At 70.1% G+C, this 43820-nt stretch carries 51 protein-coding genes, 2 tRNA genes and 1 pseudogene; 31 read left to right on the plus strand and 23 right to left on the minus strand.

The genetic code is table 11. The annotated features are described in order from the left end of the window. The 3 genes from AC3EUJ_RS31605 to AC3EUJ_RS31615 all read left to right on the plus strand — a co-directional run. Positions 1-485, plus strand: a 485-nt coding sequence (locus AC3EUJ_RS31605) for a hypothetical protein (RefSeq protein ID WP_431967439.1), incomplete at its 5' end; no start/stop codon positions are given. A 91-nt stretch (positions 486-576) separates the two neighbouring features. Beyond that, complete coding sequence (locus tag AC3EUJ_RS31610) at positions 577-738, plus strand: hypothetical protein (RefSeq protein ID WP_431967440.1); 162 nt, start codon at positions 577-579, stop codon at positions 736-738. A gap of 1761 nt (positions 739-2499) precedes the next feature. Continuing rightward, positions 2500-3258, plus strand: coding sequence for a DUF6928 family protein (locus AC3EUJ_RS31615; protein WP_431967442.1), 759 nt, complete (start codon positions 2500-2502; stop codon positions 3256-3258). 137 nt (positions 3259-3395) lie between these two features. Here AC3EUJ_RS31615 and AC3EUJ_RS31620 read toward each other — a convergent pair whose 3' ends face one another. The 5 genes from AC3EUJ_RS31620 to AC3EUJ_RS31640 all read right to left on the minus strand — a co-directional run bounded on the left by AC3EUJ_RS31620 (position 3396) and on the right by AC3EUJ_RS31640 (position 6168). Further along, positions 3396-3755, minus strand: a complete 360-nt coding sequence (locus AC3EUJ_RS31620; protein WP_431967444.1) for a MafI family immunity protein — start codon at positions 3753-3755, stop codon at positions 3396-3398. Between the two features lie 159 nt (positions 3756-3914). Then, entirely contained in the window at positions 3915-4496 is a 582-nt protein-coding gene (locus AC3EUJ_RS31625) for a hypothetical protein (RefSeq protein WP_431967446.1), read from the minus strand. Between the two features lie 182 nt (positions 4497-4678). Continuing rightward, positions 4679-4957: a hypothetical protein gene (locus AC3EUJ_RS31630; protein WP_431967448.1), complete on the minus strand. Its 279-nt coding sequence runs from the start codon at positions 4955-4957 to the stop codon at positions 4679-4681. Between the two features lie 360 nt (positions 4958-5317). Beyond that, on the minus strand, positions 5318-5701 hold the full coding sequence (locus tag AC3EUJ_RS31635; RefSeq protein WP_431967450.1) for a hypothetical protein: 384 nt from the start codon (positions 5699-5701) through the stop codon (positions 5318-5320). Next, positions 5698-6168, minus strand: a complete 471-nt coding sequence (locus AC3EUJ_RS31640) for an NUDIX hydrolase (protein ID WP_431967452.1) — start codon at positions 6166-6168, stop codon at positions 5698-5700. Before AC3EUJ_RS31640 ends, AC3EUJ_RS31635 begins: the two co-directional genes overlap by 4 nt. Positions 6169-6186: 18 nt before the next feature. Between AC3EUJ_RS31640 and AC3EUJ_RS31645 the strand changes: the two genes are divergently transcribed. The 12 genes from AC3EUJ_RS31645 to AC3EUJ_RS31700 all read left to right on the plus strand — a co-directional run bounded on the left by AC3EUJ_RS31645 (position 6187) and on the right by AC3EUJ_RS31700 (position 13494). Then, positions 6187-6966 carry a GntR family transcriptional regulator gene (locus AC3EUJ_RS31645; RefSeq protein ID WP_431967454.1) on the plus strand — a complete coding sequence of 260 codons (780 nt, stop codon included), beginning with the start codon at positions 6187-6189 and terminating at the stop codon, positions 6964-6966. A gap of 140 nt (positions 6967-7106) precedes the next feature. Then, a complete protein-coding gene (locus AC3EUJ_RS31650) occupies positions 7107-7457 on the plus strand; it encodes an SCO3933 family regulatory protein (protein ID WP_319133853.1) in 351 nt (116 codons plus the stop codon). A gap of 3 nt (positions 7458-7460) precedes the next feature. Further along, positions 7461-8819: an FtsK/SpoIIIE domain-containing protein gene (locus AC3EUJ_RS31655; protein ID WP_431967456.1), complete on the plus strand. Its 1359-nt coding sequence runs from the start codon at positions 7461-7463 to the stop codon at positions 8817-8819. An 86-nt stretch (positions 8820-8905) separates the two neighbouring features. Continuing rightward, positions 8906-9571: a DUF2637 domain-containing protein gene (locus AC3EUJ_RS31660; protein WP_431967457.1), complete on the plus strand. Its 666-nt coding sequence runs from the start codon at positions 8906-8908 to the stop codon at positions 9569-9571. Positions 9572-9591: 20 nt separating this feature from the next. Then, the gene (locus tag AC3EUJ_RS31665) at positions 9592-9786 is read left to right on the plus strand and encodes a hypothetical protein (protein ID WP_431967459.1); all 195 of its coding nucleotides are present in this window, start codon (positions 9592-9594) and stop codon (positions 9784-9786) included. Position 9787: 1 nt separating this feature from the next. After that, positions 9788-9979, plus strand: coding sequence for a mobile element transfer protein (locus AC3EUJ_RS31670; protein WP_431967461.1), 192 nt, complete (start codon positions 9788-9790; stop codon positions 9977-9979). A gap of 11 nt (positions 9980-9990) precedes the next feature. Then, positions 9991-10146 (plus strand): hypothetical protein, encoded by a 156-nt coding sequence (locus tag AC3EUJ_RS31675; protein ID WP_431967463.1) that lies wholly within the window; start codon positions 9991-9993, stop codon positions 10144-10146. An 11-nt stretch (positions 10147-10157) separates the two neighbouring features. Then, positions 10158-10481 carry a SpdD-like protein gene (locus AC3EUJ_RS31680; protein WP_431967465.1) on the plus strand — a complete coding sequence of 108 codons (324 nt, stop codon included), beginning with the start codon at positions 10158-10160 and terminating at the stop codon, positions 10479-10481. A gap of 94 nt (positions 10482-10575) precedes the next feature. Beyond that, positions 10576-10764 carry a hypothetical protein gene (locus AC3EUJ_RS31685; protein WP_431967467.1) on the plus strand — a complete coding sequence of 63 codons (189 nt, stop codon included), beginning with the start codon at positions 10576-10578 and terminating at the stop codon, positions 10762-10764. Further along, positions 10761-12152, plus strand: coding sequence for a replication initiator protein RepSA (gene repSA / locus AC3EUJ_RS31690; RefSeq protein WP_431967469.1), 1392 nt, complete (start codon positions 10761-10763; stop codon positions 12150-12152). Before AC3EUJ_RS31685 ends, repSA begins: the two co-directional genes overlap by 4 nt. Then, positions 12149-12340, plus strand: coding sequence for a helix-turn-helix domain-containing protein (locus AC3EUJ_RS31695; RefSeq protein ID WP_329187345.1), 192 nt, complete (start codon positions 12149-12151; stop codon positions 12338-12340). Before repSA ends, AC3EUJ_RS31695 begins: the two co-directional genes overlap by 4 nt. Beyond that, the gene (locus tag AC3EUJ_RS31700; protein ID WP_431967471.1) at positions 12340-13494 is read left to right on the plus strand and encodes a tyrosine-type recombinase/integrase; all 1155 of its coding nucleotides are present in this window, start codon (positions 12340-12342) and stop codon (positions 13492-13494) included. Before AC3EUJ_RS31695 ends, AC3EUJ_RS31700 begins: the two co-directional genes overlap by 1 nt. A 71-nt stretch (positions 13495-13565) precedes the next feature. Here AC3EUJ_RS31700 and AC3EUJ_RS31705 read toward each other — a convergent pair. After that, positions 13566-13638: transfer RNA gene (locus tag AC3EUJ_RS31705), tRNA-Arg, on the minus strand. A gap of 88 nt (positions 13639-13726) precedes the next feature. Then, positions 13727-14236, minus strand: coding sequence for a MarR family winged helix-turn-helix transcriptional regulator (locus AC3EUJ_RS31710; RefSeq protein ID WP_431967473.1), 510 nt, complete (start codon positions 14234-14236; stop codon positions 13727-13729). Positions 14237-14336: 100 nt separating this feature from the next. Here AC3EUJ_RS31710 and AC3EUJ_RS31715 point away from each other — a divergent pair, with 100 nt between their 5' ends. From AC3EUJ_RS31715 to AC3EUJ_RS31725, 3 genes are all read left to right on the plus strand, one after another. Then, positions 14337-14747, plus strand: coding sequence for an organic hydroperoxide resistance protein (locus AC3EUJ_RS31715; RefSeq protein WP_431967475.1), 411 nt, complete (start codon positions 14337-14339; stop codon positions 14745-14747). A 249-nt stretch (positions 14748-14996) separates the two neighbouring features. Beyond that, complete coding sequence (locus AC3EUJ_RS31720) at positions 14997-15626, plus strand: TetR/AcrR family transcriptional regulator (RefSeq protein WP_431967477.1); 630 nt, start codon at positions 14997-14999, stop codon at positions 15624-15626. A 121-nt stretch (positions 15627-15747) separates the two neighbouring features. After that, the gene (locus AC3EUJ_RS31725) at positions 15748-17259 is read left to right on the plus strand and encodes an MFS transporter (RefSeq protein WP_431967479.1); all 1512 of its coding nucleotides are present in this window, start codon (positions 15748-15750) and stop codon (positions 17257-17259) included. Between the two features lie 112 nt (positions 17260-17371). Here the strand turns inward: AC3EUJ_RS31725 and AC3EUJ_RS31730 are convergent. Further along, positions 17372-18140, minus strand: a pseudogene (locus tag AC3EUJ_RS31730) (dioxygenase family protein). A 10-nt stretch (positions 18141-18150) separates the two neighbouring features. Next, positions 18151-18801 (minus strand): GTP cyclohydrolase II, encoded by a 651-nt coding sequence (locus tag AC3EUJ_RS31735; protein ID WP_431967481.1) that lies wholly within the window; start codon positions 18799-18801, stop codon positions 18151-18153. A 100-nt stretch (positions 18802-18901) separates the two neighbouring features. On the opposite strand from AC3EUJ_RS31735, the gene AC3EUJ_RS31740 reads away from it, so the two are divergent. Beyond that, positions 18902-19402 (plus strand): MarR family winged helix-turn-helix transcriptional regulator, encoded by a 501-nt coding sequence (locus AC3EUJ_RS31740; protein ID WP_431967483.1) that lies wholly within the window; start codon positions 18902-18904, stop codon positions 19400-19402. Between the two features lie 12 nt (positions 19403-19414). On the opposite strand, the gene AC3EUJ_RS31745 is transcribed toward AC3EUJ_RS31740, so the two are convergent. Next, complete coding sequence (locus AC3EUJ_RS31745) at positions 19415-19942, minus strand: GNAT family N-acetyltransferase (protein ID WP_431967485.1); 528 nt, start codon at positions 19940-19942, stop codon at positions 19415-19417. Between the two features lie 188 nt (positions 19943-20130). On the opposite strand from AC3EUJ_RS31745, the gene AC3EUJ_RS31750 reads away from it, so the two are divergent. Together AC3EUJ_RS31750 and AC3EUJ_RS31755 are read left to right on the plus strand one after the other, a co-directional pair. Next, the gene (locus tag AC3EUJ_RS31750; protein ID WP_431967487.1) at positions 20131-21117 is read left to right on the plus strand and encodes a sigma-70 family RNA polymerase sigma factor; all 987 of its coding nucleotides are present in this window, start codon (positions 20131-20133) and stop codon (positions 21115-21117) included. Between the two features lie 199 nt (positions 21118-21316). Continuing rightward, on the plus strand, positions 21317-21526 hold the full coding sequence (locus AC3EUJ_RS31755) for a hypothetical protein (RefSeq protein ID WP_431967489.1): 210 nt from the start codon (positions 21317-21319) through the stop codon (positions 21524-21526). 11 nt (positions 21527-21537) lie between these two features. Here the strand turns inward: AC3EUJ_RS31755 and mscL are convergent, their stop codons facing one another. Both mscL and AC3EUJ_RS31765 read right to left on the minus strand, forming a co-directional pair. Next, positions 21538-22017, minus strand: a complete 480-nt coding sequence (mscL, locus tag AC3EUJ_RS31760; protein WP_431967491.1) for a large conductance mechanosensitive channel protein MscL — start codon at positions 22015-22017, stop codon at positions 21538-21540. 188 nt (positions 22018-22205) lie between these two features. After that, positions 22206-22787 (minus strand): hypothetical protein, encoded by a 582-nt coding sequence (locus AC3EUJ_RS31765; RefSeq protein WP_431967493.1) that lies wholly within the window; start codon positions 22785-22787, stop codon positions 22206-22208. Between the two features lie 220 nt (positions 22788-23007). Here AC3EUJ_RS31765 and AC3EUJ_RS31770 point away from each other — a divergent pair, with 220 nt between their 5' ends. Next, on the plus strand, positions 23008-23691 hold the full coding sequence (locus tag AC3EUJ_RS31770; RefSeq protein WP_431967497.1) for a helix-turn-helix domain-containing protein: 684 nt from the start codon (positions 23008-23010) through the stop codon (positions 23689-23691). Between the two features lie 38 nt (positions 23692-23729). Here the strand turns inward: AC3EUJ_RS31770 and AC3EUJ_RS31775 are convergent, their stop codons facing one another. From AC3EUJ_RS31775 to AC3EUJ_RS31795, 5 genes are all read right to left on the minus strand, one after another. After that, on the minus strand, positions 23730-24590 hold the full coding sequence (locus AC3EUJ_RS31775; protein WP_431967499.1) for a universal stress protein: 861 nt from the start codon (positions 24588-24590) through the stop codon (positions 23730-23732). A gap of 88 nt (positions 24591-24678) precedes the next feature. Beyond that, positions 24679-25692 (minus strand): zinc-dependent alcohol dehydrogenase family protein, encoded by a 1014-nt coding sequence (locus AC3EUJ_RS31780; protein WP_431967501.1) that lies wholly within the window; start codon positions 25690-25692, stop codon positions 24679-24681. Positions 25693-25813: 121 nt separating this feature from the next. Continuing rightward, entirely contained in the window at positions 25814-26146 is a 333-nt protein-coding gene (locus tag AC3EUJ_RS31785; RefSeq protein WP_431967503.1) for an FmdB family zinc ribbon protein, read from the minus strand. Positions 26147-26212: 66 nt separating this feature from the next. Beyond that, on the minus strand, positions 26213-27568 hold the full coding sequence (locus tag AC3EUJ_RS31790) for an MFS transporter (RefSeq protein WP_431967505.1): 1356 nt from the start codon (positions 27566-27568) through the stop codon (positions 26213-26215). A 171-nt stretch (positions 27569-27739) separates the two neighbouring features. Next, complete coding sequence (locus AC3EUJ_RS31795; RefSeq protein ID WP_431967531.1) at positions 27740-29239, minus strand: potassium/proton antiporter; 1500 nt, start codon at positions 29237-29239, stop codon at positions 27740-27742. A gap of 166 nt (positions 29240-29405) precedes the next feature. On the opposite strand from AC3EUJ_RS31795, the gene AC3EUJ_RS31800 reads away from it, so the two are divergent. Then, a complete protein-coding gene (locus tag AC3EUJ_RS31800) occupies positions 29406-32231 on the plus strand; it encodes a penicillin acylase family protein (protein WP_431967507.1) in 2826 nt (941 codons plus the stop codon). Positions 32232-32296: 65 nt separating this feature from the next. On the opposite strand, the gene AC3EUJ_RS31805 is transcribed toward AC3EUJ_RS31800, so the two are convergent. Further along, positions 32297-32893, minus strand: a complete 597-nt coding sequence (locus tag AC3EUJ_RS31805) for a 5-formyltetrahydrofolate cyclo-ligase (RefSeq protein WP_431967509.1) — start codon at positions 32891-32893, stop codon at positions 32297-32299. Between the two features lie 80 nt (positions 32894-32973). Between AC3EUJ_RS31805 and galU the strand changes: the two genes are divergently transcribed. The 7 genes from galU to AC3EUJ_RS31840 all read left to right on the plus strand — a co-directional run bounded on the left by galU (position 32974) and on the right by AC3EUJ_RS31840 (position 38008). After that, positions 32974-33882, plus strand: coding sequence for a UTP--glucose-1-phosphate uridylyltransferase GalU (galU, locus tag AC3EUJ_RS31810; RefSeq protein ID WP_431967511.1), 909 nt, complete (start codon positions 32974-32976; stop codon positions 33880-33882). After that, entirely contained in the window at positions 33879-35222 is a 1344-nt protein-coding gene (locus AC3EUJ_RS31815; RefSeq protein WP_431967513.1) for a molybdopterin molybdotransferase MoeA, read from the plus strand. The genes galU and AC3EUJ_RS31815 overlap by 4 nt, the downstream gene beginning before the upstream one ends. A 56-nt stretch (positions 35223-35278) precedes the next feature. Continuing rightward, a complete protein-coding gene (gene moaC, locus AC3EUJ_RS31820) occupies positions 35279-35761 on the plus strand; it encodes a cyclic pyranopterin monophosphate synthase MoaC (RefSeq protein WP_431967514.1) in 483 nt (160 codons plus the stop codon). Beyond that, positions 35758-36246 (plus strand): MogA/MoaB family molybdenum cofactor biosynthesis protein, encoded by a 489-nt coding sequence (locus AC3EUJ_RS31825; RefSeq protein ID WP_431967516.1) that lies wholly within the window; start codon positions 35758-35760, stop codon positions 36244-36246. The genes moaC and AC3EUJ_RS31825 overlap by 4 nt, the downstream gene beginning before the upstream one ends. Beyond that, on the plus strand, positions 36243-36863 hold the full coding sequence (locus AC3EUJ_RS31830) for a GNAT family N-acetyltransferase (RefSeq protein ID WP_431967533.1): 621 nt from the start codon (positions 36243-36245) through the stop codon (positions 36861-36863). The genes AC3EUJ_RS31825 and AC3EUJ_RS31830 overlap by 4 nt, the downstream gene beginning before the upstream one ends. A gap of 140 nt (positions 36864-37003) precedes the next feature. Continuing rightward, positions 37004-37873, plus strand: a complete 870-nt coding sequence (gene sepX / locus AC3EUJ_RS31835) for a divisome protein SepX/GlpR (protein ID WP_431967518.1) — start codon at positions 37004-37006, stop codon at positions 37871-37873. A gap of 61 nt (positions 37874-37934) precedes the next feature. Next, positions 37935-38008, plus strand: a tRNA-Ala gene (locus AC3EUJ_RS31840). Positions 38009-38260: 252 nt separating this feature from the next. Here the strand turns inward: AC3EUJ_RS31840 and AC3EUJ_RS31845 are convergent. Next, positions 38261-40030: a hypothetical protein gene (locus tag AC3EUJ_RS31845; protein WP_431967520.1), complete on the minus strand. Its 1770-nt coding sequence runs from the start codon at positions 40028-40030 to the stop codon at positions 38261-38263. Continuing rightward, positions 40027-41007, minus strand: coding sequence for a hypothetical protein (locus AC3EUJ_RS31850; RefSeq protein WP_401973403.1), 981 nt, complete (start codon positions 41005-41007; stop codon positions 40027-40029). The genes AC3EUJ_RS31845 and AC3EUJ_RS31850 overlap by 4 nt, the downstream gene beginning before the upstream one ends. Between AC3EUJ_RS31850 and AC3EUJ_RS31855 the strand changes: the two genes are divergently transcribed. Further along, a complete protein-coding gene (locus tag AC3EUJ_RS31855; RefSeq protein WP_431967523.1) occupies positions 40990-41361 on the plus strand; it encodes a helix-turn-helix domain-containing protein in 372 nt (123 codons plus the stop codon). The two genes, AC3EUJ_RS31850 and AC3EUJ_RS31855, sit on opposite strands and share 18 nt — an antisense overlap. 190 nt (positions 41362-41551) lie before the next feature. On the opposite strand, the gene AC3EUJ_RS31860 is transcribed toward AC3EUJ_RS31855, so the two are convergent. From AC3EUJ_RS31860 to AC3EUJ_RS31870, 3 genes are all read right to left on the minus strand, one after another. Continuing rightward, the gene (locus AC3EUJ_RS31860; RefSeq protein WP_431967525.1) at positions 41552-42115 is read right to left on the minus strand and encodes a hypothetical protein; all 564 of its coding nucleotides are present in this window, start codon (positions 42113-42115) and stop codon (positions 41552-41554) included. 378 nt (positions 42116-42493) lie between these two features. Continuing rightward, on the minus strand, positions 42494-42976 hold the full coding sequence (locus tag AC3EUJ_RS31865; RefSeq protein WP_431967527.1) for a hypothetical protein: 483 nt from the start codon (positions 42974-42976) through the stop codon (positions 42494-42496). Positions 42977-43088: 112 nt separating this feature from the next. Then, positions 43089-43556: an NUDIX domain-containing protein gene (locus AC3EUJ_RS31870; RefSeq protein ID WP_431967529.1), complete on the minus strand. Its 468-nt coding sequence runs from the start codon at positions 43554-43556 to the stop codon at positions 43089-43091. Positions 43557-43820 lie beyond the last annotated feature (264 nt).

A 43820-nucleotide genomic window follows, 5' to 3' on the forward strand; every position in this document is an offset into this window, starting at 1 on the left:
CTGCTGCACCCGAGATCCAAGCAGAGGTGACTATGGAACGGCACCTGCTGGAATCGCTGTTGGCCGGTGACGACCAGGCGTCCGTGATGGCTCTGGCCACCCTCCGCAGCGGCGCCACCTACTGGGTGGCAGACCGTGCACAACCCGCAGGCCAGCATGCCGGAGTCTTCAAGCACCGACTGCAGCGCATGCGGATGCACGGACTCGAACCCCTTGGACTGGAAAGAGCAGTGCAGCTCATCCGCGAACATGGCCGGCCGGTGCGCACAGGGCTGATCGATTCTGCCGACCGGACATGGATCACCCTGCTCTTCCTCACCGAGGACGGCAGCGCACTAGTGGCCTGCGCTGGCTGGCCGCTGCCGTTGGTGGCCCAAGAGCCACCACTTCAGGAGCGAGGTGGGGCGATCACCGGCCTGAACTGTGGATTCCCCGCCTTGGACGGAGTGGCCGGCGTGTTCCCCTGCACACCGCGATGCCCCTGACTCCCCGTCCGTTCTGGCACGAGAGTGGCACGGGCCCGCACGCCAGGGCAGGAGCGAGGGAGCTCTAGCTAGGATCTTGCGGGGAGGACTTGTGACTGACGAAGACCCAACTGCAAGCGCATCCCTTGGCGTTCGTGGAGCTGCAGGCGTGATCCTGCTGATTCTTGCGCTCGTTGCCGGGGTGCTGATCGTCCTTCTGCTGCCCTACTTGCCGGCACTCGTGGAATGGGCACTCGTGGGCGAGGAAGTTTAACGCCTGCCCCGCTCCACCCGCGACCGTCCCGGCCACGCCGACCGGGGTCCGATAGCCACGGATGCCTACCGGGTCGGTACCCACAGCATGACGACTATGAAGATCCACACCGGAATGGCGAGAGCCACGACCATCCCAGCAAGAGACCCCACACGGTCAGTCTGGCGCTCGTTCTCGCGTAGTCGTCGCTCTTGGGCACACCTCATTCGACCGTTACTGGGGTCTGCTGCACGCCCGACCGAACATACCCGCGTATGGATTGTGCTCACCGGTGTCGGGGTTGATGCCTACTGCCAATAGGCGACGGGCCTCACGCACGTGAACGAAGCACGGAATCCGCCTCCGGCGCTCCACATGCCGAACTCACCCTGGAAGAGACGGAGGAGGTACTCGACCACGCCGCAGTCGTGGAAGTGCCCTCCCAGGTCGCCACGGCTCCACCCTGCCACGGGCCAGTCGGGCCGCCGGTGGTCAAGAGTGGTTGCGGCGGTTGCTGTATTTCACTGCTGTACACGCTGCCATGCCGGGACTCGCTGCTGGCACCAAGCCAAGCGATCTGTCACGGGCAATCCGGGGTGCCTGTCGACAACCTACGTTCGTGGTCGATGGAGCTGAGGAGGGGCCAGGATCGCCAGCCCGTGATCACCGAGCCTCCCGCTCGCGTTCCTTCGGTCGGCGCCGAGACGGCCCGGGCGGCCTGCCCGTCCGATCAGAGCGACGCGCTCGGCGGCGTCGTCGCTCCCGCCACCGGCGCCCCGCATCGGAGATCGGCCCACCAGCCATCAGCAGGCCCGCAAGGAACGCACAGTCCGCGAGACTCTTGGCCACGCCTAGCAGTCGTGCTAGGTCCCATGACCCGATGGTTATCAACGGCCAGGCGACCAACACCGGGCCCGCCATTCTCCGCCACAGCGGGCGCCTCTCTTCCATGTGCCGGACGGTACCTGGCCGCTGCGGCGCGGTTCTCACGCGGTCGGTGCGTAGAGGCTTTGGGCGGGAGCCGCCATGGGGCGAGAGATCGGGGCCCGTACGCTGGCCGCGAATCGGGCTGGCTCCTTGCCTGCCCGCAATAGCCCGATGTGGGCCACGATCTTCGAGGCTCGCCCCGTGGTGGCTGCCTAAAGCATCGGAGCGTCGGCCGCCCCAGCCACCGCGGTTCTCGCCTTCATGCTCTCGGCCTACCCATGCTGGCGCGCGGCGGCGGACGGCCGTGCCGAGCGGGACGGAGGCAGGAGCGTGGGCGCGGCCGGACGCGGGCCGCGCGCCCGGCGGAGCGTGAGCGACGCCGGGTGCCTTGATGAAGTAGAGAAACTCTTACCGCGCTAGTGCCTCAGTGTCGCGAGGCTGCCTTGGTTGAGCGCGATGCGTGTGGCGAGGTCGTGTAGTGAACACTCGATCTGAGCGTTCGGGATGGGCCTGAGGTCCGTGATGTCTGGGGCCCGTCAAAAAGGCCCGCACCATGATCGGTGCGGGCCTTTTCCCTTGTGCCCCAGGCAGGATTCGAACCTGCGACACCCGCTTTAGGAGTTCGATCGGGGCCTGAGGCAGCGTGCCGGAACGGGCCCTCGTGGCTACTCGGCAATCCGGTTGGAGATGCTGCTGTCCGCCCTTGTTCCGGGTCGTTGATGTCAGCTGGTGATGTCAGCCGTGCGGCCTGCGCGCTAACGGGCAGTGCTGTTGCCCGCTCGCGGCTTTGGGTGCGTGTCAGTGTGTGCGGCTATGGTGCGTCTGCCACCAAGGGCAACACTCTGGGGAGGGGCTTTGGGCGCCAAGACGGGACTGCTGGTGTACGCCGACGGCGATGTACCGGGGTTGCTGCGACGAGTGGGGGCGGCGGACCTTGATCGGACGGCCACCATGATGCGCCGGCTCTACCCGGGCTGGGGGATCGAGGAGTGCGAGGGCTCGACCCTCTGGGACGGCGTGTACCCCCCGAAGGGGACGGCGTACGCGGCCAGCTGGCCGGGCGTGGAGGTCATCGGAGATCAGAGGGTGATGATCGACGCACCTTCCCAGCTCCCCGAACACCTCGTGGCGGCAAGCGCCGGCCGACGGCTCGTCCTGCACGCCATGCACAGCGTCGTCGACTGGCTCGCGTTTGCCGTGTGGGAAGACGGACGCCTCGTCCGCTCCCTGAGTCTGTCGCCGGACAGCGGCGTCATCGAGAACATCGGCGAACCGCTCCCCTTTGAACTGCCCTACTGGGCCGGAGACCGCCCGGCCGACGTCGTCCCGTGGCCGGGCGAGGAGGAAGAGCCGTACGCCCTGCCCTTTCACCCCTTGGATCTGGGCGAAGACGCGCTGCGCGCGCTCTGCGGCTTCATCCAGGAGGGCCGTCCCGAGCCCGATGACGTCGACGCAGACGCCATCAAGCTGTACGGATTCCATGTGCGGGACCCACAAGGGCCTGATCCTGCGGAACAGGAAGCGGAGTTGCGCAGAGCTGTGGAAGCCATGGATCCGCCGCGCGTCTACACACTGGGCCCTGACGGCTCACTGATAGAGCGCGACGGCCTTTAGTTCACGACCTCTTCGTCCCGAAGCAATGCGCGCGACCCTGTGACCTGGGGTCGAATGATCCGTGACCTGCGGGAACTGTTCCTGGGCGTCCGTGGTTGTCCGCATCGGTGCGGGGTCGTTGTAGCGCAGTTAGACACTCAGCCCGGCTCGGCGCTGGGTTCGACTCTGGCGCTTGGTTGCTCGTTTTCGGAGGCTGCGGCGAGATGACGGCGGCAGAGGTCGGCGGCCGTGAGGTGGGACTCGTGTAGAGCGTGGCTGTATAGCCGCATCTCGCGGGCCGCGCGGTCCAGGTGCTGCCAGAAGATGAGCGGGAGGTTCAGGTCGTAGCCGAGATCGACCAGGCAGTCGAAAGCGAGTCCGAATTCGTTGTGATCCAGGAACTCGACCGTGGTTGATAGGTCGAGGCTCGGGAGCCCCGCCAGTTGGTCCTGGGCCGCAGCGAGGTGGGCGCGTGTCCGGTTCCAGCTGACCTGGAGGCTCTCGCGGTCGTCGTTCATTGCGCCAGTGTCGCCGGTGCTGGTGGTGTCACAGCGGATGACCCTCTCGATGCGAACTATGGGCGCGATGGTCGCTGAGGTCGGGCAGCTACGTCGGCCGGTCGTCCAAGGTTCGTGGCGGTTGGTCGAGGGCGCGGTGGTTGCTGTACTTCGCTGCTGTCAATCGAGAAAGTAAGACCAGAACGGGATCTGGACGTATCGGTGGTCATCGGGCGTCGGCACAGGGCGGCCAAACTCGTGATGGAAGTAGTCGACCAGATCGGTGCCGTAGTAAATGATGTCCGTCTGGTACATCGACAACACTGGCGTACCGGTCCGGTCTGAATCGCCCAGTAGGTACCGGTGTGAGTAAATCGGCACCATCACGGGGACTTTGGCCATGTAGGTGCGGGCCAAGTCCAACGCGTCTTGAGCGGCCGCCGGCCGCGGAACCCAGTCTGGGTGCCAGAAACCGTTTCGCTCCACGTCGAACAGCACGCCCTCCACCGGCCAGGACAGGCGCCCCGCCAGATCCTCTGGGTCCCCGTCGCGCCAATCGGGCCAACTCTGGCTGCCTACCGGCAGACCCTCACCGAGAAGGGCCCGATGCTCCGGAGCGAAACGGAATCCCCAGCGCTCCTCGACTCCATCGAGTTCCCGCTCGCTCATGCCCTGCTCGATCTCGACCCCGGCATGGAGCATGGAGAGCAGTGCGCGGGCATCTTTCGGGGTCAACGGGTTCTCAGGGCTGATTGCAGTCATGATCGGAACGGTAGAGCATCCGGGCGGCGACCAGGAAGGTCAGTTCTTCTGGAAGTGGTGCGGCAAGCGTCCCACCTGGGCGGGTCTGTCGCGCCCGGCTTATGACCTGCGTCGATGCCGTGAACGGTTGTCATCGTGTGTCAACGTTGGCTCACCTCGGACGGCCCGGAGACGGCCCACGTTCAATCGGACTCGTGTACCTCTTGATCGTCGTCATCCTCGGCCGAAGCTGCGATCAGGCGCCGACGAGCTTGCTCAAGTCGACCAACGTAGTCCGGCATGAAGATCTCTGGCAGCGTGGTTTCTAGGGTGCCCGAGATCGCGTACACAGCAGACCAGACTGCCTTGTCTGGCACGATCGCGCTCAGCTGGTCGGACTTCATCATCACTTCGTACAGCCAGTCCGACAGCACGAACGCTTGATCGCGGGTGAGCTTTATGATCACCGGTTCCTCGTCCACCCGGGCACCGTACCTCGCGGTCGGTGTGGAGAGGCTTTGGGCTGGAGCTGCCATGGGGCGAGAGATCGGGGCCCGTAAGCTTGCGGCGACTCGGGCGGTCTGTGGACCTGCCCGCTAAGGCCCGATGTGGGCCCCGATCTTCGAGGCTCGCCCCATGGTGGCTGCCTAAAGCATCGGAGCGCCGGCCGTCCCAGCCACCGCAGTTCTGACCTCATGCCCCTCGGCCTACCCTCGCTGGCGCGCGGTGGCGGACGGCGCGCCGAGCGGGGCGAAGACTGGAGCGTGGGCGCGGCCGGACGTCGGCCGCGCGCCCGGCGGAGCGTGAGCGACGCCGGGTGCCTTGATGAAGTAGAGAAAGTCTTACCGCGCCACGTTCTGGGCTGTGTTGCCGCGTTCCGCGCGGAACTCGTCCAAGAGGCTGAAGAACAGATCCAGGGGCGGAGTGCCCGCCGCTTCTGCTGCCAGTTCGATCTCCCTTGACCAGCCTAGGGAGCTCTCGTAGCCCAAGTCGAGCCGCAGCCCGAGCCACTTGTTGAACGGTCCGCCGGGGTCGAAGTCTGTCGTCGACGGAATCCCGTTGATCTCGCATGCCACGCGGTACCCGTACAGGACCGAGGCGAGGTGATGGATGGAACTGCCTCGCACGTACATGCCTGGCCGTAGGCGCACGTCATCGAGGTAGTCGTGTACGTCCTTCAGCTCGTGCAAGGGTCTCGGCCGGGGGAGCTTGGGACTGCTGGTCATGCTGATGCCTCCAGGAGCCGCCGGCCGTCGTGACTTCGGACGTGCGGCCCTGCTCCGTCCAGTGCATCGAGCAGGCGGACCGCGTAGACCTCGCCCATCCGCTCGGAGACTTCTTCGGGCGTGAGCCAGTCGACTGCCGTGGACTCGTCGGAGGTGCGCTCGGTGCCGCCGGAGGGCTTGCAACGAAAGACCAGGGCGACGATGCCGCGGGTGGTGTTCTTGTAGACCCCGGTGAGCTGGTCGACCTCGACGTGGATGCCGGTCTCTTCCCAGACTTCGCGCTTCACGCCGTCTTCGGGTGCCTCGTCCAGTTCCAGGACGCCGCCCGGGAGTTCCCAAGTTCCGTTGTCGGCACGGCGGATCGCCAGGAGCCGGCCGTCTTCGCGCACTACGGCTCCCGCCACTGATACGGAGTGCAGCGCTGGCGTCGGTGTGGGCCCCTGCGATTTACTCATGTACAGGAGCATAGGAGGGGGAGAAGGACTATGGGAACTGCGGTAGGAGGGGCGAGGTCGGTGCCTCGGTATGTGGAGATCGCCGATGAGATCGTTCTGCAGATCCGGCAGGGTGTTCTCAAGCCTGGCGATACGGTGCCGAGTGAGTCGGAACTGATGGACCGCTACGGCGTCTCCGGTGGCACGATCCGCCGAGCGATGACGGAGGTCCGCGCGAGCGGCCTGGTGGAGACCCGGCACGGCAAGGGCTCGACGGTCAAGGACCGCCCGCCTGTGCGGCATCGGTCGTCGGACCGCTTCCGTCGCTCGCTTCGCCGGGGTGGCAAGGCCGCGTACCTGGCCGAGTCCGAGCAGTCCGGCGCAACGGCGAAGGTCAGCGTCCTCTACATCGGCCCCGTGGAGGCCCCCGAGGACATCGCCGAACGGCTCGGTGTGGAGGCCGGCGCCAAGGTGCTGGCCCGGCGGCGGCTCTACTTCCGCAACGGCACCCCGGTCGAGACGGCCACTTCGTACCTGCCGTGGGACGTGGCAAAGGACATCCCCGAGCTGTTCGCCGAGAACCCGGGCGGCGGTGGCATCTACGCCCGACTGGAAGACCACGGCCACGAGTTCGCAGAGTACGTCGAGACCTTGCAGGCCCGGCCGGCCTCCAAGGCAGAGTCCTCGGAACTGGCGCTCAGCCCCGGTGCACCGGTGATCCACCTCATCCGCAACGCGGTCACCGTGGACGGCCGGGTCGTGGAGGCGTGCGACACGCTCATGGCCGCTGACCAGTTCGTCTTCACCTACCGCATCCCCGCCGTCGACTGACGCTTACTCAACTCCTTGCAGCCCGCCGTGATTTCTTCTTCGCGGCGGGTTGACTCATGTATAGGAGTCGGGCACTCTTCTTCATGTCACTCCTGTGCATGAGTGACTGAGTCGAAGCCTCTATAGAGGAGTGATCTCCTGTGCGTCAGATCCCCGTCGACACCTCCGCCGCCACCGTGATGGTCGCCCAGCCGCCCCAGCCCAAGGTCCGCGACCGCCGCACCGGCGAGATCGCCACCGACGCCGAGACCGGCGCGACGCTGATGACCGTGGACGTGATGTTCGCGGCGAACGGAGAGGTCGAGATCCTGTCGGTCACGGTCCCGCAGCCGGGCATTTCCGGTGAGCTGGTGATGGGCACCCCGGTCGCGATCACCGGCCTGGTCGCCCGGCCGTGGGAGAACGAGTTCAACGGCCAGCGCCGCCACGGGATCAGCTTTCGCGCGGTCGCGGTCACCTCGCTCGCCGCCGGCACCGCGAAGGCGGCCTGACCCATGACCCGCCTCGCGGTCGCGCTGCTGCTGGTCGCCGCCATCGCCCTGATCCTGCGGTGGCGGCGCCCCGCCTGGTACTGGCTGACCTTCGGCGTCACCCTCGCCGTCCTACGGGTCCTGGTCCGCTACGGCTCAGTGATGGAGGCGTGCGGGCTGACCGTGCCTCCGTCCCGCTGGCGCCTGGCCCTCGCCCGGGTTACCAACCGCCCCGCACCCACCTCGCGGGCCCCGCGCATCCTGCGCCTGCGCCCCACCCGCACCGGCCTGGTCCTGCGGTTAGGACTGCGCCCGGGACAGGACGCCTTCGACGTCGCCGCCTCCTGCGACCGGCTGCGGCACTCGTTCGGCATGTACGGCGTCACCTCACGCGAGCTGCGCTCGGGGGTGGTCGAGCTGCGGATGACCGGATACGACGTCCTCAAGCGGGTGCAGATGCCCGCGAAGATCGAGCGCACCCCGATGCGGGTCCCGGTCGCCCTGCGCGAAGACGGCGCCGTCCACTACCGCGACTACCGCACCGTCCCGCACGCCCTGACCCTCGGGGCAACGAAGTCCGGGAAGTCGGTGTACCAGCGGAACCTGGTCGCCGAACTGGCCGCGCAGGATGTCGCCCTGGTCGGTATCGACTGCAAGCAGGGTGTGGAGCTGTTCCCGCTGGCCCGCCGGTTCTCCGCACTCGCTGACAACCCCGACACCGCCGCCGACCTCCTCGACGCCCTCATCGACCGGATGGAGGCCGTCTACCAGCTCATCCGCGCCGAGCAGCGGATCACCGCCGACGTGCCCGATGCGGAGATCGCCGCCGACATCTGGGACCTGCCCGACCACCTGCGGCCGACCCCGGTCGTGGTCCTGGTCGACGAGGTCGCCGAACTCGCCCTGTTCACCACCAAGGACGAAGAGAAGCGCCGCGACCGCATCATCACCGCACTGGCTCGCCTCTCTCAGCTCGGCCGCGCCGCTGGCATCTACCTGGAGATCTGCGGACAGCGCTTCGGCTCCGAACTCGGCAAGGGCATCACCATGCTCCGCGCCCAGCTCACCGGCCGCACCGCACACCGCGTCAACGACGAACCCAGCGCGAACATGGCCTTCGGCGACATCGCCCCCGACGCCGTCCTCGCCGCCATCCAAATCCGCCCCGACACCCCCGGAATCGCCGTCACCGGCGACTCCACCGGCGGATGGGCCCGCATCCGCACCCCCCACACCACGCTCCGCCAGGCCGTCAACGCCTGCAACCGGCACGCCGACCGCACCCCGGACGTGCCCGAACTCGCATCGTTCCGGCCCGCCCTGGCCAACCTCGCCCCGGTGACCGCCCTGGCCGCCAAGACGACGGCCCCGGCTGCGGCCTGATCTCTCCGCGCCCCAACGGCCGGCGCGACCGCCTCGCGCCAAGGTCCCTACCCCTCCCATGCCGCATACCAGGAAGGAGACCGACGATGCCCCGCAAGCTCCGCGTGGACGCCGTCCTCGTACAGGCCGTGATCGCCGGTGCCCTGTCCTTCGCCCACCTGCACGACCTCGCAGCCGCCGCCGGACAGAGCGGCTGGAAAGCCTGGGCCTACCCGGTCTCCGTGGACCTGCTCCTCGTTGCCGCCTGGCGACGGCTCCGCATCCTCCGAACCGACGGTGCCCCGGTGCGTGCCGCGTGGCTGTGGTTCGCGGTGGCCCTGTCCGCCTCCCTCGGGGCGAACATCGCCACCGCGGGGCTCCTCGACCTGGACCACGTTCCGGGCTGGCTGAGCATCCTCGTGGCTGGCTGGCCCGCCCTGGCCTTCCTCGGCGGCACCCTTCTCGTCCACGCCCCCCGCCACCAGACACCGGCACCCGCTCCGGCCCCGGAGTCTTCCGAGACGGCCAGCGTCGAACGCGCCCCTGAGCCCGCGCCGGTGCCGGAAGCCGTCGAGGCAAGCGAGCCCGTCCCGGCCCTGCCCGCCCCCGCGCCGGCCCTTCCGGCGGTCCCGGCCGCGCTCGTGGCCCACGCCCGCAAGGTCGCCGACGACCATTACGCCCGCACCGGGACTGCGATCGACACCGACACGCTCCGCGTCCGGCTCGGCGTCCCCGCCCAGCTGGCCGACGCCATCGCCGCCCAGCTCGCCTGACCCGGAAGGAACTCGCCGCCATGACGCGTGACCCGGCCGGCCTGACCGCCGCCGACTACCTCGACAGCGCCCGCGAGATGACCACCGCGGGTCGGCCCTACCTCGCCCACCTGCTCGCCGAGGAAGCCGCCCGCCTCACCGCCGACCCGGCCACCGCCGCCAGCATCCGCGCCTCGTTCCCCGACCCGGCCACGACCCGAAAGGAGACCGACTGACATGCCCGCCCGCGACTTCTTCCACTCCGTGATGCGCATCGGCCCGGTGCAGATCGGCACCCACCGCGACCGGCACGGCCAGACCAAGCACGCCGCGGTGTGCACCAACGACCGCTGCGGCTGGTCCGCCGACTACTCCAGCCAGTCAGCCGCCCAACTGGCCGCCCGCACCCACCGCTGCACGGTCCGATAGGAGGCAGACCCGTGGACGTCCCGCTCTGGTTCGCCCTGATCGTCGTCGGCTACCTCGGCTGCAAACTCATACGCCCGCCGCTCTGGCTCGTCCTGGTGCTGCTCCTGGGCGGCTACCTCATCGCCGACAGCCTCCTCGCCCCTGCCATCGACACCGTCATCAAGTAGGGAGACCGCTCATGCTCCGCCCGAAGATCCCCACCAACCCCACACCTACCGGCACCGTGATGCCGCTGCCCGTCGAGCCCGTCGTCGGTGTCGTCCAGCCCACCCCGGCGCCGGCACCCGCGCCTGTTCCCATGGCTGCGACGTCGTCCCGGCCCGTCGTGCAGCTCACCCCGGGCGCCCTGATCGCGCTCGTCGGCAGCGGCACCGCCGTGGTCCTGGTCGTCGGCACGGTCCTGGTCTCCATGCTCCTGGCGGTCGCCGTCACCGCCGCCTCGGTCGCCGTCTGCGCCGTCGTCCTGCGCTCGATGCTCAACGGCCAGCACAAGCACCGTTGACCGGCCCCCGGGGCGGCCTCGATACCGCCAAGCATCACACCGCCCCGGGAGCCGTGCCCCTGCCCGAACCAGAGATCCGGAAGGAACCCCCATCATGACCCACCCCACACCCCCGGCACGGATCTGCCCGGCCTGCGACGGCTTCGCCTCCGCCGCCATCACCCTCGGCGGCCGCGACCGGCACGGCCACCTGCGCACCCTCACCGTCCACTGCCCGAACTGCCACGGCACCGGCACCCGCTCCCCCCGCACGGCTGCCTCAATCGCCGGGGGCCGCGCGTGACCGACACCGCGACCCTCGCGGGCCTGGACCCGACTACCCTCGGCGACCTGCTGCGGGTGGCCGGGTCCCCCGGCTTCCACCGCTGGGAAGACCAGATACGCCGCACCGGCGGCTGCTCCGACCCCATCCACCTGAGCGGCTGGACCCTCACCAAAGATCGCACGACCGGCGAGACCCTCCACCACTACTCCACCGAACACGAGCCCGGCGGACGCCTCCGTATCGCCTGCGGCAACCGCCGCGCCTCCCGCTGCCCGGCCTGCGCCTGGACCTACGCCGGAGACACCTACCACCTCATCCGCGCTGGCCTCGCCGGTGACGACCGCCGCGACATCCCCGCCACCGTGCGGGATCACCCCCGGGTCTTCGCCACCCTCACCGCCCCCTCGTTCGGGCGCGTCCACAACCGGCCCGACACCGGACGCTGCCGCTGCGGCACCCGACACGCGGCCGACGACCCGGCACTCGGGACCGCGCTCGACCCGGCCACCTACGACTACGCGGGGGCGGTGCTGTTCAACAACCACGCCGGGCAGCTGTGGCAGCGGTTCACCAACCGGCTCCGCCGCGAGATCGCCGCCCGCGCCGGCCTCACCCAACGCGCCCTGGCAGAGGTCCTGCGCGTCTCCTTCGGCAAGGTCGCCGAATTCCAAAAGCGCGGAGCCGTCCACTTCCACGCTGTCATCCGCCTCGACGGCCCCGAAGGCCCCGACACCCCGCCCCCGTTCTGGGCCACCACCCAGTTACTCGAGGACGCCGTCCGGGCTGCCGCACGCCACGGCTACACCTCGATCACCGTCCCCGCCGCCGGTGACCAACCGGCCCGCACCTTCCGCTGGGGGACCCAGCTCGACGTCCGCCCGGTCAAGGCGTTCGGGGACGGCTCCGACATCACCGAACAGGCCGTGGCCTCCTACGTCGCCAAGTACGCCACCAAAGCCGCCGAGAACACCGGCACCCTCGACCGCCGCATCGGCGAACTCGCCGAACTCGACCGCCACCAGGTGCCCGACCACGCCCGCCGGCTCATCCAAGCCTGCCGCGACCTGGACGACCTCTACCCCGACCGGCGGCTGTGGGCCTGGGCACACATGCTCGGCTTCCGCGGCCACTTCTCCACCAAATCCCGCCGCTACTCCACCACCCTCGGGGCGCTGCGCCAGGAACGCGCCGACTACCGCGCCGCCCAAGAGCACGCGGACCTCGGCCTGGAGCCCATCGAGCCGGACACCGTCCTGGTCCTGGCCGACTGGCAATACGCCGGCCACGGCCACACCCCCGGCGAATCCCTCCTTGCCGCGTCGATCGCCCGGGACCTCCAGCTCAACCGTGAAACCGCCCGTGAAGCCCTGCGCGACCAACTGGCCCTGGAAGGAGCCGCAGCATGACCACCGCCACCGCGGAACTGCTGACCGTGCCGGAAGTCATGGCCCGGCTCAAGCTCGGACGCTCCACCGTCTACGACCTGATCCGCTCGCGCCGCCTGGTCTCCATCACCATCGGCCGCGCCCGCCGCATCCCCGCCGACGCCCTACGGGACTTCATCGCCCACGAGACCGAGGAGGCCGCTGCCTGATGCCCGGACAGCGCAAGCGCAACCCCAACGGCGCCGGCACCATCACCAAGCGCAAGGACGGCCGCTACCAAGCCGCCGTCTACGTCCTCCAACCGGACGGCACCCGGGCCCGCAAGTTCGCCTACGGCAAGACCTGGGCCGAGTGCGACGCCAAGCGCCGAGAACTCCTCGATAAGGTCGACAGCGGCATTCCCGTGCCCACGCGATCCGCCAAGCTCTCCGAGTGGCTGCCGTACTGGCTGGAGAACATCGTCAAACCGCGTCGCAAGCTCAGCACGTATGACAAGTACGAAGCGCACGTGCGTCTCTACCTCGTGCCCCGGCTCGGGTCGAAGCGCCTGGAGTCCCTGAGTGTCCCTGACGTCCGCCGCTTCCTGAACGGCCTGGAGCGCGACACCACCGGCCCAACCGCCAAGGAGTCCCACCGTGTTCTGCGTACGGCGCTCTCGGCGGCCTGCCGCGAGGAACTGGTGGCCCGCAACGTGGCGGCGTTGGTCGAGCCGCCTCGGCCTCGGGCCCGTGAGCTGAGCCCATGGACACTCGACGAGACGCTGACCTTCCTCGCCGTTGCGCGCAAGGACCCGCTCTACGCGGCCTTCGTGCTCGCCATCGCCATGGGCCTACGCCGGGGTGAAATCGTCGGGCTCCGTTGGGCGGACGTCGACCTGGACAAGCGCGTCCTCTACGTCCGGCAGCAGACGCAGCGCCGGCGCGGAGTGCTCTACGACGACGACCCCAAGGGCCGCCGTCGTCGGGCGGTGCCGATGCCCGCGCTGTGCATCGCGCCTCTGCGCTGGCACCGGATGCGGCAGGCCGCCGTCCGGCAGCGTGCGGGGGAGCAGTGGCAGGGGAACGGCGACTACGTCTTCACCACCCGGACCGGTCGACCGATCGAGCCGCGCAACCTCTACCGCTCGTTCACCCGGGTCGCAGACAGCGCCCAGCTCCGCGTCATCCGGCTGCACGACGCTCGGCACGGCTGCGCCACGCTGCTGACCGCGGCCGGCGTGGCTCCCCGCGTGGTGATGGAGATCCTCGGCCACAGTCAGATCAGCATCACCATGGACGTGTACACACACGTCGTGCAGGACACTCAGCGCGAGGCCATCAGCCACATGGACCGGCTGTTGAGGAGGCGTGTCGACCGCGGCTGACCGCCGCCGTTGATGTCGAAAGTGGATGTCAAAGGCCCCGGACCTTGATCGGTCCGGGGCCTTTTCCCTTGTGCCCCAGGCAGGATTCGAACCTGCGACACCCGCTTTAGGAGAGCGGTGCTCTATCCCCTGAGCTACTGAGGCGGAAGCGTTGGACAGCCTAGCGGATGCGGCTCAGGGGCGTGCCGTCGATTGCCGTGAGTCCCGGCTGCGTGGCGCCGTGCGAGGGGCGTCAGCCGCAGGGCGGGTCGTCGTCAAGGTCGTCGTCGAGACCGGCGGCGGTGAGGTCGGCGGCGGTGAGGGCGGCGGTCAGGCGGTCGACGCGGGCGCGCAGGTCGTTGATCTCCTCCAGGCCGAGACCCGTGGCGGCGGAGATGCGGCGCGGGACCTGGAGGGCCTTGTCGTGGAGCGCGGCGCCGGCGTCGGTGAGATGGACGGTGACGGAGCGCTCGTCGTCGGCGGAACGCTCACGGCGTACGAAGCCGGTGGCCTCGAGGCGCTTGAGGAGCGGGGAGAGGGTGCCGGAGTCGAGGCGCAGGTGCTCGCCGATCTTCTTGACCGGCAGGGCGCCGTGCTCCCAGAGCACGAGCATCACCAGGTATTGGGGGTAGGTGAGGCCGAGGTCCTTGAGCACGACGCGGTAGACGCCGCCGAAGGCGCGCGAGGCGGCGTGCAGAGAGAAGCAGATCTGGTTCTCGAGCCGGAGGTGGTCCCCGGCACGGGCGGGCGCGGTGGCGGTCATGGGTCCAGGGTAGCCCGACTGCGCGTTTTAGTTGTGCACAATCAAGTTGTGTGCTCTACTTGTCGTCAACGGAACCGCAACCGATGAAAGAGGACGTTCCATGGACGCGCTGTACACCGCTGTCGCCACCGCCAACGGCCGCGACGGGCGCGCCGTCAGTTCCGACGGACAGCTCGACCTGGCGCTGGCCATGCCGCCGGCGCTCGGCGGCAATGGTCAGGGCACCAACCCCGAGCAGCTCTTCGCCGCCGGCTACGCCGCGTGCTTCGCCAGCGCCCTCGCCCTGGTCGGGCGGCAGGCGAAGGTGGACACCAGCGAGATCTCCGTGACCGCCGAGGTGACCATCGGCAAGGACGAGACGAGCTTCGGGCTGGCGGTCGTGCTCCGCGCCGAGCTGCCGTCGGAGCTGGAGAACGAGGCCGGCCGCGCCCTGATCGAGCAGGCCCACCAGGTGTGCCCGTACTCCAAGGCGACCCGGGGCAACATCCCGGTCGAGCTCGTCGTGGAGTAGTCATCGGGAAGTACGGACGGGAAGTGCTGAAGGCCCCGGGCGCGCGGTAGCGCCCGGGGCCTTCGGGTGTGCGCGGGGCCGGTCCGGAGGCGGCTCAAGCGCTGCCGCGATGACCGGTGTTGATTGTGACTCAGGTCACAAGCGGTCTCGAAATATCCGGGGAACGGCTCCCCGTTTACACCTACGTCGCACAAACGGGGAGTTGCTCCCCGGAACCGAGCGCCACCGAGACAGAGAGGAGTGCCTGCCGTGACAGTCGCCACCGTGAAGCTTCGCGCGGACGCCACGCGCAACCGTGAGCGGATCATCGTCGCCGCACGTGAGGCGCTCCTCGAGCACGGTGTCGACGCCCCGCTCGACGAGATCGCCAAGCGGGCCGGCGTCGGCAATGCCACCGTTTACCGGCACTTTGCCGACCGCCAGGAGCTCTCGCTCCACGTGACTTTGTCGGTGATGGACCGGATCACTCAGCGGGCCGAGGAGGCGCTGGCGCAGGAGCCGGACGCCTTCGACGCGCTGCGCCGTTTCGTGCACGAGGCGGCCGACGAGCGTGTGGGTGCGCTGTGCCCGATGCTTTCCACCGGATTCGGCAAGGGGGACGCGCGGCTCGAAGAGCGCCGCATACGCTTGGAGCACGCGATTGAGGAGCTGATGGCCGCCGGGCGGCGGTCCGGACGGCTCCGCGCCGACATCGACGTCGGCGACGTGATGGTGGCCGTCAGCCAGCTGACGCGGCCGCTGCCCGGTAAGCACTGCGGCAGCATGGACCGCTTCATCCGCCGTCATCTGCAGCTGTTCGTGGACGGCCTGGAGACGCCGGCGCGCTCCGAACTCCCGGGTGACTCCGCCACTTTCGAAGATCTGCGGCAATGTCGCTGAGCTCCGCCTGCCGAACGGGCGCCCTCGCGTAATTCACTCGCCCACAACATTTCCGTTACGTATCGTAAGTCCTCTTCGTCTTCAATGTCGTCATCTCTTCGTACCGTTAGTGAGTTCACCCATGCCTGATACGGCACACGCCCAGCGCTGGAAGGCGCTGGCCTTCATCGCGATAGCCCAGCTGATGGTCGTCCTCGACGGCACCATCGTGAACATCGCGCTTCCCTCCGCCCAGACCGACCTGGGCATCTCCGACGCCAACAAGCAGTGGGTCATCACGGCCTACGCGCTGGTCTTCGGTGGCCTGCTGCTCTTCGGCGGACGCATCGCCGACCTGTGGGGCCGCCGCCGCACCTTCGTCACCGGCCTGATCGGCTTCGCCGCGGCCTCCGCGGTCGGTGGCGCAGCCGCCAACGAGGCGGTCCTCTTCGGCGCCCGAGCGCTTCAGGGTGCCTTCGGCGCGCTGCTCGCGCCGGCCGCGCTGTCGCTCCTCGCGGTGATGTTCACCGAGGCCAAGGAGCGCGCCAAGGCGTTCGGCATCTACGGCGCCATCGCCGGTGGTGGCGGTGCCGTCGGTCTGATCCTCGGTGGTGTGCTCACCGAGTACCTGGACTGGCGCTGGACGTTCTTCGTCAACATCCCCTTCGCCGCCGTCGCCGCGTTCGGTGCCATGCGCTTCGTCCAGGAGCCCGCCGGCAGCCGCAACAGCAGCGGCCTGGACATCCCCGGCGTCGTGCTGGCCACCGCCGGCCTGGTCTCCCTGGTCTACGGCTTCACCCGGGCCGAGACCCACGGCTGGAGCGAGGGCACCACCATCGGCCTGTTCGTGGCAGCGGTCGTGCTGCTCGTCGCGTTCGTGGCCGTCGAGGCCCGCGTGAAGGCCCCGCTGCTGCCGCTGCGCGTGGTGACCGACCGCAACCGCGGTGGCGTCTACCTCTCGCTGGGCCTGGCGATCATCGCGATGTTCGGCCTGTTCCTCTTCCTCACCTACTACCTGCAGGTCGTCCAGGGCTACTCCGCGCTGAAGACCGGCTTTGCCTTCCTCCCGATGATCGCGGGCATGATCACCGGCTCGACGCAGATCGGCGCGCGCCTGATGACCCGCGTCCGTCCGCGCCTGCTGATGACCCCGGGCTTCCTGGTGGCGGGTCTGGGCATGCTGATCCTGACCCAGCTCTCGGTCGACAGCTCCTACGCGGGCCTGGTCCTGCCGGCCGAGATCCTGCTCGGTCTCGGCATGGGTACGGCCTTCATGCCGGCCATGAGTCTGGCCACGCACGGTGTCGAGCCGCGTGACGCCGGTGTCGCCTCCGCCATGGTCAACACCTCGCAGCAGGTCGGCGGTGCCATCGGTACGGCGCTGCTGAACACCATCGCGGCCAGCGCCACCACCACCTGGGTCGCTGCGCACGCGGCCGAGGCCCGCACGCTCGGCAAGCAGGGCTTCGTCAACGCCGCGGCCGTGCACGGCTACTCCACCGCGATCTGGTGGGCGGTCGGCATCCTGGCCCTCTCCGCGATCATCGCCTTCACCTTCGTCAACACCAGCGGTGGCGGCGGTGTGGTGGCGGCGTCCGGCAACAAGGACGCCGAGGACGCCGAGGAGGTCGCCGTCCCGGTGATCGCCCACTGACGGACGCGTCGACGACGACGGCACGCCGGACGGCGAGCACGGCGAAGGGCCCCGCTTCATGGGAGGAAGCGGGGCCCTTCGCATTGCGTGAGACTGCCGGGCACCATCGGCCCTACTGGCCGAACTGGACGGACCGCTTGGCCAGGCCCATCCAGAAGCCGTCGATGACGCTGCGCTGGTCGCCGAGGTCGTCCCCGGCCGCACCCATCGTGATGAACAGCGGCGCGAAGTGCTCGGTCCGCGGGTGGGCGAGCCGTCCGGCGGGGGACTTGTGCTCGAAATCCAGCAGGGCGTCCACGTCGTGTGCGTCCAGCGCGCGGTGCCCCCAGTCGTCGAACTCCGCCGACCAGCCCGGCACCCCGCCGGCGTGCCGCAGGGCGGCCAGGTTGTGGGTGAAGAAGCCGCTGCCGACGATCAGCACGCCCTCGTCGCGCAGGGGGGCGAGCCTGCGCCCGATGTCCATGAGCTTGTGCGGGTCGAGGGTGGGCATCGCGACCTGCAGGACGGGGATGTCCGCGTCCGGGTACATCTGCACGAGCGGGACGTACGCGCCGTGGTCCAGGCCCCGGTCCGGGGTGTCCTGGACAGGGGTGCCCGCGCCGCGCAGCAGTTTGCGGACGGAGTCGGCCAGCGCGGGCGCGCCGGGGGCCCCGTACCGCACCTCGTAGTAGCGGCGGGGGAAGCCCCAGAAGTCGTGGACGAGCGGGACGGTGGTGGTGGCGCCGAGTGCGAGCGGGGCCTCCTCCCAGTGCGCGGAGACCATGAGGACCGCCGTGGGGCGGGGGAGCCCCGGCGGACCAGGCGGCAAGCTCGCCCGGCCACACCGGGTCGTCGGCGAGGGGCGGGGCGCCGTGCGAGAGGTAGAGGGCGGGCATGCGCATCGGGGGTTCCTCAGGCCGGGAGGTCGAGGGTGTGGTGGGTGTGCTCGGCTTTGGCGCGCAGGTAGCGCACGTTGTCCTCGGACAGGTGTACCGCGGTCGGTACCTGCTCGGTGATCGTGACGCCGAGCGCGGACAGCTGCGCCGCCTTGTCGGGATTGTTGCTGAGCAGGCGGACGGCGTCGACGCCGAGGGCGCCGAGCATCTGGGCGGCGGCGGTGCAGTCGCGTTCGTCGTCGAGGCGGCCGAGGGCGCGGTTGGCGGCGTAGGTGTCCAGGCCGCCGTCCTGGAGGGCGTACGCGTCGATCTTGGCGTACAGGCCGATGCCGCGGCCCTCCTGGCGCAGGTAGAGCAGGTGGCCGCCGGTCTCGGCGATGCGCTGGACGGCTTCGCGCAACTGGGGGCCGCAGTCGCAGCGCGCGGAGCCGAAGACGTCGCCCGTCAGGCACTCGGAGTGCGGGCGGACCAGCGGCGACGCCGCGCCCTCGTAGGGGCCGAGGCCGAGCGCGATGTGCTCCTTGCCGTCGGCGAGGCCGGTGAAGGTGAAGACGTCGGCCGGGGTGCTCCAGCCGTCGGGGAACCGCAGGGGGATCCGCACCCGGGTGCGGATGGCCGCGGGCGGTGGGGCGGGGGCTGCGTCCGGTGCGGTCTGGGCGGTCGTCATACGGGTCCCTCGCCTGAAGAGTTCCTTGAAGGTTCAAGCCGGCGAGGGAAACGTACCGCGATTGCTTGAAAGTTCAAGGTCTACTTCGTAGAGTGTGGTCATGACCACGAGAGCCCCCGAACCCCGCTGGCTGAGCGAGGAGGAGCAGTGCGCCTGGCGCGCGTACATGGCGGCCACACAGTTGGTCTCGGACGCACTCGACCGGCAGCTCCAGCGTGACGCGCGGATGCCCCACGCCTACTACTCGCTGCTGGTGTGGCTCTCGGAGACCCCCGACCGCCGGATGCGCATGACGGAGCTGGCCGAACGCTCGAAGATTACGCGCAGCCGGCTCTCCCACGCCATATCCCGGCTGGAGGAGAACGGCTGGGTCCGCCGGGAGAACTGCCCCTCCGACCGCCGCGGCCAGCTCGCGGTGCTCACCGACGAGGGCTTCGCCGCCCTCGCCGAGGCCGCTCCCGGCCATGTGGAGGCGGTGCGCGGAGCGATCTTCGACCGGCTCTCGGAGGAGCAGGTGCGCCAGCTCGGTGAGATCTGCCGGGTCATCGCCGAGGGACTGCAGCCGCAGAACGGAGCGATGGACCTTCCCTGGCTGCGCTGAACGCGCGCCGGTTCAGGCCAGGTCCTTCTCGTACCAGGCGACGTCCCAGTAACGGCCGAACTTCCGGCCGACCTCGCGGTAGACGCCCAGCGGGCGGAAGCCGAAGCGGGTGTGCAGGCGGACGGACGCCTCGTTGGGCTGCGCGATCCCGGCGTAGGCACGGTGCAGGTCCTCGCCCCGCAGGGCCTCGAAAAGCGCCGTGTAGAGCAGGGTGCCTACGCCGCGGCCCCCGGCCTCCGGGGCGCAGTACACGGAGGTCTCCACGGAGGTGGAGTACGCGGCCTTCGGGCGGAACGGGCTGCTCGTGGCGTATCCGAGCAGGGTGTTCGTGCCGTCCGGTTTCGTCTCGTGGGCAACCAAAAGGCGGTGCGGTCCGTCTTCCGGGTGGGAGAGCAGCCAAGGGCGGCGCTGCTCCAGGGACAACGGCTCCAGGTCGAAGGTGATCGGCGTCTCACGGACGTAGTGGTTGTAGAGGTCGGTGAGGGCCTGTAGGTCCTCCTCCCCACCCGGCCTGACCTGCACTTCGGCGAACTCGGACAATGATCCACCTCCGGCTGTGGCCGGACAGGGTACTGCAAGATCGTAAAAAACGGGGCGGCGCTTGGGAATTGTGTCCGGATTCCAGTCGTTATCTCTTTTCGAGTGGGCAGCCGAAAGGCACGCGCGAAGCTGCTGAGGGGCAGCTCATTCGATCCGACACCCGACCGAACCTTCGCAAGGGAGCACGCATGGCAACCCGTGCCGTCGCCCGCAGCACCGCAGGCGGGAAGAGCAGCGCTCGCGCAGGCCACGGCGAGATGGCCGACCGTGACCTCGTCGGCATGTACCTCGACGAGATCGCGCGGACGCCGCTGCTCGACGCCGCGCAGGAAGTCGAGCTTTCCAGGGCGATCGAGGCCGGCGTCTACGCCGAGCAGCTCCTCGCAGGCGAGGAGCTGGGTCAGGGAGCGGACGCCGGACGAGAGGAACTGGAGGCGATAGCCGCCGCGGGTGCGCGGGCCAAGGACGTCTTCATCCGTTCCAACCTGCGCCTGGTCGTCGCCGTCGCGCGACGTTATCCGCGCAGCGGCCTGCCGCTGCTCGACCTCATCCAGGAGGGCAACGCAGGCCTGGTACGCGCCGTCGAGAAGTTCGACTACACCAAGGGCTTCAAGTTCTCCACGTACGCGACGTGGTGGATCCGTCAGGCGATCACCCGGTCCATCGCGGACCAGTCGCGCACCATCCGGCTCCCCGTCCACCTGGTGGAGGAGCTGGGCCGGGTGCGCCGGGTGCAGCGTGAGTTCAACCGTGAGCACGGGCGGGACCCGGAGCCCGCGGAGATCGCGGCCGAACTCGGCTCCACCCCGGAACGGATCTCCGACGTACTGGACTGGGCGCGCGACCCCGTGAGCCTGAACATGTCGGTGGATGACGAGGGCGAGACCCAGTTCGGCGATCTCGTCGAGGACACGTCGGCGGCCTCGCCGGAGGACTCCGTACTCGTCATGCTGCGGCGTGAGGAACTGGAGGATCTGATCGACCGGCTCGACGACCGGACGGCGTCCATCATCCGGGCGCGGTACGGGATCGTGGACGGCCGCGAGCGCACGCTGACCGAGGTCGGCAAGCAGCACGGGCTCACGCGTGAGCGGATCCGGCAGATCGAGAAGCACGCGCTGGCGGACCTCAAGCGCATGGCGCGCGCAACGGGGCTTTCCATAGAGGCGGCCTGACCCAGGCGGGCGCCGCTTCCGGCGCCCGCGCCACCACAGACTCGAGCCCCGGTGCCACCCCCCTGCGCCGGGGCTCGACCCCTTCCCCGGGGCGGCTCGATCGGCTTCATGGCCCGCCCGGCCCGGTCGTGCGTCGCTCGTGTGCGTGCGGCCGGGCCTTCGTCATGGCCGGGCGTCGCCCGCCCGTACCCTGGACGGCATGAGCAGCACCCCTGACCCTGCCACCGGGCCCGCAGCGGCCCCCGACCCACGGGCGCCGCGAGACCCCGCCGCAGCGCTGATCTTCGACGACCCGCTGGATCGGCAGTCGTCCGACGACACCGACACCGGCTGGGGCGAGCGCCCCGGCCAGGGTGGTGCGGGAGATCTCGCGCGCTTCCTCGACGAGAAGCCCCCGCACCACATCTGAGGCGGAGCTCGCTACGGATGCGTCCGGTTGGTGCCGCCGTAGCCGTAGGGGGAGGGAATCCCGGGAGCGCTGCCGTGGCCCTGCTGCTGGCGGGCCAGCAGATCGCGTATCTCGGTCAGCAGCTCCAGCTCCGTCGGAGCGGCCACTGCCTCCTCCTTGCCCGCCCTGCGCCGCTCGTTGAGCTTGTTCATCGGCAGGATCAGCAGGAAGTACACGACCGCGGCCGTGATGAGGAAGGTCAGCGCCGCGCCGGCGACCGCGCCCCACAGGAGGCCCACACCCTTCGTGAGCTCGCCGTTGACGACCGTGCAGGGCGGCTCGATGCAGAGGGTGTAGCCGTCGAGGTTCTTGGTGCCGATGGCACCGATCACCGGGTTGATGAGGCCCTTCACGAACGCGTCGACGATCTTGCTGAACGCGGCGCCGACGACGACGGCCACAGCGAGCTCGACGACATTGCCGCGCAGCAGGAAGGCTTTGAAGCCCTTCAAGGGACGATTTCCTTTCGAAGAACGACCGTGCAGTTCGGCCCGAGGGACCCGTGGGGCCCGGTGGTGTCCGCCGGGCGCCGCCGACGCGAGGGCCGGCGGTGACGGAAGTGGGTGAGCGGTTCGGCCTCCGAGGGTAAGGGGTGCGCGCCACCACCCACCCCGCCGGTTGCCTTTCCCACGCCGTACGGCTAACGCAGCGCCACAGCCAGGGGCGAGCCGGCCGCGGCACCGGACAGCGCGGCCGCCGTCCGCCGCGGGACCGACAGCACGATCAGCGCTCCGCCGCCCCCGCCGCCGTCAAGGCCGGGGGCGGCGGCGCCCTCGGCGGCGGGGAGGGGCACCGCCACCACGGGCGCCCCGCGCGCCACCACGCGCGCCGCCGCGAGGATGTCGACCCGGTCACCGGGCCGCACCAGCCCGGCCGCCGCCGCGTCCGCGATGCGCACCGGCGCCCGCACCATGTCCCGCGCCGCAGCGGCGGGCACGGGAGCGGGGCCTTCCCGCCCCGGCCGGCCGGGCTGCGAGTCCGTCCGGGCCGCCGCGGCGGCCAGCGCGGCCGCGGTCATCGCCAGGCCCGCGGCCATCATCCGCCGCCGGCGGCGCAGCACGTGGCGCAACCGGTGCCGCCCGCCGCCCGCCCTGATCGGCGCGAACACCGGGACCAGGCACGGCGCGGGCGCACCCGCCCCCGCGGGTGGCACCGGAACGCCACCGCGATCCGCCCACAGCGCGGCTCCACCGCTGTCCACCATCTCGACCACCCCCGTCATCGGGCCCTCGTCCGCCGGCGCATCCGGCCTCGCAGGACCACCATGGCGCATCGCGCCGACGCGGCCCGGCGGCCTGTGGAGTACCCACCAGTTGTGGATAACTCGGTCACCCGTTCGAGGGGACGGGCTCGACGGGTCTGGCGGTGCGGCGCCCGCGGTGGTGTGCTTGCTGGTAGCGAACCGAAGCGTCCAGTCAGTCCGAGAGCGGGAGGTGGTCGACGTGCCCAGGCAGTCATTGCGCGACGGCCCGTCCGAGAGGTCGAGAGCCCATCCGGGGGATGTCAGCCGTCGCGTCGCTCAGCGGCGAGAACAACTGGGGCTCAGCCGCGAGGAAGTGGCCGCCAAGGCCGGCATGACGCCGAGCTATGTGCGGTACGTGGAGGAGCAGTGCCACCACACCATCGGGACCAACGCCCTGCTCCGGCTCGCGGGCGCGTTGCGGACCACCGCCAGCCATCTGCTGGGGGGCGACGCCGAACACCTCCCCCCGGAGACGGAGGCCTCCGGGCCGCCGGTGATGGAGGAACTGCTGTCGGAGGAGTGCTGGACCCGGCTGTCCGGCCATGACGTCGGCAGGATCGCGCTCACCACCGGCAGCGGGCACCCCGCGGTCGTCCCGGTGAACTACGCGGTCGTCGACGGTGCCATCGTCTACCGCACCGCTGCGGACGCGCCCCCGTCCCTGGCCAGGGGCAGCGAGGTCGCCTTCGAGGTCGATCAGCTCGATGCCTGCCTCAGTGCGGGATGGAGCGTGCTCGTCCTCGGGGTTGCCGAGCACGTCGTCGATCCCGAGGACGCCCGCGCGCTGGAGACGCATCCCGGCCCGTGGTCCGGGGGTGAGGACGATCTGTGGATACGCATCGTCCCCACCCACATCACGGGCAGCCTCATACGCACTGTGTAGCGCGGAGGGGCCGTCGCGGCCCGCCGAGGGGGGATCGATCAGGCTCGGTGGAAGACCGCTACGGGACAGTGCGCGTGATGCAGCACGGCGTGCGTCACATGGGCCAGCCGACCGTCGGTGCGCTGATGCCGCCGGGCACCCGCGACGAGCAGATCGGCATGGGCCGAGGCATCCACCAGCGCACCGCTCGCGGAGGTGGCCTTGACCAGGTCCACGGTCACGGTGAGGTCCGGGTACTCCCCGCGGATCGTGTTGGCGACATGCTGTTCCGCCGCCGCCTCCCGGTCACCGACCGACGTGGCGTCGTCCAGCCCGGGCACCATCTCGCCCACCGCCCCGAGCAGGCTCCACGCGGTCAGGAGGCGCAGGGTGGCCTTCCGCAGCCGGGCCTCGTCGGCGGCGAAGCGCACGGTGGCCAGATCCGTCTCATCCTTGATCCCGACCAGGACGACACCGGTGGACGGTTGCTCGCTGCCGCGCACGACGACCACGGGCCCGTGCGCATGGGTCGCCACCCGCAATCCGACCGAGCCGAGCAGCAGGGCGTGGAAGCCTCCGCGTCCACGGCAGCCGACGACGGTCAGGCTCTCGGGCCCTGAGTGCTCCAGGAGGCTTTCTGTGGGCTTGCCCTTGTCGAGTGAGGTGGAGACCGTCAGGTCCGGGTAGCGGGCGGTGGCCGACGCCGCCGCTTCGTCCAGCAGCGCGCGGCCGCCGTCGAGGACGAGCTGTGCGGTCTCGGGGGACAGATTCCTGCCGGAACGGGTCTCGACGCCGACCGCGTGCAGGATGTGCAGCGGGCGATCGCGCAGCACGGCCTCACCGGCGGCCCACAGCACCGCAGCGGTGGCGCGGGGCGAACCGTCCGTGCCGACCACGACTGGTCCGTGGCTGGTGTCCATGGCGGTGCCTCCTTGTGGCTTTCGCTCCGCTCGGCTCCGTTCCCCACCCCGCCCCGTTCACCTCTCGGTCCACGCTTCAGCGCACGTCTCAGCCCGGCACGAGGACCGCCGCACCGTTGACGCGGTCGGCGGCCAGGTCGGACAGCGCCCGGTCCGCGTGGTCCAGGGGATAGGGAGTGGCGGTCACCTGGATCCCGATTCTGGCGGCCAGGGCCAGGAACTCCTGCCCGTCCTGGCGTGTGTTGGAGGTGACGCTGCGCAGATTGCGTTCCTGGAACAGATGGCGCTGGTAGTTCAGCGCCGGGATGTCGCTCAGGTGGATGCCCGCGACCGCCAGCGTGCCGCCCCGGTCCAGGGCCGCCAGGGCCGGCGGCACCAGATCGCCGACCGGCGCGAAGAGGATGGCCGCGTCCAACGGCTCCGGCGGCCGGTCCGCCGCCGCTCCCGCGGAGGCGGCACCGAGCTCCAGCGCGAGGTCCCGCGCCCGCTCCGACCGGGTCAGTACATGCACGGTGGCCCCCTCGGCCAGCGCGACCTGGGCGGCGATGTGCGCGGAGGCGCCGAAGCCGTAGATGCCCAGCCGTCCCCCGGCCGGCAGGTCGCTGCGGCGCAGGGCGCGGTAGCCGATGATGCCCGCGCACAGCAGCGGCGCCAGGTGCACCGCGTCCCGGCCGTCGGCGTCCTCGGGCAGCGCGTAGGCGTAGTCCTCGGGCACGGAGGTGAAGTCGGCGAAGCCGCCGTCGGCGTCCCAGCCGGTGTACAGCGAGTACGGGCACAGGTTCTCGCGGCCGGTCAGGCAGTAGGCGCACTTCCCGCAGGTGCCGCGGAGCCAGGCGATGCCCACCCGGTCGCCCTCGGCGAAGCGGCTGACGAGCTCACCGCCGCCGATGACCCGTCCCACCACCTCGTGACCGGGGACGGTCTCCCGGCGGTGCGGCGGCAGGTCCCCCTCCGCCAGGTGCAGATCGGTACGGCACACGCCGCACGCCTCCACGCGCAGCAGCAGTTCGCGCGGTCCGGGCACCGGCTTGGGGCGCCCGACGCGTACCAGCGGCTCCGTGATCATGGGCCCGGGCCGGTCGACGACCCAACCACTCAGCATGTCTCCAGTCTGCGACCGGAGGCCGGGGCGCTGCAGCACGAAACCGGTCGCGCGGGTACGCCGAAGGCCCCCGTCGCCCACGACGGGGGCCTCCTTCAGGCCAGGGTGCCGTCGGCTCCGCTCAGGCGGCCGAGGTGCTCGCCGAGCTCGTGGAGCCGCTGGAGGTGCTGGTGGAACCGGTGGATCCACTGGAGGAGCCGGAGCCGCTCTTGGAGTCCGAAGAGGACTTCGACTCCGAGGCGCTGCTCTTGGCGGCCGGCGTGCTGCTGGACGACGAGCCGCGGCTGTCGGTCCGGTAGAAGCCGGATCCCTTGAAGACGACGCCGACCGCGGAGAAGACCTTGCGCAGCCGGCCGTTGCAGGCCGGGCACTCGGTCAGCGGGTCGTCGGTGAACTTCTGCACCGCCTCGAGGCCCTCGCCGCAGGCGGTGCACTGGTACTGGTACGTCGGCACTTGCTCCTCCTGGCACTCTGACTCAGTGAGTGCTAACGACGGTCAATAGTGCAGTATTCCGCGGCGTCAGTCCACCGCGACCGGCTCGCGGTGACCGATGCCACTGCCCTGGCCGGTCCCGGCGCCGCGTGCCGCGACCACTTCGGACGGCCTCGGCGCGAGCCGTTCGCGCAGTGCCAGCACGGTGAGGAGTGCCAGCCCGGTACCCGCCAGCGGCACGGTGAATCCGGCGCTCGCCCCGATCCCGTCGGCCAGCCGCCCGGCCGCGGTGGCCGCCGCCGCCTGGCCCAGCGCCACCGCGCCGGTCAGCCAGGTGAAGGCCTCCGTGCGGACCCCCGCGGGCACCAGCGACTCGACCAGGGTGTAGCCGGTGATCAGGGCCGGGGCGATGGTGAGCCCGACCAGCAGCCCGAGCCCGCCCAGCAGCGGCACGGCGTGCGCCGCCCACAGCATCGAGGTGGCCAGGGTCAGCGCCGTGTAGCCGACGACCATGCGCCGTTTGGGCCCCGACTTCCAGGCGACCGCGCCGCACGCCAGCCCCGCGAGCATGTTGCCGGCCGCGAAGGTCCCGTAGAGCAGGCCGTTGATGCCGGGCCGCCCGATCTCCTCCGTGAAGGCCGTCACGGAGACCTGCATGCCGCCGAAGACGGCGCCGATCCCGAGGAAGGCCACGGCCAGCACCCGCACGCCGGGCACGGTCAGCGCGGAGGCCTCACGCTTCCGGGCGCCCGGTACGGACCGGGAGGGTGCGGGTGCGGTCCGCCGCTGGGCGGCGAAGAGCAGGCCGCCGGCGAGCGTCAGCACGGCCTCGGACAGCAGCCCGGCCGCCGGATGCACCCCGGTGGCCAGCGCCGTGGCCAGCACCGGTCCGATGACGAAGGTGAACTCGTCCGTGACCGACTCGAAGGCCGCCGCCGTCTGCAGCAGCGGTGACCCGGCCGGCAGCGTGGCCGCCCAGCGGGCCCGCACCATGGGCCCGACCTGCGGGACCGAGGCGCCGGTGGGCACCGCCACCGCCAGCAGCGCCCACAGCGGCGCGTGCGCCAGCGCGAGCACGGCGAGCATCGTCCCGGACGCCGCGTGGACGAGCACCCCGGGCAGCAGCACGGCACCCTGGCCGAAGCGGTCGGAGAGCTTGCCGCTCTGCGGGGCGAACAGCGCCATGGAGACGCCGGTGACGGCCGAGACGGCACCGGCGGTGCCGTAGGAGCCGGTGGTGTGCTGCACCAGCAGCACGATGCCGATGGTCAGCATCGCGAAGGGCTGGCGCGCCGCGAACCCGGGCAGCAGGAAGGTCCACGCACCCGGCGTGCGCAGCAACTGCCCGTATCCCGGGCGCGTCGCGGCACGGGAACGCCGGGAGGAACCCGAAGGACGGGGTGATCGGGACGAACGGGACGTACGAGTGACCGTGGATACCACGGCCGGGCCTTTCCGCCGCCTGGTAGCGCACCCTGGACGCCTGGTCGCGTTCCTGTGCGCCGAGAGCTGTCCTCTCGCGCATGACCGAGGTAGATACCGGGCTGTCCGGCCGCCGGGCGGTCGCGCCAGCTCTGCGTCAGGCAGAGTTGGTGGTGACTGTCGACAGTCATGCTAACGGCCGGCACCACCGCCCGATTCCAGCCATCCGGCCAGCTTTCCGCCGCGTCCCACCGCACGCAGCCGTGCCTCCGCCTTGTCCCGCACCGGGTCGGTGGCGACGACGAGAAGTTCGTCACCATGCCGCAGCACCGTCGTCGGCAGCGGGACGAAACTCTTGTTTTCGCGGACGACCAGGGTGACCGCCGCGCCCGGCGGCAGCCGCAGTTCGCTGACCTCCACGCCGTGCATGCGCGAGCGTGGCGGGATCCGCACCGACAGCAGGTGCCCGCGCAGCCGCTCCAGGGGCGCGGACTCGATCCCCAGGTCCTCCGCGGCCCCCGGGTCCCCGAGCCGGAGCCTGCGGGCGACCCAGGGCAGTGTCGGACCCTGCACGAGGGTGTAGACGATGACCAGGACGAAGACGATGTTGAAGATGCGCTCGCTCTGCCGGACGCCCGCGACCATGGGGATCGTGGCCAGGACGATGGGCACCGCCCCGCGCAGCCCGGCCCAGGACAGCAGCACCTGGTCGCGGAAGGGCGTGCGGAACGGCAGCAGGCTCGCCGTCACCGACAGCGGCCGCGCCACGGCCGTCAGGACCAGACCGACCACGAGCGCCGGCACGATGTCGTCGCCGAGCTCGTGCGGGGTCACCAGCAGGCCCAGCAGCACGAACAGGCCGATCTGCGCCAGCCAGGCGAGCCCTTCCGCGAAGCCCCTGGTGGCCGGGCGGTGCGGGAGTTTGGCGTTGCCCAGCACGACGGAGGCGACGTACACGGCGAGGAACCCCGAGCCGTGGGCGAGCGCCCCGCCCGCGTAGGCGAGGACGGCGATCGCCAGGACCGCGATCGGGTAGAGGCCGGAGGCGGGCAGCGCGACGCGGCGCATCGCGAACGCGCCCAGCATGCCGATCGCCAGGCCGATCGCGGCGCCGATGGCCAGCTCCAGGGCGATCTCGCCCAGCAGCAGGCCCCAGTTGTGCACCGGCCAGTGCTCGGAGAAGGCGACGACAAGGATGACCACCGGGGCGTCGTTGAAGCCGGACTCCGCTTCGAGCACACCGGTCACCCGGCTCGGCAGCGGCACCCTGCGCAGCACCGAGAAGACGGCCGCCGCGTCGGTGGACGAGACGACCGCGCCGATGAGGAGCGACTGCCGCCAGTCCAACCCGACCAGGTAGTGCCCCGCGGCGGCCGTGATGCCGACGCTGACCGCGATGCCCAAGGTCGCCAGGACCGCCGCCGCCGGAACCGCCGGTTTGATCTCCCGCCACTGCGTGCCGAGACCACCCTCGGCCAGGATCACCACAAGTGCGGCATACCCCAATACTTGGGTCAATGCGGCGTTGTTGAAGGCGACTCCCAGTCCGTCCTGTCCTATCGCGACCCCAATGCCCAGATAGAGGAGCAGGCTGGGCAGGCCGCTGCGCGAGGAGAGGCGCACGGCGACCACCGCTATGAGCAGCACAAGGGCGCACATCAGCAGGAGTTCGTTGAGGCGGTCGACAGTCAGGAGCCGGTCCTTTCGGCGAAGTTCATTGCCTTACCTAATATTTTACCTGTGCTTGGGGTTGTGGCGATCTCCGTCCACAGGACCGGACACCGCCTGGGGGGCTACGGGTCGGTGCGCCTAAGGTGGCCCCTAGCAATCGGTCCACCCTGCCTTTCGAAGGACATCGATGCCCGCCAAGAAGAAGTCCCGCCGCACGCGCCTCATCGTGATCGGGGTCGTGCTCGTGCTCGTGGCGGGCATCGTCTACGGGTCGTACTGGAGTGTCGCCACCGTCCGCGCCTCCCTCCCGCAGACCACCGGAACCCTGCAGCTCAAGGGCCTGGCCAGTGCCGTCCAAGTGAAGCGCGACGGCAACGGCATCCCGCAGATCTACGCCGACACCGCCGAGGACCTGTTCCGCGCCCAGGGCTACGTCCAGGCCCAGGACCGCTTCTACGAGATGGACGTGCGCCGGCACCTGACCGCCGGCCGGCTGTCGGAGATGTTCGGCAGCGGCCAGGTCGAGACCGACGCCTTTCTGCGCACGCTCGGCTGGCGCCGGGTCGCACAGCAGGAGTACGACACCAAGCTGTCGGCCACCACGAAGAAGTACCTCCAGGCCTACTCCGACGGCGTCAACGCCTACTTGGACGGCCACTCCGGCGCCGACCTGTCCGTCGAGTACGCGGCGCTGAAGTTCAGCAACGACTACGTGCCGGAGAAGTGGACCCCGGTCGACTCGGTCGCCTGGCTGAAGGCGATGGCCTGGGATCTGCGCGGCAACATGCAGGACGAGATCGACCGCTCGCTGCTGTCGAGCCGGCTGAACCGCGCGCAGATCGATCAGCTCTACCCCGCCTACCCGTACGCCCGGAACAAGCCGATCGTCGAGGACGGCAAGGTCAACGAGTCCACGGGCGATTACGAAACGGCCGGAACCATCACAAAAGCGGGCACCAGTCCCGGATCCGGTACGGGCGCCGACACGAACACGGGCGGCACCGGCACCGGAACGGAGGCCGGCACCGGCACCGGCACCGGCACCGCCTCCACCTCCGAGGCGACCTCGAACGTCCAGTCCCAGCTGTCGTCGCTCTCCGACACCCTCGACGAGATCCCGGCGCTGCTCGGCCCCAACGGCAACGGCATCGGTTCCAACTCCTGGGTCGTCTCCGGCGAGCACACCACCACCGGCAAGCCGCTGCTGGCCAACGACCCCCACCTCGCCCCGCAGATGCCCTCGCTCTGGTACCAGATGGGCCTGCACTGCAACAGCGTCGGCAAGTCCTGCCCCTTCGACGTCGCCGGCTACACCTTCTCCGGCATGCCCGGTGTGATCATCGGCCACAACCAGTCGATCGCCTGGGGCATGACCAACCTCGGTGCCGACGTGACCGACCTCTACCTGGAGAAGGTCACCGCCGACACGTACCTGTACGACGGCAAGCAGCAGCGCTTCAAGACGCGCAAGGAGACCATCAAGGTCGCCGGCGGTGGCGACCGCACGATCACGGTGCGCAGCACCGACAACGGCCCGGTGATCTCCGACCGCAGCGCCGAGCTGCGCACGGTGGGAGACCAGGCCCCGGTGCCGAACTCCGCGCCGGACCGCGGCGACGGCTACGCGGTCTCCCTCAAGTGGACCGCGCTCTACCCGTCCAACACCGTGGACGCGGTCTTCGAGCTCGACACGGCGACCGACTGGAAGCAGTTCCGGGCCGCCGCCCGCGACTTCGCCGTCCCGTCCCAGAACCTGATCTACGCCGACGACAAGGGCGCCCACGGCCACATCGGCTACCAGGCCCCCGGCTGGATCCCGGTCCGTGCCGCGGGCTACGACGGCACCTACCCGGCCCCCGGCTGGGACCCGCGGTACCAGTGGAAGAAGCCGATCCCCTTCTCCGCCATGCCGTACGACTACGACCCGAAGCGCGGCTACATCGTCACCGCCAACCAGGCCGTGGTCGACCAGCAGAAGTACCCCTACCTGCTGACGGAGGACTGGGGTTACGGCATGCGCAGCCAGCGGATCGACGACCTGATCCAGTTGAAGATCAGGGACGGCGGCCTGGTCTCCATGGACGACATGCAGGAGATGCAGGGCGACAGCTTCAGCGTGGTCGCCAAGAAGCTCGTGCCGATGCTGCTGAAGATCAACATAAAGAACGACAAGGACGACTACGTTCGCGACGCCCAGAAGCTGCTGGAGGGCTGGGATCTCAACCAGGACTCCGACTCCGCGCCCGCGGCCTACTTCAACGCCGTCTGGCGCAACATCCTCAAGCTGGCCTTCGGCAACAAGCTGCCCAAGGAACTGCGCCCCCAGGGCCAATGCCTGACCGTGCCCGCCGCCGACCAGACCGGTCCGGTCGACGACCTCGGCGGCGCGCCCAAGCTCGTGCGGGAGTGCGGCCGGCGTGCCGCCGACCAGGCGCAGCCGGACGGCGGCGACCGCTGGTTCGAGGTCGTGCTCTCGATCCTCGACGACGAGGACAACCCGTGGTGGACGACCTCGCCCACCGCCTTCTACGACAAGGACAGCGGCCGCGCCCGCACCACCCGTGACGAGCTGTTCGCCCAGGCCATGAAGGACGCCCGCTACGAGCTGACCGCCAAGCTGGGCAAGGACATCGACACATGGAGCTGGGGCCGCCTCCACACACTGGAGCTGCGCAACCAGACCCTGGGAACCGGCGGCCCGGCCGTCGTCCGGTGGCTGCTCAACCGCGGTCCGTGGCAGATAGGCGGCGGCGAGGGGGCGGTCAACGCGGCCGGCTGGAACGCGGCGGGCGGCTACGAGGTCGTCTGGGTGCCGTCGATGCGGATGGTGGTCTCGCTCGACGACTTCGACAAGTCCCGGTGGATCAACCTGACGGGAGCCTCCGGCCACGCCTACAGCTCCCACTACACCGACCAGACCACCAAGTGGGCCAAGGGCGAGCTGCTGCCGTGGGTCTTCACCAAGCAGCCTGTCGACGGGGCCACGGAGGACACCCTGGCGCTGACGCCGTAGCCCGCGCGGGCGGCGCGTGGCGACAACCGTGACGACAACGGGGGGCGGGCCGTTCGGCCCGCCCCTCAGCGCTTCCCGAAGCGCCGTACGCCCACCGGGGTGACCACCGCGTCGACCGGCCGGTCGTGCGGCTCGTCGGGCAGCCGGTCCAGCACCTCGTGCGCGTACAGCAGCACCACCAGCGCGGGCCGCACCCCCGCAGCGTCCAGCCGGGCCAGCACCCGGTCGTACGAGCCCCCGCCACGGCCCAGGCGCAGCCCCCGGCCGTCGACGGCCAGTCCCGGGAGCAGGACCGTGTCCGCCCCGGTCACCGCGGCGGGGCCCAGTCGCGGGCCGGTGGGCTCGTACAGGCCGCGGGCGGTCCGCACGAGGGCGCCGGAGCCCTCGTAGGCCGCCCAGTCCAGGTCGTTGTCCGGCAGCAGGACCGGCAGCAGCACCCGCTCCCCCCGCTCGCGCAGTACGTCGAGCAGCGCGCGCGTGCCGGGCTCACCACCCATCGACACATAGGCCGCGACCGTCCGGGCCTCCGACAATTCGGGCAGATCGAGGGCGTGTTGCGCGATCGCCCGTTCGGCCTCGGTACGGTCATCCGGAGTCAACCCGCGCCTCACCTGGAGGAGGCCTTCCCGCAATTCCCTCTTGCCGGCGTTGTTGTCACTCATCGGACGCGCAACCGCCGCCTATCGGCATCAAGCAACCGGAACTTCATCTTCACCTCATATGCAGCGGTTATCGTTGCCCCATGACTCACGCACGTACCAGGATCAGCAAGGCTGTCATCCCTGCCGCCGGGCTTGGCACCCGTTTCCTACCCGCCACGAAGGCGACTCCCAAGGAAATGCTGCCGGTGGTCGACAAGCCCGCCATCCAGTACGTCGTCGAGGAAGCCGTCGCCGCGAACCTCTCCGACGTCCTCATGATCACCGGCCGGAACAAGCGGCCGCTCGAGGACCACTTCGACCGCAACTACGAACTCGAGTCCGCGCTGTCCGCGAAGGGCGACGAGGCCCGCCTGGCGAGGGTTCAGGAGTCCAGCGACCTCGCCACCATGCACTACGTCCGCCAGGGCGACCCGCGCGGCCTCGGCCACGCCGTGCTGTGCGCCGAGCCGCACGTCGGCGACCAGCCCTTCGCGGTGCTGCTCGGCGACGACCTGATCGACCCGCGGGACCCGCTGCTCGGCCGCATGATCGAGGTGCAGGAGCAGCACGGCGGCAGCGTCGTCGCGCTGATGGAGGTCGACCCGAGTCAGATCCACCTCTACGGCTGCGCCGCCATAGTCCCCACTGGTGACGACGACGTGGTCCGCGTGACCGACCTCGTCGAGAAGCCCGCGCCGGGCGAGGCCCCCTCCTCGTACGCCGTCATCGGGCGCTATGTGCTGGACCCGTCCGTCTTCGCGGTGCTCAGCAAGACCCAGCCCGGCCGCGGCGGCGAGATCCAGCTGACCGACGCGCTGCGCGAACTGGCCCAGGAGGACGGCCCGGACGGCCCCGTGCACGGTGTCGTCTTCACCGGCCGGCGCTACGACACCGGAGACCGCGGCGACTACCTGCGTGCGATTGTCCGACTGGCATGCGAACGTGATGACCTGGGGCCGGACTTCCGGTCCTGGCTGCGCACGTACGTCAGCGAGGAGATGCAAGATTGAGCAGTGGCACGGCCGACCGCGTCTGGTCCGTCTCGGAGCACCTCGACAACATCCTGCGGCAGCTGAAGCCGCTGGAACCCATCGAGCTGCAACTCCTCGACGCCCAGGGGTGCGTCCTCGTCGAGGACGTCATGGTGCCCGTCGCGTTGCCGCCCTTCGAGAACAGCTCGATGGACGGCTACGCGGTGCGCACCACCGACACCCAGGGCGCCGACGCATCCCATCCGGCCGTGCTCACCGTCATCGGTGACGTGGCGGCCGGCAGCGGCGAACTGCCCACCGTGGGCCCCGGGCAGACCGCCCGCATCATGACCGGCGCCCCGCTGCCCCCCGGTGCCGAGGCCGTCGTCCCCGTCGAGTGGACCGACGGCGGCACCGGCGGCGCACCGGTCGTCGGCATGCCCGCCGCGAGCCGCAGCCCCGACGCCGTGGGCGGCGAGGTCCGTGTCTACCGGCCCGTGGGGCCGGGCGACCACGTCCGGGCCCGGGGCAGCGACGTCGCCGCGGGCGAGCTGGCGCTGAGCGCCGGCACGGTGCTGGGCCCGCCGCAGATCGCCCTGCTCGCCGCCGTCGGCCGGGCCACCGTACGGGTGCGGCCGCGGCCGCGGGTGGTCGTGGTCTCCACCGGAAGCGAGCTGGTCCCGCCCGGCGAGGAGCTGGGCCCGGGCCGCATCCACGACTCCAACAGCTACATGCTCACCGCCGCCGCCCGCGAGGCCGGCGCCCAGTCGTACCGGGTGGGCGCGGTCGCGGACGACGCCGAGACCTTCCGGGCCACCGTCGAGGACCAGCTGATCCGGGCGGACATCCTGGTCACCACCGGCGGCGTCAGCGTCGGCGCGTACGACGTGGTGAAGGAGGCCCTCGGCGAGGAGATCGAGTTCCGCAAGCTGGCCATGCAGCCCGGCAAGCCGCAGGGCTTCGGCTTCATCGACGCCGGCGCCCGCAGCGAGGCGGAGGGTGACGGCGGGGACGCGGAAGCCGCGCCGCCCGAGCCCGAGCGCACCCCGCTGCTCGCCCTGCCCGGCAACCCGGTCAGCGCCTACGTCTCCTTCGAGCTGTTCGTCCGGCCCGCGATCCGCACCCTCATGGGCGTGGAGCCGGTCTTCCGGACGACCGTACGGGCCGTCTGCGAGGGTGACCTGACCTCCTCGCCCAAGGGAAGGCGGCAATTCCTGCGCGGCCGCTACCACCCCGCCACCGGCCGGGTCACCCCCGTGGGCGGCGCCGGATCCCACCTGGTCAAGGCCCTCGCCCACGCGAACTCGCTGATCGTGGTGCCCGAGGACACGACGGAGGTCGCGGCGGGCTCGGAGGTCGAGGTCGTGCTGCTCGACTGAGCGGGTACCGTTACTGCCCACGCGAGCACGCGGCGAGCAGTGGGAGTGCCGTACCGATGACAGAACAGCAGCATCTGACGCACATCGACGAGGCGGGGGCGGCCCGCATGGTCGACGTCTCGGACAAGGACGTCACCGCCCGCACCGCGCGTGCCACCGGCCGGGTCCTGGTGTCGCCGCGCGTCATCGAGTTGCTGCGGGGCGAGGGCGTGCCCAAGGGGGACGCCCTCGCCACCGCGCGCATCGCCGGGATCATGGGCGCCAAGCGCACTCCCGACCTCATTCCGCTCTGCCACCCGCTGGCGGTCTCCGGGGTGAAGGTCGACCTCGCCGTCGGCGACTCCTGCGTGGACATCACGGCCACCGTGAAGACGACCGACCGCACGGGCGTCGAGATGGAGGCCCTCACCGCGGTGACCGTCGCCGCGCTGACGGTCGTCGACATGGTCAAGGCCGTCGACAAGGCCGCGGTCATCACGGACGTACGGGTCGAGGAGAAGACCGGCGGCAAGTCCGGGGACTGGAGCCGCACCCGATGAGGGCACTCGCGATCACCGCGTCCAACCGCGCGGCCGCCGGGGTCTACGAGGACCGCGGCGGCCCGCTGGTCGTCGCCGGGCTGCGGGAGATGGGCTTCACCGTGGACGGACCGCGCGTCGTCCCGGACGGGGAGCCCGTCGGCAGCGCGCTCCGGGAGGCCGTGGCCGAGGGGTACGACGTGGTGGTCACCACCGGCGGCACCGGCATCTCGCCCACCGACCGCACCCCGGAGGTCACCCGCGCCGTCCTCGACTACGAGGTCCCCGGCGTCGCCGAGGCCGTCCGCGCCGCGGGCCGCGAGAAGGTGCCGACGGCCGCGCTGTCCCGTGGCGTCTGCGGTGTCGCCGGGCGCACCCTGGTGGTGAACCTCCCCGGGTCGACCGGTGGTGTCAAGGACGGCCTGGCCGTCCTGGCCCCGATCCTCGTCCATGCCGTCGAGCAGATCCACGGCGGCGACCACCCTACGACTGGGAGACCGAGCTGAACGGGTCCTGGCCGGCCGAGCTGGCGGACGCGGACGTCCTCCTCCGCCCGATAAGGATGCGCGACCAGCGGGCCTGGCGCGAGGTGAACCGGCGCAACCGCGAATGGCTGCGGCCGTGGGAGGCCACCGTGCCCCCGGCGCCGCCCGGTCACCTCACCCAGCGGCCCACCTACCGGCAGATGGTCCGCCAGCTGCGCCACGAGGCCGCCGCGGGCCGCATGATGCCGTTCGTCGTCGAGTACCAGGGACGGCTGGCCGGACAGCTCACCGTCGCCGGGATCACCTGGGGCTCCATGTGCAGCGCCCATATCGGCTACTGGGTCGACGAGGCCGTCGCCGGCCGCGGGGTCATGCCCACCGCGGTCGCGCTCGCCGTCGACCACTGCTTCCGCGCGGTCGGACTGCACCGCATCGAGGTCTGCATCCGGCCGGAGAACATGCCCAGCCGGCGGGTGGTGGAGAAACTCGGCTTCCGCGAGGAAGGGCTGCGCCCCCGCTATCTCCATATCGACGGAGCTTGGCGTGACCATCTGGTCTTCGCGTTGACGGCCGAGGAGGTGCCGGAGGGAATGCTCCACCGCTGGCACCAGGCCCGACCTGGCACGGCTCACAAATAAAATGTCTGTTCGAAAATGACCGCCGATCCGACTCCGACTTGAACGCAATCAGAAAAAAATTTCGGAGTATCAGCCAGATCGTGCGACACACCGCGCCAAATTGCGTATGCCCTGTCGCGAACCCCCCTACCGTGTGATGCGTGAGCAGCAGCGGCCTCATCTACGCAGTCATCGTCGGGGCCTGGGCTGCCTACTTGGTGCCGATGTGGCTCCGTAGGCAGGACGAGCTCAACGAAGCGCGCCCGACGGAACGCTTCAGCACCGCCATCCGGCTGTTGTCCGGGCGTGCGGCACTGGAGCGCAAGTACGCCAAGACGGCGGACCCGGAATCGGAGGCCGAGGCGGAGCCCGCGGTCGACGTCCGGGCCCTCGCCGTACCCGCGACGGAGGTGAAGCCGAAGTCCCGGCAGAACGTGAAGGCGGGGAATCCCGGCAAGCGGGCGAAGCGGGGCGGGACGGCGAATCCCGGGAAGGCGAACAAGCCCAATCCGCGGGCCAAGGTGCTCGCCGCCCGCCGCCGCACCATCACGCTGCTCTTCCTGGGCTTCACCGCGGGCATGATCGTCGCCGCCGTCGGCGGCGTCGCCTTCCTGTGGGCCCCCGCCGCGCCCGCCGTGCTGCTCACGTTCTACATCGCCTACCTGCGCGCCCAGGAACGCCGCCGCTTCGAGGTCAAGATCGACCAGCGCCGCGCCGCCGACGCCGCCAAGCGCCTGCGTGAGGCCCGTACGACCCGCGAGCCGGTCGCCGAGGCGCCCGATGCGAACGAGCCCGCGCCGCCCGCCGAGGAGCCCGCGACGGCCGACCGGCGCGCCCTCGTGGAGCAGACCGACCACGCCGAGTGGGTCGACCAGCAGCGCATCCCCGCCGAGGACACCTGGGAGGTCCCGGCACCGCGGCCCACCTTCTCCACCGCCCCGGTCACCCCGCGCCGCTCCCGAGACCGCTCCCGCACCCCCCTGTTCGACCAGCAGGCCGACCGCGACCGCCCCCGCGCCGCCAACGAGTGACCTCCCGGCGGCGGGGGCGCGGAGCACCCCCGCCGGGATGCTAGAGTTTTCCTCGTTGCAAGGGCCTGTGGCGCAGTCCGGTAGCGCACCTCGTTCGCATCGAGGGGGTCAGGGGTTCGAATCCCCTCAGGTCCACAGCACGGGCCGTTCACGACTTAGGTCGGAAACGGTTCACGAGATCCCATCCAGATCGGTTGTCTGGATGGGATTTCCTGCATTTCAGGCTAGGTACGGCACGGATGCCGCTTCGGGAAGCCCCGTCCGGTGCCGAGGGCACGGCGAGCGGAGCCGGCGATGGTCGCGCGGGCATGGCGAAGCGGCCGTGGGACCGGAGTGCTGGTGGTCCCACGGCGCGGCGGTGTGGCTTCGCTTGTGCCTGCCGGACGTCTACGTGGCGGGGTTCTCGGGCGGCGGGGTGACGATGTCGCTTTCTTCGAGGACGTCCGTCGCCTCGTACGGATCGGGCGTCTCGGGCACCTCGCCGATCGTGTAGTACTCCGCCTTCCACAGGCGTCGCTCGCGGAGGAACGACTCGATGGTCCTCACGTTCTCGACCATGAGCTGGACGGCGGTCAGCAGGGTCTGCGCCACCCGTCCGCGACTCTGCCGCTTCTCGCGGGCGTGCAGAAACGTGTCGACGTTCTTGGCGCGGCCGTTGAGCCCTTCGATGTGGCTGCGCAGGCCGCGGTAGGCGCGTTGCCAAAGCGCCCGGCCCCAGGGGAGTTCCTGGCGCAGTTTGGGCATCACGTCGGCCGGCACTGTCACCGTGGACTGCTGGCAGATGGCGGGACGTTGGTGCTTGGGACTGTCGGGCGGTCGCACCGTTGGGCGTGCCCCCGGATGAGCGCGACGGGCGCGCGGATTGTCCAGGTCGACGGTGTGCGCGGCACGGCCTGGACGTCGAGGCTGTGTGCGACGCCGCGATCGGTCGGCGTCCGCGTCGCGCTCCTGGGCCCACGGGCAGGTGACGCGCGGGCTGGTGCCTGCTGCGGGGCACTGGCGGCGTTCCAGACCGCGGTGGTCTGCCGACTGCTTCAGGGGCAGGACGTAGGGGTCTGCCTGGACGATGAGCGGCAGCAGTTCCTCCCTCTGGGAGCTGCCCTTCGCGGCGGACATCTGGTGGTAGGCGTCGATGATCCGCTGCGGTGTGTGGGGGCACAGCAGGTCGCCCGCGATGGCGATGGTTCCCTCGGGGGCGTCCTTCTCCTTCTTGACCATGGTGGTCTTGTAGTCGAGGACGACCTTGTAACCGAGGGCGCGTACGGGGGCGTGGAAGTTCTCGACCTTGGCATCGGAGTAGGCGAGGTCCCCGGCGATGAATCCCTTGACGGGCCAGAGCCGCTGGACGATCTGCAGCAGGCGCACGGCTTGGGGACCGATGTCTTTGCTCGGCGCGTGGACGGCCATGCCCATGCACAGTTGGGGGTAGCGACGGGAGGTGGCCGGGTCGCTGTGTCCCGCCACCAACAGCGTGGCGCTGTAGCCGAAGGTCTCATCACCGCCGCCGGAGACGTGCAGGCCGGCCGTCACTTCGAGCGACGCGTGTCGCCTGGTGCTCGGCCGGGCCCAGGTAGGGACCGCGGTTGTGTCCACCGACAGATCGCCACGCCAGTCGTCCATCAGACCGCGGGCGACGGCGACGCGGACGGGCACCAGGACAAGCCGGTTGGCGATCCGCGAAAGCGCGTGCGAGGCATCGAGATTGCGCGGATGTGCCCAGGCCAGACGGTACGGCTCTGTTTCGTGGCGGGCCATCCGGGTCCGCCGGTCGTGCCGGGCCGGGTCCAGCAGAGTCGTGATGCGGGACCACGCATCGTAGAAGCGCTTCGCCGAGGCGTGCGTGGCATCGATGTCCGTCGCATCGACCGGCCTGAGCTCGAAGTACTTCAGCCAGTGCTTACGCAGCCGGAACTGCATGCACTCCCAGGCGTCGTCGATGTTCGTACTGCGTGTCTCGCGAGCGGCGAGGATCAGGCCGACCAGCACGGTTTCGGCCAGAAGACCGCGAGGGCCAGGACGGGCGGCCCCCAACGGGGCGAGGTCGTCGAGAATGCCGCTGGCCCGGACGAGGTCGCGGACCTGCCGCACATGGCGGTCGTTGAGCTTGGAGGGATGCGGTGACGGCGCGGGCCTGCGCTCTTCACGCTTGTGCGTCATGCCCACCCCCGAAGCAGGCGAACGGCGGCGTCTTTGGAGATCTCGGGCACCCAGGCCAGGTAGGGAGCGAGAGAGGCGGCGGACTGCAGGCCGGCAGCCTTGGCGACGAGGTCGGAAGGGACGCGGTCGCGGAGGAGGGAGACGATCCAGGTCGCGCGCAGGCGTCTCATGTCCGGGACGGGGACCTTGCGATCACGAGGCCGGTTTCTGTCGACCCAGTTGCTGATCGCGTTCTTCGGGTGCTCCACCTCGCGGTCCGGGGCGTACAGGTACCGGTGGCCCGCGGTGCTGGCGAGTTCGGCGAGGGTCTCCTCCCAGAGCGACCGGCAGACGATCAGCCGGTCGCTGCCAGGAACGCGGACGACAACCGCATCGCTGGTCAGGACGTGAATGTCTGTCCCGCGCACAGCGAGCATCTCTGCGGGGAACAGGCCGCAGCCGGCACCCAGAGCAAGCATCGCCCGGGCGTTGCCACGGCCGGTGGGGGTGGGCGGAAGGTTGTCCGCCCACACGGCCAGGCGGGTGAGGGCGCTCGCGCTGTAGGGCCGCGCGCGGGATCGGTCGGCGCTCAGGTGCGGCCGCGCCGGCTCGCCGCGCTCGACCCAGACCAGCACCTCGCGGACCCTGCTGAGCAGCGATGCGTAGGTCTGGAGCGTGCTCGGAGCGTGCTTCGTGCCCGTCAGCAGGCAGTGGGTGATGGTCGACTGGTCCAGCCACACAGCCGGGTCGCGGGGCACGCCCGCTCGCTCGGCATGGACAGCGAGCATCGCCACCACACGCAAGACCGTGGTGAGCCGGTACGGAACGTGGTCGGCCACGGTCGCGACCAGCATCCGCACGCCGTCGGCAACCGCCTCCCACTCCGGCGGTGCGTCTTTCGGGCGGTACCGCAGGATCGCATGACTCATCTCTGGCTCCAGCACGACATGCCACGAATAGCGGCTAATCAAATAGCCGCATTGCTGGACATAGTGCACATCGACGTGGAGGAGCGCATCTCGATGCCCGGTGGCACGCACCGCAGCACGGCCCCGAGGGACTTTGCCGTGGACCCGGACCTGTGGCCCCACGCGCCGCTGCCCGGGCACCCGCAGGCGGGTGTCGTCCAGGCCCTCGCGCGGGCCCTGGAGCGCGAGATGGCGCGTCAGGGCCTCAGCCTGAGGCAGTTGGCGCAACTGAGCGGGATCAACCGGCAGGTCATCGCGAACCTGCTCCGGGGGGACAGTTGGCCCGACGTCGTCACCGTCAGCCGCCTTGAGGACGGTCTCGGGATGCCGCTGTGGCCCGGGGCGACGAGCCCGGCGTCGGCCGTCGCTGGAGACATGAAGTGACACGTATGCCTACTTTCCGCACATTCTAAGGTGGAATGGCAGGGTGAAATCGGCCACGCGCCCCCGAGCGGAGATGCTCTCCACTAATCTCGGGTGTACGTGAACCATGATCAGGGGCACGTGAGGTGCCGCCGGGCTCCACCCCGGCGGCACCACCCCTGAAATGACGATCAAGGGCGCGTGGTCTGCGTCAGGCGGCCTCCGAGATGTTGTCGGCGCGAGCGATCTCGTAGACACCGCGGGAGACCTTGACCACAAGGCCCTTGCGTGCCAGACGATTCAGGGCCGTTCGGACGTTCTCGGTGGGCCGCTTTGAGCTGCGCAACTTGTCGGTTCTTCCCTGATCTCTCAGGCGGTTGATCGCTTCCAGGACGTCACGGACGCGCAGGGGCCGGTTCGCGCTTGCCATGAGGTTCATGATCAGGTCCGGAAGCGTTGCCGTGCCTGACTCGTTATCGACTTCCGTCACGGCAAGCTGAGGATCGTCTGATGGGGTGAGGTCCTCAGCCTCTGCGTCCTGACCCTCGACGGTTTCGCCCTCAGTCGCTTCGCGTGGTTGCTGCGGAGAGACGCCCAGGTCGGGCAGCGACTCGATGAGTGACGTGTAGAGGGCCTCGAGACGGGCCAGGCGCCCCTCGGCTTGGGCGAGTTGCGATCGCAGAGTGGAACAGCCCTCGTGCTGCTCCTTCATCTGCTCGTGCACCAAGGTCAGGGTGTCCAGCACGGCGGAATGCGCGCCTGATTCCATCGGCATGCTTCCTCCTGCGTCACGGCCAACATCAACCAGGCGCAAGCGTAGGGGACTTGTCGGGTATGACGGGCCAAGATCCAGGAAATCCGGCGACGGAAAACAGACCTTGCCAGACACGGTCGGTTCTGGACTGCACGCGACGGTTGCAACCGACCAGGCGCCTGGTCTGGTTGCGACTGCCGGACTGCCTGGAACCGAGCCTGACGGGTCGGTCTCTCCTGTCGTTGTGCGTGCTTGGGGCGGATGTACCAGTCGGCCATGCGAGCCGGCTCGGCGTAGCTCGACTGGGGTTGCGTCCGCAGCGCCGGGGCGGGTGCCGAGACGCTCGTGCCTGGACTGCGCGATCGACGTACTGAAGTCCCTGAGGGGTGCCGGCATTTGCTATCCGCTGGCTGTGACGGCCTCTGATTGCAAAGCGATCCGGCGAGCTGCGGCGGCAGTAGTCTGCTCGGGCCCGAACTCGGCGACCAAGCGGTCCAGCAGCGTGTTCAGACGCGCGGCCTCATCGGCTCGATCTCGGGACATGCCGTCCCGCAGGGCCCGAGTCGCGTACTCATCCGGATCCTGCCCGGAGGCTGCAGCGGCATATCGCACCCTCGCGTAGACCTCGTCGCTTACTTGCACACTGAGCAAGTGCATGCCGTCCTTGCCGGGATATGCGGTGGACAAGGTGTCGATGGGCAGCAGGTCGCCCAGTGCGGCCCAGACGCCGCTCAGAGCAACCTGTCGGTTCGCAGTGCTGATCACGGTGAGCAGACGGGTCCGGTCGGCCGAAACCGCCAGCGGGATTGCGCATTTGTGTCGGGCAGCCCTGAGCTCTCTCTTGAGGGCTGGGCGAATCAAGGTGACCTCGATGGCGTGCACTGGCATAGCCGCTCCTTGTGGGGGATCTATATGGGAGTCCGTCGATGGGAGCAGTCGGATACGAGTCATCGCCCGCAATTGGCCAGACGCCGCCGACGCTCTTCGACGGATCTCAGAAGAGCGTGATCGGTCCGGCCGGCAGCCACCCGTCGAGGTAGCCGTCGACGAGATCGGTGGTGCGGTCGGAGTGCGGTTCCCGAAGGACATCGCCAAGTACCGCGCGCGGCGTCCACCGAGCCGTCAGGTCAGGGCGGTCGGCGGCGAACGGGTCCGAGCGCATTGGGGAGCCGATGCGCGCCAGGAAGACGTGCTCCTCCAACCGTACGGCCGATGTGCCGTCCGGGGGACGGGCCCAGCGCCGCCCGATCACGGAGCCCCAACGCACGGCTCGCCCTCTGAAGTAGCGTTCCGCCACTCGAGCAGCGGCTTCCGCGTAGGACTCCGTGGATCTGACGGAACTTTGCGGCAAGGCCCAATGCGAGGGGTCCGACTCAGGGCGCTGGAAAAGAGCCACTTTCTCATCAGCGTCGATCGCGACGAGGGCGGCGATGCGGCGAAAGCGAGGAGCAGGGACATCCATGAGAGCAGCATTGAGTGTGGTTAGACAAATAGCCACTGGATTGAGCCGGGAGGGTGGTCGGGGTCCTCGCAGCGGGCCGCAGTGCCAGGCCAGGCTGACGTCACTGCCAGAGAGCCGGCTCTCCAGCGGCGCTGAGCTCGTGGGTTACTGGCGGCAGCATGGCCAGGTGAGAGTCGGCGGCTCTGGTCGACCGCCTATGGGCACAGCTGGTAGCCCCATGAATGTGTCCGGCGGTGTCGAGACCCTGCGGGGCTTGGAGTGTCC

It is taken from the genome of Actinacidiphila sp. bgisy160 (assembly GCF_057707815.1).

What these genes read in the sequence shown, in the direction of transcription:
- AC3EUJ_RS31620 (WP_431967444.1), bottom strand. Translation starts at nt 3,755, where the DNA reads ATGAACGACGACCGCGAGAGCCTCCAGGTCAGCTGGAACCGGACACGC.
- AC3EUJ_RS31625 (WP_431967446.1), bottom strand. Translation starts at nt 4,496, where the DNA reads ATGACTGCAATCAGCCCTGAGAACCCGTTGACCCCGAAAGATGCCCGC.
- AC3EUJ_RS31635 (WP_431967450.1), bottom strand. Translation starts at nt 5,701, where the DNA reads ATGACCAGCAGTCCCAAGCTCCCCCGGCCGAGACCCTTGCACGAGCTG.
- AC3EUJ_RS31640 (WP_431967452.1), bottom strand. Translation starts at nt 6,168, where the DNA reads ATGCTCCTGTACATGAGTAAATCGCAGGGGCCCACACCGACGCCAGCG.
- AC3EUJ_RS31645 (WP_431967454.1), top strand. Translation starts at nt 6,187, where the DNA reads ATGGGAACTGCGGTAGGAGGGGCGAGGTCGGTGCCTCGGTATGTGGAG.
- AC3EUJ_RS31655 (WP_431967456.1), top strand. Translation starts at nt 7,461, where the DNA reads ATGACCCGCCTCGCGGTCGCGCTGCTGCTGGTCGCCGCCATCGCCCTG.
- AC3EUJ_RS31660 (WP_431967457.1), top strand. Translation starts at nt 8,906, where the DNA reads ATGCCCCGCAAGCTCCGCGTGGACGCCGTCCTCGTACAGGCCGTGATC.
- AC3EUJ_RS31665 (WP_431967459.1), top strand. Translation starts at nt 9,592, where the DNA reads ATGACGCGTGACCCGGCCGGCCTGACCGCCGCCGACTACCTCGACAGC.
- AC3EUJ_RS31670 (WP_431967461.1), top strand. Translation starts at nt 9,788, where the DNA reads ATGCCCGCCCGCGACTTCTTCCACTCCGTGATGCGCATCGGCCCGGTG.
- AC3EUJ_RS31680 (WP_431967465.1), top strand. Translation starts at nt 10,158, where the DNA reads ATGCTCCGCCCGAAGATCCCCACCAACCCCACACCTACCGGCACCGTG.
- AC3EUJ_RS31685 (WP_431967467.1), top strand. Translation starts at nt 10,576, where the DNA reads ATGACCCACCCCACACCCCCGGCACGGATCTGCCCGGCCTGCGACGGC.
- AC3EUJ_RS31695 (WP_329187345.1), top strand. Translation starts at nt 12,149, where the DNA reads ATGACCACCGCCACCGCGGAACTGCTGACCGTGCCGGAAGTCATGGCC.
- AC3EUJ_RS31700 (WP_431967471.1), top strand. Translation starts at nt 12,340, where the DNA reads ATGCCCGGACAGCGCAAGCGCAACCCCAACGGCGCCGGCACCATCACC.
- AC3EUJ_RS31710 (WP_431967473.1), bottom strand. Translation starts at nt 14,236, where the DNA reads ATGACCGCCACCGCGCCCGCCCGTGCCGGGGACCACCTCCGGCTCGAG.
- AC3EUJ_RS31715 (WP_431967475.1), top strand. Translation starts at nt 14,337, where the DNA reads ATGGACGCGCTGTACACCGCTGTCGCCACCGCCAACGGCCGCGACGGG.
- AC3EUJ_RS31725 (WP_431967479.1), top strand. Translation starts at nt 15,748, where the DNA reads ATGCCTGATACGGCACACGCCCAGCGCTGGAAGGCGCTGGCCTTCATC.
- AC3EUJ_RS31735 (WP_431967481.1), bottom strand. Translation starts at nt 18,801, where the DNA reads ATGACGACCGCCCAGACCGCACCGGACGCAGCCCCCGCCCCACCGCCC.
- AC3EUJ_RS31740 (WP_431967483.1), top strand. Translation starts at nt 18,902, where the DNA reads ATGACCACGAGAGCCCCCGAACCCCGCTGGCTGAGCGAGGAGGAGCAG.
- AC3EUJ_RS31750 (WP_431967487.1), top strand. Translation starts at nt 20,131, where the DNA reads ATGGCAACCCGTGCCGTCGCCCGCAGCACCGCAGGCGGGAAGAGCAGC.
- AC3EUJ_RS31755 (WP_431967489.1), top strand. Translation starts at nt 21,317, where the DNA reads ATGAGCAGCACCCCTGACCCTGCCACCGGGCCCGCAGCGGCCCCCGAC.
- AC3EUJ_RS31765 (WP_431967493.1), bottom strand. Translation starts at nt 22,787, where the DNA reads ATGACGGGGGTGGTCGAGATGGTGGACAGCGGTGGAGCCGCGCTGTGG.
- AC3EUJ_RS31775 (WP_431967499.1), bottom strand. Translation starts at nt 24,590, where the DNA reads ATGGACACCAGCCACGGACCAGTCGTGGTCGGCACGGACGGTTCGCCC.
- AC3EUJ_RS31780 (WP_431967501.1), bottom strand. Translation starts at nt 25,692, where the DNA reads ATGCTGAGTGGTTGGGTCGTCGACCGGCCCGGGCCCATGATCACGGAG.
- AC3EUJ_RS31800 (WP_431967507.1), top strand. Translation starts at nt 29,406, where the DNA reads ATGCCCGCCAAGAAGAAGTCCCGCCGCACGCGCCTCATCGTGATCGGG.
- AC3EUJ_RS31805 (WP_431967509.1), bottom strand. Translation starts at nt 32,893, where the DNA reads ATGAGTGACAACAACGCCGGCAAGAGGGAATTGCGGGAAGGCCTCCTC.
- galU (WP_431967511.1), top strand. Translation starts at nt 32,974, where the DNA reads ATGACTCACGCACGTACCAGGATCAGCAAGGCTGTCATCCCTGCCGCC.
- moaC (WP_431967514.1), top strand. Translation starts at nt 35,279, where the DNA reads ATGACAGAACAGCAGCATCTGACGCACATCGACGAGGCGGGGGCGGCC.
- AC3EUJ_RS31825 (WP_431967516.1), top strand. Translation starts at nt 35,758, where the DNA reads ATGAGGGCACTCGCGATCACCGCGTCCAACCGCGCGGCCGCCGGGGTC.
- AC3EUJ_RS31845 (WP_431967520.1), bottom strand. Translation starts at nt 40,030, where the DNA reads ATGACGCACAAGCGTGAAGAGCGCAGGCCCGCGCCGTCACCGCATCCC.
- AC3EUJ_RS31860 (WP_431967525.1), bottom strand. Translation starts at nt 42,115, where the DNA reads ATGCCGATGGAATCAGGCGCGCATTCCGCCGTGCTGGACACCCTGACC.
- AC3EUJ_RS31870 (WP_431967529.1), bottom strand. Translation starts at nt 43,556, where the DNA reads ATGGATGTCCCTGCTCCTCGCTTTCGCCGCATCGCCGCCCTCGTCGCG.